General features: G+C 45.5%; 47 protein-coding genes, 8 tRNA genes and 3 rRNA genes (1 of these 58 running past the window's edge). 54 read left to right on the top strand and 4 right to left on the bottom strand.

Annotated elements, in window-relative coordinates; all coding sequences use genetic code 11:
• The 22 genes from dnaA to VIG27_RS00110 all read left to right on the top strand — a co-directional run bounded on the left by dnaA (position 1) and on the right by VIG27_RS00110 (position 19,572).
• Positions 1-1,377 carry a chromosomal replication initiator protein DnaA gene (gene dnaA / locus VIG27_RS00005; RefSeq protein WP_394524093.1) on the top strand — a complete coding sequence of 459 codons (1,377 nt, stop codon included), beginning with the start codon at positions 1-3 and terminating at the stop codon, positions 1,375-1,377.
• 258 nt (positions 1,378-1,635) lie between these two features.
• Complete coding sequence (gene dnaN, locus VIG27_RS00010) at positions 1,636-2,757, top strand: DNA polymerase III subunit beta (protein ID WP_394524096.1); 1,122 nt, start codon at positions 1,636-1,638, stop codon at positions 2,755-2,757.
• Positions 2,758-2,798: 41 nt separating this feature from the next.
• The gene (locus tag VIG27_RS00015) at positions 2,799-3,005 is read left to right on the top strand and encodes an RNA-binding S4 domain-containing protein (protein WP_394524098.1); all 207 of its coding nucleotides are present in this window, start codon (positions 2,799-2,801) and stop codon (positions 3,003-3,005) included.
• A 62-nt stretch (positions 3,006-3,067) separates the two neighbouring features.
• Positions 3,068-4,153 carry a DNA replication/repair protein RecF gene (gene recF, locus VIG27_RS00020; RefSeq protein ID WP_394524100.1) on the top strand — a complete coding sequence of 362 codons (1,086 nt, stop codon included), beginning with the start codon at positions 3,068-3,070 and terminating at the stop codon, positions 4,151-4,153.
• 24 nt (positions 4,154-4,177) lie between these two features.
• The gene (gene gyrB, locus VIG27_RS00025) at positions 4,178-6,091 is read left to right on the top strand and encodes a DNA topoisomerase (ATP-hydrolyzing) subunit B (RefSeq protein ID WP_394524104.1); all 1,914 of its coding nucleotides are present in this window, start codon (positions 4,178-4,180) and stop codon (positions 6,089-6,091) included.
• Between the two features lie 14 nt (positions 6,092-6,105).
• Positions 6,106-8,658 (top strand): DNA gyrase subunit A, encoded by a 2,553-nt coding sequence (gene gyrA / locus VIG27_RS00030; RefSeq protein WP_394524106.1) that lies wholly within the window; start codon positions 6,106-6,108, stop codon positions 8,656-8,658.
• A gap of 185 nt (positions 8,659-8,843) precedes the next feature.
• Positions 8,844-10,166: a hemolysin family protein gene (locus VIG27_RS00035; RefSeq protein ID WP_394524108.1), complete on the top strand. Its 1,323-nt coding sequence runs from the start codon at positions 8,844-8,846 to the stop codon at positions 10,164-10,166.
• Positions 10,167-10,324: 158 nt separating this feature from the next.
• A complete protein-coding gene (locus VIG27_RS00040; protein ID WP_394524111.1) occupies positions 10,325-10,771 on the top strand; it encodes an RrF2 family transcriptional regulator in 447 nt (148 codons plus the stop codon).
• Positions 10,772-10,868: 97 nt separating this feature from the next.
• The gene (locus tag VIG27_RS00045) at positions 10,869-11,711 is read left to right on the top strand and encodes a fumarate hydratase (RefSeq protein ID WP_394524113.1); all 843 of its coding nucleotides are present in this window, start codon (positions 10,869-10,871) and stop codon (positions 11,709-11,711) included.
• A gap of 26 nt (positions 11,712-11,737) precedes the next feature.
• On the top strand, positions 11,738-12,289 hold the full coding sequence (locus VIG27_RS00050; protein WP_394524115.1) for a Fe-S-containing hydro-lyase: 552 nt from the start codon (positions 11,738-11,740) through the stop codon (positions 12,287-12,289).
• Between the two features lie 2 nt (positions 12,290-12,291).
• Positions 12,292-13,005: a lysophospholipid acyltransferase family protein gene (locus VIG27_RS00055; protein ID WP_394524119.1), complete on the top strand. Its 714-nt coding sequence runs from the start codon at positions 12,292-12,294 to the stop codon at positions 13,003-13,005.
• 86 nt (positions 13,006-13,091) lie between these two features.
• Positions 13,092-13,179: transfer RNA gene (locus tag VIG27_RS00060), tRNA-Ser, on the top strand.
• 524 nt (positions 13,180-13,703) lie between these two features.
• Positions 13,704-15,234 (top strand): 16S ribosomal RNA (locus tag VIG27_RS00065).
• Between the two features lie 90 nt (positions 15,235-15,324).
• Positions 15,325-15,442 (top strand): 5S ribosomal RNA (rrf, locus tag VIG27_RS00070).
• Between the two features lie 455 nt (positions 15,443-15,897).
• Positions 15,898-18,789: ribosomal RNA gene (locus VIG27_RS00075) — 23S ribosomal RNA — on the top strand.
• The 16S, 23S and 5S rRNA genes sit together here with 7 tRNA genes alongside, the layout of an rRNA operon.
• Before the next feature lie 87 nt (positions 18,790-18,876).
• Positions 18,877-18,950: transfer RNA gene (locus VIG27_RS00080), tRNA-Asp, on the top strand.
• Between the two features lie 23 nt (positions 18,951-18,973).
• Positions 18,974-19,046, top strand: a tRNA-Val gene (locus tag VIG27_RS00085).
• Between the two features lie 35 nt (positions 19,047-19,081).
• Positions 19,082-19,154, top strand: a tRNA-Thr gene (locus VIG27_RS00090).
• 22 nt (positions 19,155-19,176) lie between these two features.
• Positions 19,177-19,258 (top strand) — tRNA-Tyr (locus tag VIG27_RS00095).
• A 46-nt stretch (positions 19,259-19,304) separates the two neighbouring features.
• Positions 19,305-19,378, top strand: a tRNA-Met gene (locus VIG27_RS00100).
• Between the two features lie 45 nt (positions 19,379-19,423).
• Positions 19,424-19,496: transfer RNA gene (locus VIG27_RS00105), tRNA-Phe, on the top strand.
• Between the two features lie 3 nt (positions 19,497-19,499).
• Positions 19,500-19,572, top strand: a tRNA-Lys gene (locus VIG27_RS00110).
• 50 nt (positions 19,573-19,622) lie between these two features.
• Here VIG27_RS00110 and VIG27_RS00115 read toward each other — a convergent pair.
• On the bottom strand, positions 19,623-19,853 hold the full coding sequence (locus VIG27_RS00115; protein WP_394524121.1) for a hypothetical protein: 231 nt from the start codon (positions 19,851-19,853) through the stop codon (positions 19,623-19,625).
• 202 nt (positions 19,854-20,055) lie between these two features.
• On the opposite strand from VIG27_RS00115, the gene VIG27_RS00120 reads away from it, so the two are divergent.
• From VIG27_RS00120 to VIG27_RS00220, 21 genes are all read left to right on the top strand, one after another.
• A complete protein-coding gene (locus tag VIG27_RS00120; protein ID WP_394524123.1) occupies positions 20,056-21,984 on the top strand; it encodes an aminotransferase class I/II-fold pyridoxal phosphate-dependent enzyme in 1,929 nt (642 codons plus the stop codon).
• Between the two features lie 50 nt (positions 21,985-22,034).
• Entirely contained in the window at positions 22,035-22,613 is a 579-nt protein-coding gene (locus tag VIG27_RS00125) for a guanylate kinase (protein ID WP_394524125.1), read from the top strand.
• A gap of 252 nt (positions 22,614-22,865) precedes the next feature.
• Positions 22,866-23,855 carry a DNA polymerase III subunit delta' gene (gene holB, locus VIG27_RS00130; RefSeq protein ID WP_394524128.1) on the top strand — a complete coding sequence of 330 codons (990 nt, stop codon included), beginning with the start codon at positions 22,866-22,868 and terminating at the stop codon, positions 23,853-23,855.
• 3 nt (positions 23,856-23,858) lie between these two features.
• Positions 23,859-24,767, top strand: a complete 909-nt coding sequence (locus VIG27_RS00135; RefSeq protein WP_394524129.1) for a PSP1 domain-containing protein — start codon at positions 23,859-23,861, stop codon at positions 24,765-24,767.
• Positions 24,757-25,494, top strand: a complete 738-nt coding sequence (locus tag VIG27_RS00140) for a tRNA1(Val) (adenine(37)-N6)-methyltransferase (protein ID WP_394524130.1) — start codon at positions 24,757-24,759, stop codon at positions 25,492-25,494. Before VIG27_RS00135 ends, VIG27_RS00140 begins: the two co-directional genes overlap by 11 nt.
• A gap of 11 nt (positions 25,495-25,505) precedes the next feature.
• Positions 25,506-26,396: a 16S rRNA (cytidine(1402)-2'-O)-methyltransferase gene (gene rsmI / locus VIG27_RS00145; protein ID WP_394524133.1), complete on the top strand. Its 891-nt coding sequence runs from the start codon at positions 25,506-25,508 to the stop codon at positions 26,394-26,396.
• A gap of 138 nt (positions 26,397-26,534) precedes the next feature.
• Positions 26,535-27,500, top strand: a complete 966-nt coding sequence (locus VIG27_RS00150; protein ID WP_394524134.1) for a beta-ketoacyl-ACP synthase III — start codon at positions 26,535-26,537, stop codon at positions 27,498-27,500.
• An 80-nt stretch (positions 27,501-27,580) separates the two neighbouring features.
• Positions 27,581-27,814, top strand: a complete 234-nt coding sequence (acpP, locus tag VIG27_RS00155) for an acyl carrier protein (RefSeq protein ID WP_394524136.1) — start codon at positions 27,581-27,583, stop codon at positions 27,812-27,814.
• Positions 27,814-28,737, top strand: coding sequence for an enoyl-[acyl-carrier-protein] reductase FabK (gene fabK, locus VIG27_RS00160; RefSeq protein ID WP_394524138.1), 924 nt, complete (start codon positions 27,814-27,816; stop codon positions 28,735-28,737). The genes acpP and fabK overlap by 1 nt, the downstream gene beginning before the upstream one ends.
• A 16-nt stretch (positions 28,738-28,753) precedes the next feature.
• Entirely contained in the window at positions 28,754-29,671 is a 918-nt protein-coding gene (gene fabD / locus VIG27_RS00165) for an ACP S-malonyltransferase (RefSeq protein WP_394524142.1), read from the top strand.
• Positions 29,672-29,687: 16 nt separating this feature from the next.
• Positions 29,688-30,428, top strand: a complete 741-nt coding sequence (gene fabG, locus VIG27_RS00170) for a 3-oxoacyl-[acyl-carrier-protein] reductase (protein ID WP_394524144.1) — start codon at positions 29,688-29,690, stop codon at positions 30,426-30,428.
• 69 nt (positions 30,429-30,497) lie between these two features.
• A complete protein-coding gene (gene fabF / locus VIG27_RS00175) occupies positions 30,498-31,736 on the top strand; it encodes a beta-ketoacyl-ACP synthase II (protein ID WP_394524145.1) in 1,239 nt (412 codons plus the stop codon).
• Between the two features lie 10 nt (positions 31,737-31,746).
• Positions 31,747-32,223 (top strand): acetyl-CoA carboxylase biotin carboxyl carrier protein, encoded by a 477-nt coding sequence (accB, locus tag VIG27_RS00180; protein WP_394524147.1) that lies wholly within the window; start codon positions 31,747-31,749, stop codon positions 32,221-32,223.
• A 64-nt stretch (positions 32,224-32,287) separates the two neighbouring features.
• Positions 32,288-32,713, top strand: a complete 426-nt coding sequence (gene fabZ, locus VIG27_RS00185; protein WP_394524149.1) for a 3-hydroxyacyl-ACP dehydratase FabZ — start codon at positions 32,288-32,290, stop codon at positions 32,711-32,713.
• A gap of 9 nt (positions 32,714-32,722) precedes the next feature.
• The gene (locus VIG27_RS00190; protein WP_394524150.1) at positions 32,723-34,075 is read left to right on the top strand and encodes an acetyl-CoA carboxylase biotin carboxylase subunit; all 1,353 of its coding nucleotides are present in this window, start codon (positions 32,723-32,725) and stop codon (positions 34,073-34,075) included.
• Between the two features lie 21 nt (positions 34,076-34,096).
• Positions 34,097-35,821: an acetyl-CoA carboxylase carboxyltransferase subunit alpha gene (locus tag VIG27_RS00195; RefSeq protein WP_394524151.1), complete on the top strand. Its 1,725-nt coding sequence runs from the start codon at positions 34,097-34,099 to the stop codon at positions 35,819-35,821.
• Entirely contained in the window at positions 35,821-36,942 is a 1,122-nt protein-coding gene (locus VIG27_RS00200) for an NAD(P)H-dependent flavin oxidoreductase (RefSeq protein WP_394524152.1), read from the top strand. Before VIG27_RS00195 ends, VIG27_RS00200 begins: the two co-directional genes overlap by 1 nt.
• Positions 36,943-37,247: 305 nt before the next feature.
• Entirely contained in the window at positions 37,248-38,369 is a 1,122-nt protein-coding gene (locus VIG27_RS00205) for a sialidase family protein (RefSeq protein WP_394524153.1), read from the top strand.
• A gap of 160 nt (positions 38,370-38,529) precedes the next feature.
• Positions 38,530-39,168 (top strand): helix-turn-helix transcriptional regulator, encoded by a 639-nt coding sequence (locus VIG27_RS00210; protein WP_394524154.1) that lies wholly within the window; start codon positions 38,530-38,532, stop codon positions 39,166-39,168.
• A 20-nt stretch (positions 39,169-39,188) separates the two neighbouring features.
• Positions 39,189-41,888, top strand: a complete 2,700-nt coding sequence (locus tag VIG27_RS00215) for a cation-translocating P-type ATPase (protein ID WP_394524157.1) — start codon at positions 39,189-39,191, stop codon at positions 41,886-41,888.
• Between the two features lie 130 nt (positions 41,889-42,018).
• Positions 42,019-42,642: a nucleoside recognition domain-containing protein gene (locus tag VIG27_RS00220; protein ID WP_394527352.1), complete on the top strand. Its 624-nt coding sequence runs from the start codon at positions 42,019-42,021 to the stop codon at positions 42,640-42,642.
• Between the two features lie 70 nt (positions 42,643-42,712).
• Here VIG27_RS00220 and VIG27_RS00225 read toward each other — a convergent pair whose 3' ends face one another.
• Together VIG27_RS00225 and VIG27_RS00230 are read right to left on the bottom strand one after the other, a co-directional pair.
• On the bottom strand, positions 42,713-43,732 hold the full coding sequence (locus VIG27_RS00225; RefSeq protein WP_394524158.1) for a right-handed parallel beta-helix repeat-containing protein: 1,020 nt from the start codon (positions 43,730-43,732) through the stop codon (positions 42,713-42,715).
• A gap of 298 nt (positions 43,733-44,030) precedes the next feature.
• Positions 44,031-44,282 (bottom strand): TIGR03905 family TSCPD domain-containing protein, encoded by a 252-nt coding sequence (locus tag VIG27_RS00230; protein WP_394524160.1) that lies wholly within the window; start codon positions 44,280-44,282, stop codon positions 44,031-44,033.
• Positions 44,283-44,425: 143 nt separating this feature from the next.
• Between VIG27_RS00230 and VIG27_RS00235 the strand changes: the two genes are divergently transcribed.
• The 4 genes from VIG27_RS00235 (at position 44,426) to VIG27_RS00250 (ending at position 48,586) form a co-directional block, all read left to right on the top strand.
• Positions 44,426-45,124 (top strand): 5'-methylthioadenosine/adenosylhomocysteine nucleosidase, encoded by a 699-nt coding sequence (locus VIG27_RS00235; RefSeq protein ID WP_394524161.1) that lies wholly within the window; start codon positions 44,426-44,428, stop codon positions 45,122-45,124.
• A gap of 128 nt (positions 45,125-45,252) precedes the next feature.
• On the top strand, positions 45,253-46,194 hold the full coding sequence (locus VIG27_RS00240; protein WP_394524163.1) for a hypothetical protein: 942 nt from the start codon (positions 45,253-45,255) through the stop codon (positions 46,192-46,194).
• A 115-nt stretch (positions 46,195-46,309) separates the two neighbouring features.
• On the top strand, positions 46,310-47,656 hold the full coding sequence (locus VIG27_RS00245) for a glucose-6-phosphate isomerase (protein ID WP_394524165.1): 1,347 nt from the start codon (positions 46,310-46,312) through the stop codon (positions 47,654-47,656).
• A gap of 156 nt (positions 47,657-47,812) precedes the next feature.
• Positions 47,813-48,586, top strand: coding sequence for a DUF6612 family protein (locus VIG27_RS00250; RefSeq protein WP_394524167.1), 774 nt, complete (start codon positions 47,813-47,815; stop codon positions 48,584-48,586).
• 70 nt (positions 48,587-48,656) lie between these two features.
• Here VIG27_RS00250 and VIG27_RS00255 read toward each other — a convergent pair whose 3' ends face one another.
• Positions 48,657-48,923: a hypothetical protein gene (locus tag VIG27_RS00255; protein ID WP_394524168.1), complete on the bottom strand. Its 267-nt coding sequence runs from the start codon at positions 48,921-48,923 to the stop codon at positions 48,657-48,659.
• A 167-nt stretch (positions 48,924-49,090) separates the two neighbouring features.
• Here VIG27_RS00255 and VIG27_RS00260 point away from each other — a divergent pair, with 167 nt between their 5' ends.
• The 7 genes from VIG27_RS00260 to VIG27_RS00290 all read left to right on the top strand — a co-directional run.
• Positions 49,091-50,182 carry a hypothetical protein gene (locus VIG27_RS00260; protein WP_394524169.1) on the top strand — a complete coding sequence of 364 codons (1,092 nt, stop codon included), beginning with the start codon at positions 49,091-49,093 and terminating at the stop codon, positions 50,180-50,182.
• Positions 50,183-50,325: 143 nt separating this feature from the next.
• Positions 50,326-50,925, top strand: a complete 600-nt coding sequence (gene yyaC, locus VIG27_RS00265) for a spore protease YyaC (protein WP_394524170.1) — start codon at positions 50,326-50,328, stop codon at positions 50,923-50,925.
• Positions 50,926-50,989: 64 nt separating this feature from the next.
• Positions 50,990-52,348, top strand: a complete 1,359-nt coding sequence (locus VIG27_RS00270; protein WP_394524173.1) for a LysM peptidoglycan-binding domain-containing protein — start codon at positions 50,990-50,992, stop codon at positions 52,346-52,348.
• Between the two features lie 74 nt (positions 52,349-52,422).
• A complete protein-coding gene (locus VIG27_RS00275) occupies positions 52,423-53,697 on the top strand; it encodes a DUF5711 family protein (RefSeq protein WP_394524175.1) in 1,275 nt (424 codons plus the stop codon).
• Positions 53,694-55,673, top strand: a complete 1,980-nt coding sequence (gene tkt, locus VIG27_RS00280; RefSeq protein ID WP_394524177.1) for a transketolase — start codon at positions 53,694-53,696, stop codon at positions 55,671-55,673. Before VIG27_RS00275 ends, tkt begins: the two co-directional genes overlap by 4 nt.
• A gap of 47 nt (positions 55,674-55,720) precedes the next feature.
• A complete protein-coding gene (locus tag VIG27_RS00285; protein ID WP_394524180.1) occupies positions 55,721-56,665 on the top strand; it encodes an ROK family glucokinase in 945 nt (314 codons plus the stop codon).
• 301 nt (positions 56,666-56,966) lie between these two features.
• On the top strand, positions 56,967-57,671 hold the 5' portion of the coding sequence (locus tag VIG27_RS00290) for a putative manganese-dependent inorganic diphosphatase (RefSeq protein WP_394524184.1). It continues 966 nt past the right edge of the window; only the first 705 of its 1,671 coding nucleotides appear in the window; the start codon lies at positions 56,967-56,969; the stop codon falls past the right edge of the window.

A 57,671-nucleotide genomic window follows, 5' to 3' on the forward strand; every position in this document is an offset into this window, starting at 1 on the left:
ATGTTAGAAAAGTTAAAGGAAAAATGGGACGAAATCTTATTGAATTTAAAAGAAGAGCATGAAATTACAGATGTTTCTTTCAAAACCTGGCTTCTCCCCTTAAAAGTTTATGCTGTAGAGGACGAGAAAGTGATCGTTACCGTACCGGATGTGGAGTTCCTGGGATACATCCGCAAAAAATACGGGTTTCTTCTGAAGATCACCATTGAAGAAGTGACTGGTTTTGAATGCACCGTTGATTTTGTTGTCGAAAATCAGATTCAAAAGGAAGCTGTCCCGGCTCCTGCTGAAAATACGCTTATTAAGAACACAGTGAATTCGGTCAACCAGTCTGCCATTATCAATGCAAACTTAAATCCGAAATACATTTTTGATACCTTTGTGGTTGGTGCAAATAACAATCTGGCTCATGCGGCTTCCCTGGCAGTGGCGGAATCCCCTGGAGAAATTTATAACCCGCTTTTTATTTACGGAGGCGTTGGTCTGGGAAAAACCCACCTGATGCATTCCATCGGTCACTTTATCCTAAAGAATAATCCCAATGCAAAGATCCTTTACGTGACCAGTGAGAAATTTACCAACGAGTTGATTGACGCGATCCGTAATAAAAATAATTTTTCCCCTACAGAATTCCGCGAAAAATACCGGACCAACGATGTACTGCTGATTGATGATATCCAGTTCATTATCGGTAAGGAAAGTACCCAGGAAGAATTCTTCCACACCTTCAATGCCCTTTATGAAGCAAAGAAACAGATTATCATATCCTCAGATAAACCTCCGAAGGAAATCGAAACCCTGGAAGAACGGCTTCGATCCCGGTTTGAGTGGGGCCTGACAGTGGACATACAGTCTCCGGATTATGAGACCCGGATGGCCATCCTCCGCAAAAAAGAGGAAATGGAAGGCTACAACATTGACAATGAAGTAATCAAATACATAGCCACCAACATCAAATCCAACATCAGGGAATTGGAAGGTGCCTTAACAAAGATCGTTGCACTCTCCCGCCTTGATAATAAAGAAATCACCGTGGAACTGGCCGAAGAGGCATTGAAAGATATTATTTCCCCCAATGATAAAAAGGAAATTACACCGGAACTTGTCATTCAGGTCGTTGCAGACCACTTCGGAATCACTCCCCTTGACATCTGTTCCCAAAAGCGTAACAAGGAAATTGTTTATCCCCGTCAGATCGTTATGTTCTTATGCCGTGATATGGTAGGAACTCCCTTACAGATGATTGGAAAATACCTGGGCGGAAGGGATCATACCACCATCATTCATGGAATTGATAAGATCACCAGCGATATCAATAAGAACGAATCGTTAAATAATACCATTGAAATCTTAAAAAAGAAGATTAATCCACAATAAGGTGTGCATGAGCTGTTTATTTCCTGTGGATATTTAAGACTCTCCCTTCGTTTCTTATGATCTTGTGGATAACTTAAAAGTTTTCCTTAAGTTCTGTGGACGTTATTCACATCGTTATAAACACAGAATTCCAAGCCTTTATAATGGTTTTCAGGGTTTTTACACAAACCCACAGCCCCTACTACTAATACGACGGAATTTAATTATATCATCCATCTATTTATTGTAATTTTTAAAGCAAAGGAGTTATCAACAATTATGAAACTGACATTCCAGCAGGATGCGATTCTAAACGGCATTAATATTGTATTAAAAGCGGTCCCCAGTAAAACCACCATGTCTATCCTTGAATGTATCTTTATTGATGCCAGCGGTTCTGAGATCAAGCTGACAGCCAATGATATGGAGCTTGGCATTGAAACCAAGGTAGAAGGAACCATCCTGGACCGGGGGAAAATCGCTCTAGAGGCGAAACTTCTTTCTGAAATCGTTAGAAAACTTTCTTCTGCAGGAGATTCGCTTGTGACTATTGAAAGCGATGAGAAATTCAACACTACCATTTCCTGTGAAAATTCAGTTTTCCATATTCAGGGACGGGATGCAGAGGAATTTGCGTACCTACCCTACATTGAACGGGACCATTACATCTGCTTATCCCAGTTCTCCTTAAAAGAAGTCATCCGCCAGACCATCTTTTCCATTGCACCGAATGACAGCAACAAGATGATGACCGGAGAGCTTTTTCAGGTGACAGGAAACCAGTTGAAAGTGGTTTCACTGGATGGTCACCGCATTTCCATAAGAAATATTGAGCTAAAAGATCAATACCATGATATAAAAGTCATTGTTCCTGGCAAGACTCTAAGCGAGGTCAGCAAGATTCTGGGCGGAGACAATGAAAAAGAAGTACTTATTTTCTTTGGGGCAAACCATATTTTATTTGAATTTGACCAGACCATGGTAGTTTCCCGTCTGATTGAGGGAGAATACTTCCGGATTGACCAGATGCTTTCCAGCGATTACGAGACAAAGATCACCGTTAATAAGCGGGAGCTTTTAGACTGTCTCGACCGCGCAACCATTCTGGTACGTGAAAATGACAAGAAACCTTTAATCATGAACATCGTAGATCAGGAAATGCAGCTTAAGATGAACTCCAGCTTTGGGTCCATGAATGCAGAGGTTTCCACTCACAAAACCGGAAGCGATATCATGATCGGTTTTAACCCCAAGTTTTTAATTGATGCTCTGCGGATCATTGATGATGAGGAAGTAACTCTTTATATGTTAAATCCAAAATCTCCCTGCTTTATCCGGGATGAGGAAGGAAAATACATTTATCTGATTCTGCCTGTCAACTTTAACGCAGCAGCGGTATAAGAGATTTTACGTGCTTTCAAACGGCACAGAATGGAGAACTCATGGAAACAATCAAACTGAAAGGCGAATATATTAAGCTTGGCCAGGCCTTAAAGGCAGCTGGTTTGGCTGGCTCCGGTGTTGATGCCAAATATGCCATAGAGGATGGTCTGGTATCAGTCAATGGTGAGATAGAATATCAGCGAGGTAAAAAACTGAGGGCCGGGGATATGGTTACCTTTGAAGGCAATACCATTAAAATCGAGTAAAGCCCTGAGGGCATACCTTGATGTCCAGAATACCGGACAATAGAGAGGAACGTACATTATCCATGAGGATTGAATCGATAGAGCTTAAGAATTACCGCAACTATGATGAATTACATATGGATTTTAGTCAGGGAACCAACATACTCTATGGGGATAATGCCCAGGGAAAGACCAACGTCTTAGAAGCAATCTATGTCTGTGCTACGACAAAATCCCACAGAGGAAGCAAAGATAAAGAAATCATACAATTCGACAGGGATGAGTCCCATATCAAGCTGAATGTGAGAAAGAACGATACTCCATACCGGATTGACATGCATTTAAAGAAAAACAGGACCAAAGGCGTGGCAGTGAATGGCGTTCCCATAAAGAAGGCCAGCGAGTTGTTTGGAATTGTCAATGTTGTGTTCTTTTCTCCGGAAGACTTAAATCTCATAAAAAATGGTCCGGCAGAAAGGCGCCGGTTCCTTGATTTGGAATTATGTCAACTAAACAAGCTCTACGTCCATTCCCTGGTGCAATACAACCGGATTGTGACACAGAGGAACAAACTGTTAAAGGATCTGGCATTCAGACCCGACTATGAGGAGACGCTGGACATATGGGATATGCAGTTGATCCAGTATGGAAAAGAAATCATTTATTACAGGAAAGAATTCATAGAACGGCTGGGAGGGATCATTGAACCCATCCACCGGAAGCTTTCCGGTGACAAGGAATCTCTTCGCATCCTTTACGAACCGAATGTAGAGGCAGATGCGTTTGAAGATACATTAAGACGAGGCAGAAAGCAGGATTTAAAGCAAAAGACCACCTTAACGGGTCCCCACCGGGATGATTTGAGTTTCATCGTAAACGGGATCGATATACGTCGGTTTGGTTCCCAGGGACAGCAAAGGACCGCTGCTTTATCCTTAAAGCTTGCAGAAATAGAATTGGTAGAAAATATTGTGCATAATTACCCAATCCTTTTGCTTGATGATGTATTGTCTGAGCTGGACAACAGCAGACAGAATCAATTGCTGGCAGGGATTAATCACATACAAACCATAATTACCTGTACGGGGCTGGAAGATTTTATAAATAACCGGTTCCCCATTGATAAGATATTTCGGGTAGTTCATGGTACCGTAGAAAGTGAAAATTAACGATTCAGGAGGAAGCGTGGGAATATGAGTCAAGAATATGGTGCAGATCAAATCCAGATATTGGAAGGGCTTGAAGCAGTAAGAAAAAGACCCGGAATGTATATCGGCAGTACGTCCATCCGGGGTCTTCATCATCTGGTATATGAGATCGTGGATAATGCGGTAGATGAGGCACTGGCCGGATACTGTGACAGCATAGAGGTAACAATCAATCCCGATAACTCCATAACGGTTCAGGATGACGGCCGTGGAATCCCGGTAGGCATCCAGAAAAAAGCCGGAATCACGGCGGTTGAAGTGGTATTTACCATCCTTCATGCCGGCGGCAAATTCGGCGGCGGGGGATATAAGGTATCCGGAGGTCTTCACGGAGTAGGTGCCTCTGTCGTGAACGCTCTGTCCGAATGGCTTGAAGTTGAGATCCGCCAGGAGGGAAAGATTTATAAACAGCGGTTTGAAAAAGGAAAAACCATGTATCCGTTAAAGGTCATAGGTGAATGCGGCATGGAGGAACACGGAACCAAAGTAACCTTTCTTCCAGATAAAGAAATTTTTGAAGAGACTGTTTATGATTATGATACCTTAAAGATCCGTCTTCGGGAAACCGCATTTTTAACCAAAAACTTAAAGATTGTTTTAAAAGACGACAGAGAAGAAAACCGTGAGCATGTATTCCACTATGAAGGCGGAATCAAGGAATTTGTCACCTATTTAAACAAGGGAAAGACCTCCCTGTATGATCAGGTATTTTATTGTGAGGGAACAAAGGATGGAGTTTATGTGGAAATTGCCATGCAGCACAATGATTCCTATACAGAGAGTATCTACAGCTTTGTAAACAACATCAATACTCCGGAAGGCGGAACCCATTTAGCGGGATTTAAGAGTGCTTTGACCACCACCCTGAATGACTATGCGAGAAAGAATAAACTTCTCAGAGAGAGCGAGACCAATTTATCCGGTGAGGACATCAGGGAAGGTCTGACGGCCATTATAAGCATTAAGATCGAGGAACCTCAGTTTGAGGGACAGACCAAGCAGAAATTAGGCAACAGCGAAGCCAGAGGTGCGGTAGATAATCTGCTTCGTGAACAGCTGACCTATTATCTGGAGCAGAATCCAGGCATTGCAAGAACCATCTGTGACAAGTCCATCCTTGCACAGAGGGCCAGAGCAGCAGCCAGAAAAGCCAGGGACTTAACAAGAAGAAAGACCGCTCTTGAGGGAATGGCCCTTCCCGGAAAACTTGCAGACTGTTCCGACAAAAATCCGGAAAACTGTGAGATCTACATCGTAGAGGGAGACAGTGCGGGCGGCTCCGCAAAAACTGCCCGTTCCAGAAATACCCAGGCAATTCTGCCTCTTCGAGGTAAGATTTTAAACGTAGAAAAAGCAAGACTTGATAAAATATATGCCAATGCAGAGATCAAAGCCATGATCACCGCATTCGGTACAGGCATTCATGACGATTTTGAAATCAGCAAATTAAGATACCATAAAATCATCATTATGACCGATGCCGATGTAGACGGTGCACATATCAGTACCCTGCTTTTGACCTTCCTGTATCGGTTTATGCCGGATTTGATCAAAAAAGGCCATGTATATCTGGCACAGCCGCCGCTTTACAAGGTGGAAAAGAGTAAGAGAGTCTGGTACGCATATAGCGATGAAGAACTGAATTCCATCTTAAAAGAGATTGGAAGGGACAACAATAATAAGATCCAGCGCTATAAAGGTTTGGGAGAGATGGATGCAGAACAGCTTTGGGAAACCACCATGGACCCGGAAAGACGTGTGCTTTTAAGAGTCAATATGGACGAAGATTCCCAGTCTGAGATGGATTTGACCTTTACTACCCTTATGGGAGACCAGGTAGAGCCAAGACGTGAATTTATCGAAGCAAATGCCAAATACGTACAGAATCTTGATGTTTAATTGGAGGAAATAAAATGGAACCAAATATCTTTGATAAAGTTCATGACGTGGACTTAAAAAAGACCATGGAAAAATCGTACATTGATTATGCCATGAGCGTCATTGTCTCCAGAGCTCTGCCTGATGTAAGAGACGGTTTAAAGCCGGTTCAGAGAAGAGTTCTGTATTCCATGATCGAACTTAATAACGGTCCCGACAAGCCGCATCGTAAATGTGCCCGTATCGTCGGTGATACCATGGGTAAGTACCATCCTCACGGTGACAGCTCTATTTACGGAGCCCTGGTTAATTTAGCCCAGGAATGGTCCACCAGATATCCCTTAGTGGATGGCCATGGAAACTTCGGTTCTGTCGATGGAGACGGTGCAGCCGCCATGCGATATACGGAAGCCCGTTTAAGCAAGATCTCCATGGAGATGCTCGCAGACATCAACAAGGACACCGTTGATTTCAGTCCCAACTTTGATGAGACGGAAAAAGAACCGGATGTGCTGCCCTCCCGCTATCCCAACCTTCTGGTCAATGGTACCTCAGGAATTGCCGTTGGTATGGCTACCAACATTCCTCCCCATAACTTGAGAGAAGTCATCGGAGCAGTTGTAAAAGTCATTGATAACCAGGTGGAGGAAAACAGAGAAACCACCATGGAAGAGATCCTGGAAATCATCAAAGGACCGGATTTTCCGACCGGAGCAACCATACTGGGAAAACGGGGAATTGAAGAAGCCTACCGCACAGGAAGAGGGAAAATCCGCGTCAGAGCAGTCAGTGACATTGAGACAATGCCCAACGGAAAGAGCCGTATTATCGTAACAGAGCTTCCATACATGGTGAATAAAGCCCGTCTGATCGAAAAAATTGCAGACTTGGTAAAAGATAAAAAAGTAGACGGGATCACAGACTTAAGAGATGAGTCTGACCGTTCCGGTATGAGGATCTGTATTGAACTCCGCCGTGATGCCAATGCCAACGTGGTATTAAACCAGTTGCTCAAGCACACCCAGCTTCAGGACACCTTCGGTGTAATCATGCTGGCACTGGTGAAGAACAAAGCCGGAGTCCTGGAACCAAAGGTACTGAACATTCTTCAGATGTTGAATTATTACCTGGATCATCAGAAAGAAGTGGTAACAAGAAGGACCCGTTACGACTTAAACAAAGCAGAAGAGAGAGCTCATATCTTGGAAGGTCTGCTCATTGCACTGGATAACATTGATGAAGTTATTAAAATCATCCGTGGTTCTCAAAACATCCAGATTGCCAAAGCAGAACTTATGAGCCGGTTCCAGTTAAGCGACGCTCAGTCCCAGGCCATTGTAGATATGCGTCTTCGTGCACTGACCGGTTTGGAACGGGAAAAGCTTGAGAATGAATACAGAGAACTGGAAGCAAGGATCGCAGAATTAAAGGCCATCCTGGGAGATGAGAAAAAACTTCTGGCAGTTATCCGGGAAGAGATTTCCATCATTTCTGCAAAATACGGAGATGACAGAAGAACCTCTATCGGGTTTGACGAATATGATATGTCCATGGAAGATTTGATTCCTGATGAGAGCACCATTGTTGCCATGACAAAACTTGGTTATATTAAGAGAATGTCTGTAGACAATTTTAAAAACCAGAACCGTGGAGGCAAGGGAATCAAGGGAATGCAGACCATTGACCAGGATTACATCGAAGATCTGATGATGACCACCACCCATCATTATCTCATGTTCTTTACCAATACGGGCCGCGTATACCGGTTAAAGACCTATATGATACCGGAAGGAAGCCGGACAGCCAGAGGAACCGCCATTGTAAATCTTCTTCAGATGCTTCCGGGCGAGAGTATCACAGCCATCATTCCCATGAAGGAATATAATGATGAGAAGTTCTTATTTATGGCGACCAGAAACGGTATGGTCAAGAAAACACCGATGATGGAATATGCCAATGTCCGTAAGAACGGCCTTCAGGCCATTGTCCTTAGGGAAAATGATGAACTCATTGAGGTTAAGGCAACCGACGATACCAATGATATATTCCTCGTAACCAAAAAGGGCCAGTGTATCCGGTTCCATGAAAAAGATGTCCGTGTAACCGGCCGTGTTTCCATGGGTGTCATCGGAATGAAGTTGAATGATGATGATGAAGTCATCGGAATGCAGATAGAGACCCAGGGACCGGAACTCCTTATCGTATCCGAAAACGGAATGGGCAAACGCACTCCAATCGAAGAATTTTCTCCGCAAAGAAGAGGCGGAAAGGGTGTTCTGTGCTATAAGATCACCGAAAAAACCGGTGACATTGTCGGAGCAAAACTGGTTGATGATGACCATGATCTTCTTTTAATTACCACAGAAGGTATTGTAATCCGAATTTCTGTCAATGATATTTCCGTCATTGGAAGAAATACCTCCGGTGTGAAGCTTATGAACATTGAGCAGGAATCCGATATCCGTGTGGCAAGCATTGCAAAAGTCCGGGATGACGGAAGCAAATCCGATGAGGATTTAGAAGAATTGGATTCAGAACTTTTAGACGTTTCCGAAGAAGCCGAAGACATAAGTGACAGTGAAGAATAAATTCTTAACACAATATCTCTTGTAATATTTAAATTTTTATATTATAATACAATTCATCAATAAAGAGCGGTAAAAGACTTTGAGAGCAGCAATAAATTTTACTGCAATCAAAGTCTTTATTCTTTATTGAAAGTAAGCAGGCATACCCTGCATGGACGAAGTCCGAAAAAAGGAGGAACAAAAGCTTGGAGAGTGACCCAGGCGCGGCCCAGATAGCCGCACAGATTTTATTATTAGTAGCCCTCACCATAATGAACGCATTTTTCTCTGGGGCAGAGATGGCCGTTGTATCGGTCAATAAGAACCGGATTCGGATGTTAGCCGATAGCGGGAATAAGAAGGCAGCTTTGATTCAAAGATTATCAGAAGATTCCACCGGGTTTTTATCAACCATCCAGGTAGCCATTACGTTTGCAGGATTCTTTTCCAGTGCATCAGCGGCAACCGGTATATCTCAGGTATTGGGTGGAAAGTTTGAATCTTTTGGCATTCCCTATGCCCAAAGCATTGCAATGGTCACGGTGACCATTATACTGTCTTATTTTAACCTTGTTTTTGGAGAACTGGTACCAAAAAGGATCGCATTGCAGAAAGCAGAAAAGTTCAGTTTATTTGCAGTTCGTCCCATTTATATCATTTCCAGAATTTTGGCACCGTTTATAAAGCTTCTTTCCCTATCAACCAACGGAATCTTAAAACTGCTTGGTATGAAGACAGACAATTTAGAAGAAGAAGTATCAGAAGAGGAAATCCGTTCCATGCTCCAGACTGGACGTGAAAGCGGAGTATTCAACAAGATCGAGGAGGATATGATCACATCAATATTCCTTTTTGATGATAAGAAAGCCAGAGAGATCATGATTCCCAGACAGGATATGATTGCAGTGGATATTAACCAGCCTCTGGATCTGGTTCTGAATGAGATATTGGACAGTCGACATTCCAGAATTCCGATTTATGATGAAGAGATTGATAATATAATCGGTATTTTGTCCATGAAGGACTTTACCATCGAGATGAATAAGAATGAACTTGCGGATATTGACATTCGTCCCATCCTTCAAAAGCCTTATTTTATCCCGGAAAATAAAAAAACCGACGACCTGTTTTTAGATATGCAGAAGCATAAAAAGAATATGGCAATTTTAATTGATGAGTACGGCGGAGTATCAGGACTCATCACCATGCAGGATTTAATTGAAGAGATCGTAGGAGATATTCACGATGAGTATGAAGATGTGGAACCACAGTTAGTTGAAGTGGAACCTTATGTCTATAAAGCATCCGGAAGTATTTCCCTGTATGACATTGATGACGTTCTTCATGAAGAAATTGAAAGTTCCTGCGATACTTTGTCAGGATACTTAATTGAACTTTTAGGCTTTATTCCAAAAGAATCCCAGATGCCTCTGGAACTTGAAGATGAGAAAAACAGCTATACCATCTTAGAGATGAAGGATAAGGTTATAAAGAGCGTTCTGGTCCATATAAAAGAAAAAACAAAATAAAATATAAGCAAGAGGTTCGGTTTCTGAATGACAGAAGCCGGATCTCTTTTTGAAACAGTCCCTTGACAAGGACGTGTCAAATTTGGTAAGATACAAACTGAAACTATAATGATTACAGATAAACAGTCATATGATGTTCGTGAGAATGGGGGATTAGTATGACAAGTGAATTTGCAGTAGCCGTCCATAGTGTGGTTTATTTAAATCAAAGGCAAACCACAACGTCCAGTGAAGAATTGGCTTCCAACGTCTGCACCAATCCGGCCAGAATAAGAAAAGTCATGGCAAAGCTAAAAAAAGCCGGGATTATTGAAACAAAGGAAGGTCTGGAAGGAGGATATCATTTGATCCAGGAGCCTTCAACCGTTAATTTAAAGCAGATCTGCGATGCTTTGGATGTAAGCTTTGTGTCCTCCTCCTGGAAATCCGGAGATGAAAACATGCCCTGCATGGTAGCTTCAGGGATGTCCGGAGTAATGGATGCGATGTATGCGGAACTAAACGAGCTGTGCAGAAGCAGAATGGAACAGATCACCATTAAGGATATACAGGAACAACTGATAAGAAATCGGCAGAGATCGAAAAAGATGGCAGGGGATGAATGAGAAACATCATACCTGCCATTATTTTTTTATTGAATTCATAATAGGAATCATTTATGATAAAAAAAGATGATTAGAATCCGTATGCCTGGAGGGAACCATGATTAGAACTGTAAACAGTGAGGAAATAACAAGAAATATAAAAGAAATGTGCATCGAAGCAAACCATGTGCTGTCAAAGGATATGGAGACTGTATTTTTAAAAGCCGCAGAACGGGAAAAATCAGATTTAGGAAGACAAGTCCTCTGCCAGCTGAAAGAAAATCTAAAGATTGCCGGAGAAGACAGGATTCCCATCTGCCAGGACACCGGAATGGCAGTGATATTTATAAAAGTTGGCCAGGACGTACATATAGAAGGAAAAAATCTGACCGATGCCATCAATCAGGGAGTATCGGAAGGTTATGTGGAAGGCTATTTAAGAAAATCCATTGTAGAGCCTATTAAACGGATCAATACAAAGGACAATACGCCCGCTGTGATTCACTATGAAATCGTAAGCGGCGATAAAATTGATATTACGGTAGCCCCAAAAGGTTTCGGAAGTGAAAACATGAGCCGCATCTTTATGCTAAAACCGGCAGACGGACTGGAAGGAGTAAAGGAAGCCATACTTACAACCGTAAAAGAAGCCGGCCCTAATGCATGCCCTCCAATGGTAGTTGGCGTAGGCATTGGCGGAAGCTTTGAAAAGTGTGCCCAGATGGCAAAGCATGCCCTGACAAGAGATTTAAATGAAACGCCTGAGATTCCATACGTCAGAGAGCTGGAAGAGGAAATGCTTTTAAAAATCAATAAGCTGGGGATCGGTCCGGGAGGCCTGGGGGGAAGTGTAACGGCTCTTTCCGTAAATATTGAAACCTATCCTACCCATATTGCCGGTCTTCCCGTTGCCGTCAATATCTGCTGTCATGTAAACAGACACGCCCACCGCATCCTATAATTGTTAAATATGAATTGGAGAAAGACATGGATTATCATATAAATGTTCCGATAAGTAAGGAAGAAGTAAAAAAACTCAAGTCAGGAGATTACGTGTATTTAACTGGGATTATCTACACAGCCAGAGACGCTGCACACAAGAGGATGATAGAGACCCTGGACCAAAATGCCCCCCTTCCCTTTGACATAAAGGGAAATACCATTTACTACATGGGTCCGTCACCTGCCAGAGAAGGCCGCCCCATCGGTTCTGCCGGTCCCACCACCTCAAGCCGTATGGATAAATACACCCCGACCCTTCTGGATCTGGGAATGGGAGGAATGATCGGAAAAGGAAAACGAAGCAGAGAAGTCATTGACGCAGTAATCAGAAATGAAGCGGTATACTTTGCAGCAGTAGGAGGCGCCGGTGCCCTTCTATCCAAATGCATAACCGCATCAGAAATTATTGCTTATGAAGATCTGGGAACCGAGGCCATCAGACGCCTTACTGTTAAGGACCTTCCCGTAATTGTTGTCATAGACAGTCAGGGAAACAATCTATATGAAACTGCCGTTAAAGCATATAGAGAGGATTGAATATGAATCGTATTGTCTACATGGTAATAAAGAATGTGTTTCGGGTGCCGGTATGGTTTTATCGGATCTGTAAATTTGGATCGTCAGGTGATCCCCATACCCACAAGGAACGCTATGATTATATTAGAAACGTGGTAAAAAAAATCAATCGTTCCGGCCGGGTAGAAGTAGAAGTTCATGGAATCGAAAACCTTCCTGCCGAAAATGGTTTTATTCTGTTTCCCAACCATCAGGGATTATTTGATGTGCTTGCGCTCATGGATGCATGTCCCAACCCATTGAGTGTGGTTGTAAAAAAAGAAGCATCCAATCTGATTCTGGTCAAACAGGTAATAAAAGCACTTAACGGTTTATTTATAGACCGTAAAGACATCAGAGCTTCCATGGACATTATTGTTCAGATGACGGAGAATGTAAAAAAAGGCACAAATTATGTGATCTTCCCCGAAGGTACCCGCAGCCGCGAAGGAAATAAACTTCTGCCCTTTAAGGGGGGGACCTTTAAAAGTGCCGTTAATGCAAAATGCCCGATAGTTCCGGTCGCCCTCATTAACTGTTTCAAACCCTTTGATGAGAATTCCTCCAAAAAGCTGAAGGTGCAGGTATGCTTCCTAAATCCATTATATGCAGAGGATTACCAAAAGACAAAAACCACCCAGTTAGCTGAGATTGTCCATGACAGAATTCAAGAAGAAATAAATCAAAAAATAGGTTGACAAGTCGAATTATATTTTGTATAATTGTCAATGCGTCTGGGAAAGCTCATACTTGAACGACGCATCATATGGAAGCTATGAACTACGGAGAAATACTCAAGAGGCCGAAGAGGCGCCCCTGCTAAGGGTGTAGGTCGGGCAACCGGCGCGAGGGTTCAAATCCCTCTTTCTCCGCTTAATTCCAGATGATTCTTCTTTAAACTAGACAGTGAAAAAAAGTAGTTGACACAATCAGGAAGATATGTTACTATATACCAGCTGTCGAAAAACAGTGAAAAAGAAAAAGTAAAAAAGTTGTTGACAAGCAATCGAATATATGATAAGATATACGAGTTGCTGTTGAAGCAGACAACACAAAAAGCACTTTGAAAACAGAAGATTGAACAGTATGTAAAACCCTGAAAATTCTAATAAATAAGCTGTGTTTGAACAGCTTTGAATGAGAAATTCAGAACGAATACAAGCAATTGTATACGAACCAAACAACAAGTAAAACGGGAAATAAATTAGCTAGTTAGTTGATTTTGACCGTGGATTGAACAAACTGGCAGGTCCAAGCGGTATGCTCATGAAGCTTTGCTTCATTCGCTACCATTTGCTTCGCAAATGTTCAGCTATTCACCCGAAAGTCCTTATGGAAGCGAGCTTCCAACAGACTTCCTGGTAAATATCTGACCGCTTTCAAAGACTATTTGCTTAAATTTGAGAGTTCGATCCTGGCTCAGGATGAACGCTGGCGGCGTGCTTAACACATGCAAGTCGAGCGAAGCAATTTTAAGGAAGCCTTCGGGTGGAATTAAGATTGACTGAGCGGCGGACGGGTGAGTAACGCGTGGGTAACCTGCCTCATACAGGGGGATAACAGTTAGAAATGACTGCTAATACCGCATAAGCGCACAGTGCCGCATGGCACGGTGTGAAAAACTCCGGTGGTATGAGATGGACCCGCGTCTGATTAGGTAGTTGGTGAGGTAACGGCTCACCAAGCCGACGATCAGTAGCCGACCTGAGAGGGTGACCGGCCACATTGGGACTGAGACACGGCCCAAACTCCTACGGGAGGCAGCAGTGGGGAATATTGGACAATGGGGGAAACCCTGATCCAGCGACGCCGCGTGACTGAAGAAGTATTTCGGTATGTAAAGGTCTATCAGCAGGGAAGAAAATGACGGTACCTGACTAAGAAGCCCCGGCTAACTACGTGCCAGCAGCCGCGGTAATACGTAGGGGGCAAGCGTTATCCGGATTTACTGGGTGTAAAGGGAGCGTAGACGGCGATGCAAGTCTGGAGTGAAAGCCCGGGGCTCAACCCCGGGACTGCTTTGGAAACTGTGTTGCTAGAGTGCAGGAGAGGTAAGTGGAATTCCTAGTGTAGCGGTGAAATGCGTAGATATTAGGAGGAACACCAGTGGCGAAGGCGGCTTACTGGACTGTAACTGACGTTGAGGCTCGAAAGCGTGGGGAGCAAACAGGATTAGATACCCTGGTAGTCCACGCCGTAAACGATGAATACTAGGTGTTGGGGAGCAAAGCTCTTCGGTGCCGCCGCTAACGCAATAAGTATTCCACCTGGGGAGTACGTTCGCAAGAATGAAACTCAAAGGAATTGACGGGGACCCGCACAAGCGGTGGAGCATGTGGTTTAATTCGAAGCAACGCGAAGAACCTTACCAAGTCTTGACATCGGAATGACCGGTCCGTAACGGGGCCTTCCCTACGGGGCATTCCAGACAGGTGGTGCATGGTTGTCGTCAGCTCGTGTCGTGAGATGTTGGGTTAAGTCCCGCAACGAGCGCAACCCTTATCCTTAGTAGCCAGCAGTACGGCTGGGCACTCTGGGGAGACTGCCAGGGATAACCTGGAGGAAGGTGGGGATGACGTCAAATCATCATGCCCCTTATGATTTGGGCTACACACGTGCTACAATGGCGTAAACAAAGGGAAGCAAAGGAGCGATCTGGAGCAAATCCCAAAAATAACGTCTCAGTTCGGATTGTAGTCTGCAACTCGACTACATGAAGCTGGAATCGCTAGTAATCGCAGATCAGAATGCTGCGGTGAATACGTTCCCGGGTCTTGTACACACCGCCCGTCACACCATGGGAGTTGGTAACGCCCGAAGTCAGTGACCCAACCGTAAGGAGGGAGCTGCCGAAGGCGGGACTGATAACTGGGGTGAAGTCGTAACAAGGTAGCCGTATCGGAAGGTGCGGCTGGATCACCTCCTTTCTAAGGAAGAAAAAGTAGGGGTTTTATATACTGTTGAGTCTTAGGTTTTCAAAGAAGTAAATAAGGAAACACCAAGAAAGACAAAAGATTTCTGGTGCCGATGCGCTTAGGGGAAACACCCGTTCCCATCTCGAACACGATGGTTAAGACTTAAGCGGCCGATGGTACTATGCTGGAAACGGCATGGGAGAGCAGGTGGGTGCCAGATTCCATTAAAAAAATCACTCGCCAGAGTGTTTTATATAGAACGGACACGTTCCAATGGGTGGAAAAGAAAACGAAGCCTGTGTTAAAGAATGTGTTAACCTGATTCAGCAGGGAAGTGCTGTTTTATATAACTGGTTTTTACCAGTGATTCGTGAGTTTGAGTACATCAAGCTTTCGAATGACTGATAAACTTCAGTCACAGTGGTAGAAATACGAAGGTGAAATCCTTCTGTTCGTATCACGCATGTACCTTGAAAACCACATATTGAAATATATCTAGATAAAGTCTTTGCAAAAAGACAATATCAAGACATCCGAGGTGTTACATCGAACGATGTAACCAAACAAAACTCGTTCAATTATCGTGACGTACGATAAACGAACAAACCTAAGACCAGAGATACAACGCTATGTATCTTAGATAAGTAGCCCGCACCCGCAGGTGAACATCGAATTGGTTAAGCTAATAAGAGCGCAGGGTGGATGCCTTGGCACTAAGAGCCGATGAAAGACGTGATAAGCTGCGAAAAGCTTCGGGGAGGAGCAAATATCCTTTGATCCGGAGATGTCTGAATGGGGAAACCCAGCTGAGCAAACCTCAGTTGTCGTATGGTGAATCCATAGCCATACGTCGGGAACCCGGGGAACTGAAACATCTAAGTACCCGGAGGAAAAGAAAGAAAACTCGATTTCCAAAGTAGCGGCGAGCGAAATGGAAGGAGCCTAAACCGTCATGCGTGCATGGCGGGGTTATGGACTGCAGGAAGTGAGACGATTTGTTACCAGAACGGTCCTGGAAAGACCGGCCATAGAAAGTGAAAGCCTTGTATGGGAAAGCAATAGTCAGCGAGCAGGATCCAAAGTACCACGAGACACGAGAAACCTTGTGGGAATTCGGGGGGACCACCCCCCAAGGCTAAATACTCCTTAGTGACCGATAGCGCATAGTACTGTGAAGGAAAGGTGAAAAGGACCCCGGGAGGGGAGTGAAAAAGAACCTGAAACCCTGTGTTTACAAGCTGTGGAACCACGTTAAAGGTGGAACCGCGTACTTTTTGTAGAACGGTCCGGCGAGTTACCGTTACTGGCAAGGTTAAGCACTGAAGGTGTGGAGCCGAAGGGAAACCAAGTCTTAATAGGGCGTTGAGTCAGTAAAGGTAGACCCGAAACCGGGTGATCTACCCATGTCCAGGTTGAAGCTGCCGTAAAAGGCGGTGGAGGACCGAACGCACATCCGTTGAAAAGGGTGGCGATGAGGTGTGGGTAGGGGAGAAATTCCAATCGAACCCGGAGATAGCTGGTTCTCCTCGAAATAGCTTTAGGGCTAGCCTCGTATTAGTCTGCCGGAGGTAGAGCACTGAATTTCCTAGGGGGCGTCAAAGCTTACCAAAGAATATCAAACTCCGAATGCCGGTCAGATGATGTACGGGAGTCAGACTGCACGAGATAAGTTGGGCAGTCAAAAGGGAAAGAGCCCAGACCACCAGCTAAGGTCCCAAAGTGCGTGTTAAGTGGAAAAGGATGTGAGATTTCAGAGACAACTAGGATGTTGGCTTAGAAGCAGCCACCCATTCAAAGAGTGCGTAATAGCTCACTAGTCGAGAGGTCTTGCGCCGAAAATGTCCGGGGCTAAAACACGACACCGAAGCTGTGGAATGTATATTTATATACATTGGTAGAGGAGCATTCTTAATGCATCGAAGCATTACCGTAAGGAGATGTGGAGTGTTAAGAAGAGAGAATGCCGGAATGAGTAGCGAGATGGAGGTGAGAATCCTCCAGGCCGAATATCTAAGGTTTCCAGAGTAAAGCTGATCTGCTCTGGGTAAGTCGGGGCCTAAGGCGAGGTCGAAAGACGTAGTCGATGGACAACAGGTTGAAATTCCTGTACCGCATATTATCAGAACTGTGGGGACACAGAACCGAGAGAGAACCCGGGAATGAAAAGACCGGGGCAAGCATTGGACTGGCTGGGCTGGCAAATCCGTCTAGCAACAGGAAGGTGTGACGCGTACCGAACAAAAGTAGGGAAGTCTCTGTAGGGGCTGTCAAGAAAAGCCGCTATTGTGTAATATGTGCCCGTACCGTAAACCGACACAGGTGGATGAGGAGAGAATCCTAAGGCCGGCGGGAGAAGCATTGTTAAGGAACTCGGCAAAATGACCCCGTAACTTCGGGATAAGGGGTGCCTGAGAAATCAGGCCGCAGAGAATAGGCTCAAGCAACTGTTTAGCAAAAACACAGGTCTATGCAAAACCGAAAGGTGAGGTATATGGGCTGACGCCTGCCCGGTGCTGGAAGGTTACGAGGAGGGGTTAGCGGAAACGCGAAGCTCTGAATTTAAGCCCCAGTAAACGGCGGCCGTAACTATAACGGTCCTAAGGTAGCGAAATTCCTTGTCGGGTAAGTTCCGACCCGCACGAAAGGCGTAATGATTTGAGCGCTGTCTCAACAATGCACCCGGTGAAATTGAAATACCAGTGAAGATGCTGGTTACCTGCGCCAGGACGGAAAGACCCCATGGAGCTTTACTCTAGTTTGATACTGGGATTCGGTATTGCATGTACAGGATAGGTGGGAGGCAAAGAATCACGGACGCCAGTCTTTGAGGAGCCGATGTTGGGATACCACCCTTGCGATACTGGGTTTCTAACCTGCAGCCATGACCTGGCTGGGGGACAATGTCAGGCGGGGAGTTTGACTGGGGCGGTCGCCTCCGAAAGAGTATCGGAGGCGCTCAAAGGTTCCCTCAGAATGGACGGAAACCATTCGAAGAGTGCAAAGGCATAAGGGAGCTTGACTGCGACACCGACGGGTGGAGCAGGTAGGAAACTAGGACTTAGTGATCCGGTGGTATAAAGTGGGATTGCCATCGCTCAACGGATAAAAGCTACCCTGGGGATAACAGGCTTATCACTCCCAAGAGTTCACATCGACGGAGTGGTTTGGCACCTCGATGTCGGCTCATCGCATCCTGGGGCTGTAGTAGGTCCCAAGGGTTGGGCTGTTCGCCCATTAAAGCGGTACGCGAGCTGGGTTCAGAACGTCGTGAGACAGTTCGGTCCCTATCCGGCGTGGGCGTAGGATATTTGAGAGGAGCTGTCCTTAGTACGAGAGGACCGGGATGGACTGACCTCTGGTGTATCTGTTGGTGATCAAGACCATGGCAGAGTAGCCAAGTCGGGAAGGGATAAACGCTGAAGGCATCTAAGCGTGAAGCCCCCCTCAAGATGAGATATCCCATCGCAAGAGTAAGACCCCTTGAAGACGACGAGGTAGATAGGGCAGAGGTGGAAGCATGGTAACATGTGTAGCTGACTGTCACTAATAGGTCGAGGGCTTAACCAGGTTGGTTTAGGTAAGAGGAAGAACGGATGAAAGATTTAAGACAATGTGTGGTTTTGAGGGTATATGCATTAGCCTTCAAATAGGTTTGGCCTGGTGGCTCAGTTGGTTAGAGCGCCGCCCTGTCACGGCGGAGGTCGTGGGTTCGAGTCCCATCCGGGTCGTTTTACAACTAAATTTTGTCAATGGGATCTTAGCTCAGCTGGGAGAGCATCTGCCTTACAAGCAGAGGGTCATAGGTTCGAGCCCTATAGGTCCCATTCAGTATGCAAACCACATACATGAGAAGAGTTGTGCCGATGTGGCTCAATTGGCAGAGCAGCTGATTTGTAATCAGCAGGTTATCGGTTCGAGTCCGATCATCGGCTTGCATCAAAACAATTGAAATATGGATGGGTTCCCGAGTGGCCAAAGGGGGCAGACTGTAAATCTGTTACGACACGTTTCGATGGTTCGAATCCATCTCCATCCATTCAGTGATTAAAAAATGAATCACTGCATATACTATAATTAAATAACGCGGGGTGGAGCAGTCTGGAAGCTCGTCGGGCTCATAACCCGAAGGTCGTAGGTTCAAATCCTGCCCCCGCAATTTTTAATGTGTAATTTAGTGGATAATGTACTAAAGAACGCATGCGCCCAGATAGCTCAGTTGGTAGAGCAGAGGACTGAAAATCCTCGTGTCGCTGGTTCGATTCCGGCTTTGGGCATATGGGATACTAGCTCAGGTGGTAGAGCACTTGACTTTTAATCAAGTTGTCCGGGGTTCGAATCCCCGGTGTCTCAGGACAAGCCTTGAAACAGAAATGTTTCAGGGCTTTTTGTATTTTACTATTCTATTCATCGAATTCTACAATCACGTAATATCCCCGGTCATTGTGTTTCACTTCTTTTACAATTCCCTGGTTGGATTTTATACGGTCGCGTCCAGTGTAACAGCCTGACATGGCAACAGCCGGTTCTATGATATAACTGTAGCTGCTGGTACCTTCCCGTTCTATGATGTGAACTAAATCATTTGCTTTTACTAATCCTGGACGCTCCATTTTAAACTCTATTAATCTCATGGGTATCACCTTTCCTTCCACTATTTTACTCAAAATACTATTATAGCTCCCCTAGAATAAATTGTAAAGATAGGGTAAGGATGCTATACTAAAGGGGTTGGTAGTCTGCAGAAATTTAATAATTGAAATAAGAATAAATAGATATCGAAACAGGAAAATATAAGAGCAGAAATATAGAGTTGAGGAGATTGAGGGATAAATTGTGAAGGAAAGACCAAATTTACTAAAAAGGTTGATGGAGTATGCTGACTCGGATTTCTACCCATTTCATATGCCGGGACATAAAAGACAATATAAGTATGAGGCTTTGAGCCAATTTTTAAATCCATTTTCAATTGATATTACGGAAATTAACGGGTTTGATAATCTTCATCATCCGGAAGGAATTTTAAAGGATTCTATGGAATGGGCGGCTGGAATTTATGGGAGTGACAAGACATTCTATCTTGTTAATGGAAGCAGTTGCGGAATATTAAGTGCAATCGGTGCCACAGTTCGGAACAGAGGGACGATTTTGATGAGCCGGAATTGTCATAAATCTGCTTTTTATGGAGTTTTCCTCAATCAGCTGAATGCAAACTATATTTATCCACAATTTATACCTGAATTGGGGCTTCAAGGTGGACTATTAGCTGAGGATGTAGAAGAAATGTTGAAAACATGTTCGGATATAGAAGCGGTACTGGTGGTATCCCCAACTTATGATGGTGTGGTTTCTGATATTAAGGCAATTGCTCAGGTGGTTCATAAGTTTGGTTTACCCCTTATTGTGGATGAGGCACATGGGGCACATTTCTCATTTGGTAAAAATGAAGGATTTCCGGTTTCGGCTTTGGATTTGGGGGCAGATATTGTAATACAAAGTCTCCATAAGACGCTACCTTCCTTGACTCAGACTGCGTTGCTGCATGTCAAAAAAGGATTTGTAAATATGGAACGGCTGGACCGATATATTCAAATGTATCAGACCAGCAGTCCTTCCTATGTGATGATGGCGAGTATTGAAAATTGTATTCGGTATATGGATCATAATGGGACTGGTAAAATGAAGGATTTTTACAGTCGGATATCAGATGCACGGAAGCGTCTGGGGAAGATGGTGAATCTGCGGATTTTATCGGATCAGGTGATTGGATATAATGGAGTTTTCGATATAGATATTTCTAAAGTTATTATTTCTACCAGGAATACTAGTTGGTCGGGGAGTCAGTTAGATCAGGTATTACGTGAACAGTATCATTTGGAAATGGAGATGTGCGGGGCAGATTATGTTACAGCAATTACTACTTTGGCGGATACGGAGGAAGGGATAGATAGGCTTTGTACCGCTTTGTTAGAGATTGATGAGATAATAACTATTGGATATGAAGTTGGGAATGAAGTTAGAGATGAAGTTAGGGATGAAGTTAGAGATGTAGTTGAGGATGAAGTTAGAGATGTAGTTGGGAATGAAGTTAGGGACAAAGTTAGAGATGTAGTTGGGAATAAAGTTAGGGACAAAGTTGGGAATAAAGTTAGGGATAAAGTTAGGGATAAAGTTAGAGATGTAGTCGGGAATAAAGTTAGGGACAAAGTTAGGGATGAAGATGGGAATGAAGTTAGGGATAAAGTTAGAAATGTAGTTGGGAATGAAGTCGGGAATGAAATTAGGAGTATAGATGAAGATGCGAATGTAATGAATGGTGCAGATGTAATTATTAATACGACACTAGTTAGTAGTGAGAAAGTGGTTAGTGGGACGGCCGAAATTAACGGTGAAGATGTAGTTAAAAGCGTAGGTGCCAATGGAAATAGAGAGATTGATAAAATAAAGGAGCGGAAAAATATTTCTGACAAGATATCTATTTCAGACAAGATAACTCAGGAATCTCATGTAATAAAGGAAAGCAGGTATCGTATAAGTGAAGCAATGGATGCAAAAAAGACTAGGGTGTTGATAAAGGATGCGATAGGTAAGGTTTCTGCTGAGTTTGTGTATTTATATCCGCCTGGGATTCCGATTGCTGTTCCGGGAGAGGTTTTGACTGGTGGTGATGTTGAAATTATTTTAGAGTTTAAAAGATTGGGACTGCCGGTTCAGGGAATGGAGGATGAGACTGCAGAGAAAATCTTTGTGATGGATGAAATGTGATACATAGGATTAAGATGTGTGTTATGATTAAGGAATTGGAGCAGACAGTGATGGGAAAAATTTTTTATGTGATGGGGAAGAGCGCTTCTGGTAAAGATACAATTTATAAACGTTTGCTGGAATTGCGGCCTCAGCTGAAAAGAGTTATTTTATATACCACCAGACCAATCCGGGAAGGTGAAAGAGAGGGAGAAGAATACTATTTTACCGACGGTAATAAAATGAGGGAACTTCGGGAAGCGGGGAAAATCATTGAGGAGCGGACGTATCAGACCGCCCTAGGGCCCTGGAGTTATTTTACTGTGGATGATGGGCAGATTGACGTCATGAGTGAGAATTCCTATTTGATGATCGGTACTTTGGAATCTTATGAGAAAACCAGAGATTATTACGGGGAGGAACGGTTGGTTCCCATTTATATTGAAGTGGAGGATGGGACTCGTCTTCGGAGAGCACTGGAAAGGGAGTTTAAACAAAAGGAGCCTAAGTATGCAGAACTTTGCAGAAGGTATCTGGCGGATGAAGAGGATTTTAAAGAGGAAAATTTGAAAAGATGTAAGATTGGACGTAGATTTATTAATGATGATCTGGATGCATGTTTGAATGATATTTTGAAGGTGATTCAATAATGTGTGATTTGAGATTGTTTTTTGCAGAGGATTGGGATTGGGTTTATTTTGACTGGATTGGGTATTTATAAGGTCCTCCGGGCAGGGGTGAAAACTTCTGTCTGGAGACTTTTTTATCGAGAAAACAGGCGTATTTGCCAATACTTCTTTCTTGTGATGGTAAAAATTCTATGATATAATAATCATAATTCGTTTTTCGGTTATAAATATACAGGAGAACGGATTGGTCAATTGTAGTAAGGAGGTGTCGCTGTGCCAGGTTTTAAGGATATCATCGGCCATGAAAGAATTAAAGAGCATTTACAGAAAGCCATTGAGTCCAATCATGTTTCCCATGCTTATATTCTTACAGGAGAAGCGGGAATGGGCAGGAAATCTCTTGCCAATGCATTTGCCATGACGCTTCTGTGCGAAAAGGGGTTAAGTGAGCCTTGTATGCAGTGTCATGCGTGTAAGCAGGTGATGAGTGACAACCATCCGGACCTGGTTTATGTGAGCCATGAAAAGCCGGGCAGTATCGGCGTGGATGATATCAGGGATCAGATCCATGATACCATTATGATACGTCCTTACAGCAGCTACTATAAGATCTATATCGTGGATGAAGCAGAAAAGATGACGGTCCAGGCACAGAATGCGCTTTTAAAAACCATAGAAGAGCCGCCGTCTTATGCGGTTATTATGCTTCTTACGACCAATCAGGAGGCATTTCTGCCTACGATTCTTTCCAGGTGCGTGCAGTTAAAGCTGAAACCGTTGCAGGATTCGGTGGTGAAATCGTATCTGATGGGATCTTTGGGGATAGGAGAGAGCAAGGCGGATGTCTATGCGGCGTTTGCAAGGGGAAATTTGGGGAGAGCCATTCATCTGGCTTCTTCGGAGGATTTTCAGCTTTTGTATACGGAGCTTCTTCATATGCTGAAGCATTTGAAGGAAATGGACATTACTGAATTGCTTTTTTATATCAAAAAGATGAAGGATGAGAATCTGGATATTTATGACTGTCTGGATTTTATGCAGTTATGGTATCGGGATGTTTTAATGTATAAAGTGACACAGGATATCAATCTTCTGATTTTCAGGGAAGAATTTAATACAATGAAAGAGTTGAGTGCTGCCAGTGCTTATGACGGGGTGGAACTGATTTTAAAGGCCATAGACAAGGCCAGGATTCGTTTGGAGGCCAACGTGAATATGGAACTGGCAATGGAACTCATGCTGCTTGTAATGAAGGAGAATTAATCAATGATAAAGGTGATAGGCGTTCGGTTTCGGAATGCGGGGAAGATATATTACTTTGATCCGACGGACTTGGAGATTAAGACCGGGGATCACGTAATTGTGGAGACTGCCAGAGGAATTGAATATGGCTATGTTGTGCTGGGATGCCGGGAAGTGGAGGATGAGAAGGTGATTCAGCCTTTAAAGCCTGTGATCCGGATGGCAACCAAGGCGGATGACGAAGTGGAAAAAAGAAACCACGAAAAGGAAAAGGATGCGTTTAAAATCTGCAAGGAGAAGATTAAAAAGCATGGTCTTCAGATGAAGCTGATCGACGCGGAATATACCTTTGATAATAACAAGGTGCTGTTTTATTTTACGGCTGACGGGAGAATTGATTTTAGGGAGCTGGTGAAGGACCTTGCTTCTGTATTTAAGACCAGAATTGAACTTCGTCAGGTTGGAGTCCGGGATGAGACAAAGATCGTGGGCGGAATCGGCATTTGCGGAAGGACTTTGTGCTGTCATTCCTATTTGTCAGAGTTTATTCCGGTTTCCATTAAGATGGCAAAGGAACAGAATCTTTCTTTAAATCCGACCAAGATTTCCGGGGTCTGCGGCAGGCTTATGTGCTGCTTGAAGAATGAAGAGGAAACCTATGAGGAGCTGAACAGCAAGCTTCCCAATGTTGGGGATTTTGTGACGACGGATGATAACTTAAAGGGAGAGGTCCATTCGGTCAGTGTTTTAAGGCAGCTGGTTAAGGTTGTGGTGACCATTAAGGACGAAAAGGAAATCCGGGAATATAAGGTGGAACAGTTAAAGTTCAAGCCAAGGCGGAGAAAAGACAAGAGCCACGTAACGGATGCGGAGTTAAAGGCATTGGAGGCTCTGGAGAAAAAAGAAGGAAAATCAAAATTAGATGATAATTGATTTAAAAGAGAACGAGCGTATTGATGATCTGCAGAGAAATGGGTATCGGATCATACAAAAGCAGAATGGTTTTTGTTTTGGGATGGATGCGGTCCTCTTATCGGGATTTGCCCAGGTGAAACCGGGAGAACGGGCGGTTGATTTAGGGACAGGCACTGGAATTATCCCGATTCTTCTGGAAGCGAAATATGAGGGCCTTCATTATACGGGGCTTGAGATTCAGGAAGAGATGGCGGATATGGCCAGACGCAGTGTGGCTTACAACCGCCTGGAAGAAAAAATAGACATTGTTACAGGAGATATTAAGGAAGCCAGCCGTTTATTTGGTGCGGCTTCCTTTGACGTAGTGACTTCCAATCCGCCTTATATGAATGATGCCCACGGGCTGAAGAATCCGGATTTGCCAAAGGCTATCGCCCGTCATGAGGTATTATGCACTCTTGATGATGTGGTCAGAGAGGCGGCAAGGCTTCTGCGGCCTGGGGGCAGGTTTTATATGGTACACCGTCCTCACCGGCTGATTGAGATCATAACGGCTTTAAAGGGCTATGGTCTGGAGCCGAAGCGGATGAAGATGGTGCACCCGTTTGCAGACAGGGAAGCGAATATGGTTCTTATTGAGTCTGTGCGGGGAGGAAAGTCCATGATAAAGGTGGAGGCGCCTATCATCGTTTACAGAGAGCAGGGAGTGTATACGGAGGAGATTTATACCATTTACGGGTATTGAGCTCCGTCTGCATGGGAAAGAAAAGGATACCGGGAGTGAATGACGTGGAAGAAAAAAAAGGGATGTTATATTTGTGCGCAACGCCGATTGGGAATCTGGATGATATTACGTTAAGAGTTTTAAATACCTTAAAGGAAGTGGATCTCATTGCGGCGGAGGATACAAGGCACAGCATTAAGCTTTTAAACCATTTTGAGATTAAGACCCCTATGACCAGCTATCATGAGTATAACAAGGTGGAGAAGGCCAAATATCTGGTGCAGCAGATGCGGGAAGGAGTGTCCATTGCCCTGATTACCGATGCGGGAACTCCCGGAATATCAGATCCGGGTGAAGAACTGGTGAGACAGTGCTATGAGGCTGGGATTGGGGTTACCTCTCTTCCCGGGCCGGCGGCCTGCATTACGGCTTTGACCCTTTCCGGTCTTGCGACCAGACGGTTTTGTTTTGAGGCATTTCTTCCTACGGATAAGAAGGAAAAGCAGTGGATTTTGGAGGAGTTAAAGGATGAGACCAGAACCATTGTGATCTATGAGGCGCCTCATCGCATGGTTAGGACCTTACAGGAACTTTATGGTTCTCTGGGAAATAGAAATATTACCATCTGCAGGGAGCTGACCAAGCGGTATGAGACTGCATTCAGGACAACCTTTGAGGATGCTCTTGCGGCTTATGAGTTGGAAGATCCTAAGGGAGAATGTGTTATTGTTATTGAAGGCAAGAGCATTCAGGAGATCAGGGACGAGGAAACAAGGGCTTTTGAGGAGCTGTCTCTGGAGGAACATATGAAGCGGTATGAAGGCCAGGGGATAGACCGGAAAGAGGCCATGCGCATGGTGGCAAAGGACCGGGGAATCAGCAAAAGGGAAGTTTATCAGTACTTGATAAAAAATGAATTATAAAAATTCTCTTGACAATTTACTTATCTTTTTATAAAATTAGTTTGAATTTCAAAATATTTGATATATAAAACAATCCAACGAGACATGCGGGCGGAACGCGGAAGATATGGGCGGGATGCGGCATGAATGGGGGAATATATGACAATTAAAATAATTGGAACGGGTTCTGCAGTTCCGGAGCAGGTGGTGACCAACGACGATCTGGCTAAAATCGTGGATACCAATGATGAGTGGATCCGTACCAGGACCGGAATTGAGGAACGGCGGATCGCTTCGGCAGGATCGGGGACTTCCCACATGGCGACAGAAGCTGCAAAAAAGGCGTTAGCACAGGCGGGGATATCTGCAAAAGATTTAGATATCATCATTTTTGCAACGTCTACACCGGATTGCTGCTTTCCAAGCGGGGCCTGTGAGGTGCAGGCAGCCATTGGCGCAGATAAGGCAGTGGCATTTGATATCAGTGCAGCCTGTTCGGGATTTATCTTTGCGCTTCATACGGTTCACAGCTTTTTTAAGGCAGGGATCTATCAGACAGGACTGGTCATTGGAGCGGATACTTTAAGCAAGATCATTGACTGGCAGGACAGAAGTACCTGCGTTTTATTTGGAGACGGAGCCGGGGCGGCTGTGGTTCGGGCGGAGGAACACGGAACCCTTCACATGACCATGGGGTCTGACGGCAGCAAGGCAAGTGCACTGGCATGTACCGCACGCACCACCGATAGTTTTCTTACGGGAAAAAAACCGGAGCTTGGGTATATGACCATGGACGGACAGGAAGTCTTTAAGTTCGCTGTTAAGACGGTGCCGGAGGCAATCAGGACGGTGCTTTCAGAAGGCGGGACCCATATAGATGAAATAAAATATTTTGTTCTGCATCAGGCAAATTACCGGATTTTTGAATCCATTGCAAAGCGGTTAAAGATTTCCATGGAGAAGTTTCCTACAAACCTGGAACGGTTTGGAAACACTTCAGGAGCTACGATACCGATTTTACTGGATGAGATGAACCGGGAAGGAAAGCTGGAACGGGGAGATAAGATCGTACTTGCCGGCTTTGGCGCAGGACTTACCTGGGGAGCCACTCTTTTGGAGTGGTAATGATTTTAACTAATACTTTGAAAATCAAAGTAATAGCATATAAATTTATTTGATAATAAAGGAAAGAGGAGATTGAAATTATGTTAGAGAAAATGCAGGAAATCATCGCAGAGCAGTTAAACGTGGAGGCAGCAACCATTACCGCAGCATCTTCCTTTAAAGAGGATTTGGGAGCAGACTCACTGGATTTATTTGAACTTGTTATGGCTCTTGAGGATGAATATTCCGTTGAGATTCCTTCCGAGGATTTAGAGCAGCTGACAACCGTACAGCAGGTTATGGACTATTTAAAAGCAAAGGGCGTGGAAGCGTAATGAAAACCAGAATTACCGAACTTTTGGGAATCGAATATCCGGTCATCCAGGGTGGTATGGCCTGGGTGGCGGAGCATCATCTGGCAGCAGCTGTATCAGAAGCCGGAGGGCTGGGGCTGATTGGGGGAGCCAATGCGCCGGCTGATGTGGTACGTGCGGAGATCCGCAAAGCAAAGGAGCTGACAAAGAAACCCATTGGTGTCAATGTCATGCTTTTAAGTCCTCATGCGGAAGAGATAGCAAAGGTCATTGTGGAGGAAGGCATCCGTGTGGTAACGACCGGAGCCGGAAACCCGGAGAAATATATAGATATGTGGAAGTCAGCCGGCATTAAGGTTATTCCTGTGGTTGCTTCTGTGGCTTTGGCAAAGCGTATGGAAAAGTACGGCGCGGATGCTGTGGTAGCGGAAGGAAATGAGTCAGGAGGCCATATTGGGGAACAGACCACCATGACGTTAGTTCCACAGGTGGCGGATGCGGTATCCATTCCGGTCATTGCAGCAGGCGGTATCGGAGACGGAAGAGGCATTGCAGCGGCATTTATGCTTGGAGCAGAAGCCGTTCAGATCGGAACCCGTTTTGTGGTATCCAAAGAGTCCATTGTCCATGATAATTACAAGCAGCGGATTATTAAGGCAAAGGACATTGATTCTGCTGTCACTGGACGCAGTCATGGACATCCGGTAAGAAGCTTACGCAACCAGATGACCAGAGAGTATGCAAAATTGGAGCAGGAAGGCAAATCCTTTGAAGAGTTGGAGTATCTGACCCTTGGAACCCTGAGAAAGGCAGTTCAGGAGGGAGATATTACGAATGGTACGGTCATGGCCGGCCAGATCGCAGGAATGATCAGTAAGGAACAGACCTGCAAGGAAATGATTGAAGAGATGATGGAACAGGCTGAGAAGCTGCTTAGCCGTTAATAAGGAGTTTAATAAAATGAGCAGGATTGCATTTATTTTCCCGGGCCAGGGAGCCCAGTACTGTGGTATGGGCCAGGATTTTTATGAGCAGACAGCGTTAGGAAAAGAGATATATGACACGGCTTCCGGACTTCTGGGATTTTCGGTGCCGGAGCTGTGTTTTGAAAAGAATGACCGGCTGGACATTACGGAGTACACTCAGGCGGCTATGGTTACCACCAGCATCGCCATGATGCGGGTACTGGAAGCAGAAAAGGGCGTAAAGCCGGATGTGGCGGCAGGCCTCAGCCTGGGAGAATATTGTGCACTTGCAGCAGCAGGCGTGATGAGCGATGAGGATGCCATCCGGACTGTGAGAGAAAGAGGAATCCTCATGCAGGAAGCTGTGCCGGCGGGAATCGGGGCTATGGCTGCGATTCTTGCCCTGGACGCTTTTACAATTGAAGAGGTGCTGAGCGATATGGAGGGAGTCCAGATCGCCAATTATAACTGCCCCGGGCAGATCGTTATTTCCGGCAGAAAGGAACAGGTGGAAAAGGCCAATGAAAGGCTTTTAGCCGCAGGTGCCAAACGTGCCATCCTGCTGAATGTAAGCGGCCCGTTCCATTCTGAGATGCTTACAGGTGCCGGAGAGAAGCTTTTTGAGGTTTTGGAGGGAGTAAGCGTCAGCAATCCCCGAATTCCTTATGTGTCCAATGTGACTGCCAAGTATGTGACGGAGGGTGCATTGGTGAAGGATTTACTGAAAAAACAGGTATTTTCTTCTGTCCGCTGGCAGCAGAGTGTGGAAACCATGCTTGCCGACGGGGTGGATACGTTTATAGAAATAGGACCGGGTAAAACTCTGGCCGGATTTATGAAGAAGATTACGAGAGATGTGAACGTCTTTAATATAGAGAAACTGGAAGATTTGGATAAGTTATCCGTTTTATAACAGGGGAGGTAAAAGGATGTTAGATGGTAAAGTAGCGGTAGTAACCGGAGCGGGAAGAGGAATCGGCCGTGCAATCGCCATAAAGCTGGCTAATCAGGGCGCAACGGTGATTGTTAATTACAATGGCTCTGAAGAAAAAGCTATGGAGGTTGTAAAGGAAATCGAGGATAAGGGCGGAGTGGCAGAAGCCATCAAGTGCAACGTTTCCGATTATGCAAGTGCAGGTGCTTTTTTTGACGGCATCATTAAAAAGTTCGGGAAAGTGGATATTCTGGTGAACAATGCCGGTATTACAAGGGATAACCTTTTGATGAAGATGTCAGAGGAAGAGTTTGATGCAGTGATCAACATCAACTTAAAGGGAGTTTTCAACTGTATGAAGCATGTATCCCGCCAGATGATCAAGCAAAAGGGCGGAAGAATCATTAATATTTCTTCTGTATCGGGTGTACTGGGAAATGCAGGTCAGGCAAATTACTGCGCGGCAAAGGCCGGTGTGATCGGCATGACCAAGTCATTTGCAAGAGAGGCGTCAAGCAGAGGAATCACAGTCAATGCAGTGGCTCCCGGATTTATTAAGACAGATATGACAGAAGTGCTTTCAGAGTCTGTAAAAACAGCTACTTTAGATCAGATCCCGATGAAACAGTTTGGAACAGCCGAAGATGTTGCCGGTGCGGTAGCATTTTTGGCATCAGAGGAAGCCGGTTACATCACAGGCCAGGTGCTTTGCGTAGATGGCGGTATGGCGATGTAAGGGAATACACCCTTCGGGTATATCTTGATGTCTAACAGAATGGGCGTTAAAGAGGAATGGAGAGATGATATGAAGAGAAGAGTTGTAGTAACCGGCATGGGAGCCATTACTCCCATTGGAAATAACGTAGAACATTTTTGGAACGGGTTAAAGGAGAAAAAGGTTGGTATCGGACCCATCACTCAGTTTGATACTACGGATTATAAAGCAAAGCTGGCAGCAGAAGTGAAGGATTTTGATGCAAAGGATTACATGGATCCTAAGGCGGCCAAACGTATGGAGCGGTTTGTTCAGTTTGCAGTCGCTGCGGCAAAGGAAGCGCTCACTATGTCCGGTCTTGATATGGAAAAGGAAGATCCCTACCGGGTAGGCGTAAGTGTGGGTTCCGGGATCGGAAGCCTGCAGGCATTGGAGCGTGAACATAAAAAGCTTTTGGAGAGAGGTCCGGGAAGAGTCAATCCTCTTTTGGTTCCTTTGATGATCTCCAATATGGCAGCAGGGAACGTTGGCATCCAGTTCGGTTTAAAGGGCAAGTGCATCAACGTGGTAACGGCCTGTGCTACCGGTACCAACTGTATCGGTGAAGCTTACCGTTCCATCCAGTATGGAGAAGCAGATGTAATGGTGGCCGGAGGTGCGGAGGCCAGCATCACTCCCCTTGGAGTGGCTGGTTTTACGGCTCTTACCGCACTATCAACGGCAGAAGATCCGCTTCGTGCGTCCATCCCGTTTGATAAGGACAGAAACGGTTTTGTAATGGGCGAGGGTGCCGGTGTGGTTATTTTGGAAGAGCTTGAACATGCATTGAAAAGAGGTGCCACGATCTATGGAGAAGTTGCAGGATATGGAACGACCTGTGATGCTTATCATATCACTTCTCCGGCAGAAGACGGAAGCGGTGCGGCCAGAGCCATGATTGAGGCCATAAAGGATGCCGGAATTACTCCGGAAGAGTTGGATTATGTCAATGCCCACGGGACCAGCACCCATCACAATGATTTATTTGAGACTTTGGCGATCAAAGCTGCGTTGGGGGATCATGCAAAGAATGTGAAAATCAATTCTACCAAATCTATGGTGGGCCACCTTCTTGGAGGTGCCGGCGGTGTGGAATTTATTGTTTGTGTGAAATCCATTGAGGAAGGATTCGTTCATGCAACTGCCGGACTTGAGGAGGAAGGCGAAGGCTGCGATTTGAATTATACAAAGGGCGAGGGAGTTGCCTGTGACGTAAACTATGCCATCAGCAATTCACTTGGGTTTGGCGGACATAATGCCAGCATTCTTGTAAAGAAATACCAGGCTTAGGAGGCAGTCAATGGAAATCAATGATATCATAAGGCTGATGCAGGCGGTTTCAGAACATGACCTGACCAGCTTTCGTTTGGAAGAGGGAGATGTAAAGCTCTCGATAAAAAAGGAAAAAGAGATTGTGGCCGTAACCGGGAATGAGGGAGTGGCAGCGGAGATAAGAACCGGTAATCTCTGCCAGCAGGACGCAAAGCGGGAAGAAACTGCAGCAGGCGGTACAAAGGAAGCTGCAGAAGCGGAGGTCTGCTCTGAAAAGGTGATTTTTTCCCCGTTGGTGGGAACCTTTTATAATGCGTCAACGCCTGACGGAGAGCCTTTTGTAAAAGTCGGAGACTGTGTGAAAAAAGGTCAGGTCCTTGGAATCATCGAAGCCATGAAACTGATGAATGAGATTGAATGCGACTACGACGGAGTGGTAGAAGCGGTTTTAGTAGGAAATGAGAATGTAGTAGAGTACGGTCAGCCTCTGTTCCGTATCCGGTAAATTGATGGGAAATAAAGGAGAGGTCCAGAGGGTTGGCCTCTCTTTTCAAACATAAGGAGAGAATATGATGTTAGGAATCAAAGAAATTCAGGAAATCATACCTCACAGACATCCATTTTTGTTGATTGACTGCATCGAGGAGTTTGTGCCAGGGGAAAAAGCGTCGGGATATAAATGTGTGACTTACGATGAGTCCTTTTTCCGGGGACATTTTCCGGAAGAACCGGTGATGCCGGGGGTACTTATTATTGAGGCGCTGGCTCAGGTAGGAGCAGTGGCAATTTTAAGCCTGGAGGAAAATAAGGGAAAGACCGCTTATTTCGGAGGGATTGATAAAGCCAGGTTCAAACGGAAGGTCATTCCCGGCGACAAGCTGAAACTGGAATGTGAGATTATAAAGCGCAAAGGCCCTGTGGGCATTGGAAAAGCGGTTGCTACTGTGGATGGAAAGCTTGCAGCCAGCGCAGAACTGACATTTATGATTGGATAGGTGCACGTGATGTTTGATAAGATTTTAATTGCCAACCGGGGCGAGATTGCGGTAAGGATCATCAGAGCCTGCCGGGAAATGGGCATTAAAACGGTGGCTGTTTATTCGGAAGCAGACCGGGACAGTCTTCACACTCTGTTAGCGGATGAGGCCATCTGCATCGGTCCGGCCCCTTCGACCCAGAGCTATTTAAATATGGAACGCATTCTTACGGCGACGGTTGCCATGAAGGCGGATGCCATTCATCCCGGATTTGGTTTTCTGTCCGAAAATGCAAGGTTTGCAGAACTTTGTGAAAAATGTAACATTACCTTTATTGGTCCGTCAGCGGAAATCATCAACCGGATGGGAAACAAATCGGAAGCCAGAAAGACCATGATGGAGGCAAACATTCCGGTGGTCCCAGGCGGAAAAGAAGCCGTTTATCAGGTGGAAGAAGCAAAGGCCATGGCCGAAAAGATTGGTTTTCCGGTTATGATCAAGGCTTCCTCCGGCGGCGGCGGAAAAGGGATGAGAATTTCCAGAGGGCCTGAGGATTTTGAAGCCAATTTTCAAAATGCCCAGATGGAGTCGGTTAAGGGATTTTCCGATGATACGATGTATATCGAAAAGTACATTGAAAAGCCCCGCCATATCGAGTTCCAGATCATGGCGGATAAATTCGGCCATGTGGTTCATCTTGGAGAACGGGACTGTTCCATTCAAAGACGCCATCAGAAGGTATTAGAAGAATCTCCCTCTGCGGCCATCTCTGAAACACTCCGTCATCAGATGGGTGAGGTGGCAGTCCGCGCCGCAAAGGCAGTGGGCTATGAAAATGCAGGTACCATTGAATTTCTTTTGGATGCGCATAAGAACTTTTATTTTATGGAGATGAATACAAGGATTCAGGTGGAGCATCCGGTGACAGAAATGGTCACGGGACTTGACCTCATTAAAGAACAGATCCGCGTTGCAGCAGGAGAACCGTTAAGCGTAAAGCAGGAAGATATCTGCATTTCAGGCCACGCCATTGAATGCAGGATCAATGCGGAAAATCCGGCAAAGAACTTTATGCCGTGTCCGGGACTGATTAAGAATGTCCATGTTCCGGGAGGAAACGGTGTCCGCATTGATACCCACATTTACAGCGATTATAAGGTTCCGGCCAATTATGATTCCATGCTGATGAAGCTCATTGTTCATGGAAAGGACCGTATGGAGGCAATTTCTAAGATGAGAAGCGCTCTGGGAGAGCTGATCATTGAAGGGATTGAGACCAATGTGGATTTTCAGTTCGATATCTTAAGTCATGAGGCTTACCGTGACGGAGACGTGGATACAGACTTTATCCCCAAATATTTTCCGGACTATGTGCGGTAAGCAAATAAAGGAGTGTATCTTATGTTAAGAAACATGTTTAAGAAGACCTATACCGTCATCGACAGCAAATACAAAACTCCGGATAAAGCAGAGGAACCAAACATCCCCGCAGGACTTTGGAAAAAGTGCAACAAATGCGGCCAGCCCATTTATGCGGAGGATGTGAGAAACAATCATTACATCTGCCCGAAATGCAGCGGCTATTTCCGTCTTCATGCGTATCAGAGAATTGAAATGACAGCAGATCCAGGAACCTTTACGGAATGGGATAAGGAGATGGAGTTTAAAAATCCATTGGATTTTCCGGGATATGATAAAAAAGTAGCGGCGACCCGGGAAAAAACCGGACTTTCTGAAGCCATTGTCACTGGTATCTGTGAGATCGGCGGTCAGAGGGCGGTGCTGGGCGTTATGGATGCCCGTTTTATTATGAGCAGCATGGGCCATGCGGTGGGAGAAAAGATTGCAAGAGCGGTGGAAGAGGCAACGAAACAGAAGCTGCCGGTGGTACTGTTTGCCTGTTCCGGCGGGGCCAGAATGCAGGAGGGAATCGTATCCCTGATGCAGATGGCAAAGACCTCAGCGGCCTTAAAGCGCCATCATGAGGCCGGCCAGCTCTATATCAGCGTACTTACGGATCCTACCACCGGCGGCGTAACGGCAAGTTTTGCCATGCTTGGGGATGTGATCCTTGCGGAGCCGGGAGCTTTGATCGGTTTTGCCGGTCCCCGTGTCATTGAGCAGACCATCGGTCAAAAGCTGCCGGAAGGGTTTCAAAGGTCTGAGTTTCTTCTTGAACATGGTTTCATTGACAAAATCGTTCCCCGGAATGAGATGAAGGAAACTTTATCCCGGATTTTAAAACTCCACAATCCTGATACAAAGAAGGAATTTCATGTGGATAACCAGCCGTCTGCGAAAGAAGATGGTGGAAAAAAGAAATGCTTCTGTTTGAAAAAGAGCAAAAGGAGTGCCTGGGATACGGTTCTCTTATCCAGGCGGGGAGACCGTCCGGTGGCTTCGGATTATATGAAGGAGCTGTTTGATGATTTTATGGAGTTTTCCGGGGACCGCTATTTTAAAGATGACGGTGCCATTGTGGGTGGAATTGCTTCTTTCCACGGAATGCCGGTAACGGTCATCGGACAGGAAAAAGGGAAAAATACAAAAGATAACATCAAGCGCAACTTTGGAATGCCTTCCCCGGAAGGATACCGGAAAGCGCTTAGGCTCATGAAGCAGGCGGAAGCCTTTCAAAGACCCATTGTCTGCTTTGTGGATACGCCGGGGGCATTCTGCGGTCTGGAGGCAGAGGAACGGGGACAGGGAGAGGCCATTGCCAGAAACCTGTTTGAGATGGCAGATTTAACGGTGCCGGTCTTATCCATCGTCATTGGAGAAGGCGGCAGCGGAGGTGCGCTTGCCATGGCAGTAGGCAATGAAGTATGGATGTTAGAAAATGCCATCTATTCCATTCTATCCCCGGAAGGCTTTGCCTCGATCCTTTATAAAGACAGCAAAAAGGCCAGCGATGCCGCCAGAGTCATGAAGATAACGGCAAAGGATCTGCTGGATTTAGGACTGATCGAACGGATTATTCCGGAGGAAGAACCGGTAACGGGAGAGAATATATCCGTTGTTGCAGAGGAGATGGATAAGGCGTTGGGAGAATTTTTCCTCACCTACCTTGCCATGAGTAAAGAAGAGCTTGCAAATCAGAGATATGAAAGATTTAGGAGAATGTAATGGGAACATTAAAACCTTTGGTAATAGGAGATCTTGTGGCAAGGAATCCGGTGATCCAGGGCGGGATGGGAGTAGGCATCAGCCTTTCCTCTTTAGCTGGAGCAGTGGCAAAGTCCGGAGGCATAGGAATTATTTCAACGGCACAGATCGGTTTTCGGGAACCTGATTTTTTGAAAAATCCCCTGGAAGCTAATCTGCGGGCCATTGGAACCGAAATAAAAAAGGCAAGAGAGATCGCGCCGGATGGAATCATTGGATTTAACATTATGGTTGCGACAAAGAATTATGCAAGTTATGTAAAAAAAGCGGTAAAAGCCGGAGCGGATCTTATCATATCCGGAGCCGGACTTCCCGTAAGCCTGCCGGAATATGTGGCGGAGGCAGCAGAAGAGGCGGGGAGCATGTTAAAAACCAAGATTGCCCCCATTGTCTCAACGGTAAAGTCTGCCATGGTCATCTGTAAGCTGTGGGACAGAAAGTACCATCAGGCACCGGATCTTGTGGTGGTGGAAGGACCTTTGGCCGGAGGTCATCTGGGCTTTTCCAAGGAACATCTTACGGAGCTTGGTGTGGATTCCGAGGATGTGGAACGCACCTATAAGCGGGAAGAATATGAAGAGGAAATAAAAGGCATCATCCGTCTGGTAAAGGAATACGGGAAGAAATACAATAAGGTGATTCCGGTGGTGACCGCAGGCGGCATTTATACCCATGAAGATGTCCTGCATCAGATGGACCTGGGTGCAGACGGGGTCCAGGTAGCGACCCGTTTTGTGACCACCTTTGAATGTGATGCTCCCATGGAATATAAGCAGGCTTATATTAACGCAAAGAAAGAAGACATTATCATTACCAAAAGCCCGGTAGGAATGCCTGGAAGGGCCATTGTGAACCCGTTTTTAAAGGATGTGGGCAAGGTTCCGTTTAAACTGGAACACTGTTACCAGTGTCTGGAAAAATGCGATCATAAGACCATTCCTTACTGCATTACAAAGGCTTTGGTGGATTCGGCGGAAGGAAGGACCGATCAGGGACTATTGTTCTGCGGAAGCAATGCTTACCGGGCAGAAAAGCTGGAATCCGTTGATGCGGTTATGAAGGATCTGGTTGGTGAAGCATAGATATTAAGAGAGGATTTTAAGCTCCTCTCTTTTTTTTGTGCAGAAGAGAAGGTAAATAATGAGTATAAACCTTGTGAAAAAACGAACAATACTATAATTATATCTAAAAAATAAAAAATGATAAAAATATTTTTATATAATTTAACGAAAAATTATGCTGAAAATTTCTTTTTTAAGAATAATATGAGGTAATTTCTTCATATAAAAAAGATAAGGGAGTATTCAATGGCTGCGTTTCAGTGTAAGCGGCGCGGTTGACCGGAACATTCTGGACCTTATAATAAAGTACAGGGAGGATTAAGCAAATGGAATTCAAACGCTTACCGGGTCTTACACCGGATGGAACCATCTACCGTAATGACAATATGGGAACTTTGGAGGCTCTGATCCCTTCAGGCTCTTATCAATTTGTCCAGGCACCGTCTCTTTTGGAGCTTCCGGGAGGAGATCTTTTGTGTGCGTGGTCTGCCGGAGCCAATGAAGGAAGTGCCGGTGAGAGCATTGTTTGTGCCCGCCTTATAAAAGGAGAAGCTCATTGGAAAAAGCATGTTAAGGTTTCCAGGGATTCCAAGCGGAGCGAGCAGAATCCGTCTCTGTTTCTTGGGCCTGATAATGCGGTGTGGATGGTCTATACAGCCCAGTCGGAAGGGGTATCCGGAAAGGCCAATATGAATCACACTTCCATGATCCGTTATCAGAAAAGCTTTGACGGAGGAAGAACCTGGGAAGAAGCAAAGGGATTGTTTCCGGAATCTGGAAGTATGTGCAGCCAGCCCATAAAGATTCTTAAAAACGGCAGGCTGATTTTTTCCAACTGGATTTCAAAGGACTTAAAAACAGGATTGACCGGGGACCCGACGGTTTTCCGGATATCCGATGATGAGGGAGCTGCCTGGAAAACCGTATTTGTACCGGAAAGCAAGGGGCGCATACAGGCCAATGTAGTAGAACTGGAACAGGGGCATCTCATTGCATTTATGAGGAGCCGCTTTGCCGACTTTATTTACCGGAGCGAATCCTTTGACTGGGGAAGCAGCTGGTCCTCTCCTGTAAAGACGATTCTTCCAAATAACAACTCTGGAATCAGTGCGGTACGTTTAAACAGCGGGCGGATTGCAATTGCTTATAACCCGACCAGCGGGGAACCGGCTGCTTCAGGCGGGGATGGCTTTTCCGGAAACTGTTGTCCGGTCTCTGTGGCCTTATCGGAGGATGAAGGAATCACATGGCCCTACGTTCGCCATATGGAGCCTGGGGAAGGGTTTGCCGGTGAGAGAAACCAGGACAGCAACAGCCGGTATGAAAATCCGTTTCTTTTACAGGGGGAGGATGAAGCTCTTCATCTGGTATTTGCCTATAAAGACCGTACAGGTATAAAATACATGCGTTTTACAGAAAATGATATCATTGGAGACCATAGAGCCTGAGAAAAATAAATACGTGCAGTAAGGCGCCGGACATTGCTCCGGCGTTTTTTGGATGGAAATAAAATATAAAAATTTGATAACGTTTGATATCATTTTATAAAAAAGATTTACTTTGTTATCATTATCCTTTATAATTATATTTAAGGGAGGTGTGTGGAACATGATAGGGAAACGGATTAAGACGCTCCGGGAGGAGAGACATTTAAGTCAGGAACGGCTGGCGGCAGAATTAGGGGTCAGCCGAATGACCGTCAACAATTATGAAAATGAAAAGCGGGCACCGGATATTGATTTTGCCAGACATACGGCGGAATATTTTGGAGTGACTTTGGAATTTTTGATGGGAGGAACGGAGTACCGGTATAAACGGGATGAAGTTATTTCCCTGAAAAAATCGGAATCCCTGTTCCGTATTATGGAAAAACTTCCCCAGCCGGAGATTCAGGAAATGGTATCCTCTCTGATCGAGACCCTGGAAAAGTCGGTGGAACTCGATATGGCGGATGACATCGTGCAGGTGATGAATCATTGCTGCGTACAGGTCCGCAGGGTGCTGTACAGCTATGAGAATCTGAAAGAGGATATCGCCGTACCGGTGAAGGAACTGAAAAAGATTTCCGTACCGGAGGAATCCATCCGGCAGGTGGTGCATGATAAGCCAAGAGTTGTTTATGATGCCGCATTCCATGCAACAAAACGGATCAACGAGGAGGTGAACCGCTGTGCGGAGACCATGGAGCGCAGGCTGGAAAAGATGGTCGAAGAAAAACTTAAGGAACCAGTAAATGAAACACCTTGATTTGAAAGGAGGATGATAGAGTGGAAAATTGGTATGAAGCGAATATAGCGAGAACACTGGAACAGTTTAACACCAACCAAAACACGGGATTATCAGAGCAGGAGGCCGCAAAGCGGCAAGCCAAATATGGGAAGAATGAATTTGCACAGCAGGAAAAAAGCAGTCTGATCAAAGATATTTTGCATCAGCTTAAAGATATTTCCACCATAATTCTTCTTTTGGCTGCTCTTCTTTCCTTATGCATGGCGATAAAGGATGGCCACGGCTTTATTGAACCTGTTGTAATTGTTTCCATTGTCATTTTAAACCTGATACTGGCAATTACCCAGGAGCGAAGCGCCGAAAAGGCTTTAGATGCGCTGACAAGCTTGAATTCTCCCAACTGTATCGTTCTGCGGGACGGCGTGCAAAAAGAAATTGATACCGCCGAGCTGGTTCCCGGAGATGTGATTCTTCTTCAGCTTGGAAGCATTGTTCCGGCTGACGCCCGCCTGATTTCCAGCACCAATTTACAGGTGGATGAGTCGGCGCTGACCGGCGAAAGCGAGCCTTCTGAAAAAAATGCAGATATCCTGCTTCAGGGAAATGTCCCTCTGGGAGATCAGATCAACATGGTATTCTCCGGCTGTCATGTGACCTCCGGTCATGGAGTGGCCATTGTTACAGGTACGGGAATGCACAGTGAGATGGGAAAGATTGCAGGATACTTAAACAATTCACAGAAAATCAAAACACCGTTGCAGCGAAGGCTGGAAAAGGTGGCAAAATCCATCAGTATGGTGGCAATCATTGCTGCCGTTTTACTTCTAATTATCGGTCTTTTGCAGGGAGAATCCTTCTGGTCCATGGTTACCCTGGCGGCAACTCTGGCGGTAGCAGCCGTACCTGAGACCTTGAATTTAATCGTAACGTTATCTCTTTCCCAGGGTGTTAAAAATATGGTTCAGAAAAATGCCCTGATCCGTAAACTTTCTGCAGTGGAAACCCTTGGAAATACTTCTGTGATCTGTTCCGATAAGACGGGGACCCTGACACAGAATCGGATGACCATCGAAAAGCTATGGATTCCGGGCCAGGAACCGTTTGATGCCGAAAATGAATTCTCTGAAAAACAAAAGGATTTGCTGTCTAAATTTGCCCTTGCAAGCAATGCCTCCGTTCAGACGGAGATGGATGGCACCTTGACTATTATGGGCAATCCTACGGAAAAAGCCATTATGCGTCTTCTCCATGAAAAGGGCTTATCCAAGGAGATCATTTCCAGTCAATACCGTATGGTTGGAGAGATCCCGTTTTCTTCGGAACGTAAGATGATGACCATTGTTTTGGAGGAGCTTTCAGGAGGATATTTGATTCTTACCAAGGGGGCCTTGGACCGGCTTCCTCTGCAGCGCTTTGATGAAGCTATGGAAGAAGAGGTTGCCCGTGTTCATGAAGCATTTGCAGGAGAAGCACTCCGGGTACTTGCCCTTGGGGTTAGGCGGACAGAAACAGCACCGTCTCTGGATAAACCGGAGGAAGTGGAACGGGATCTGTCCTTATTGGGACTCATAGGACTGATTGATCCGGCCCGGCCGGAAGCGGCCAAGGCGGTGGAGCGTGCCAAGATGGCAGGAATCCGTACCATCATGATCACCGGTGACCATGCCGTTACGGCAAGCGCCATTGCGAAAAATATCGGAATTCTTGGGGAGAATGAAAAGGTTCTCACCGGACAGCAGCTTAAAAATATTTCCGATGAAGAGCTTTGCAGGGATATCCATCACTACTCTGTTTACGCCCGGGTTTCTCCGGAGGATAAGATCCGTATCGTGGAAGCATGGCAGGAGAACGGAGAAGTGGTTTCCATGACCGGTGACGGTGTCAACGATACGCCTGCATTAAAGGCAGCAGACGTGGGAGTGTCCATGGGAAAAAGCGGAACCGAGGTGGCAAAAAGTGCATCTGATATGGTATTAACGGATGATAACTTTTCTACCATCATTGATGCGGTTTCTGAAGGACGTAATGTTTATTCCAATATCAGAAAGACCATTTATTTCCTTCTTGTCTGCAATATTTCTGAAATTGTAATCATGCTGGTGGCTCAGTTAAGAGGCTGGGGTATGCCGGTAACGCCCATCATGCTATTGTTAGTCAACGTGCTTGGTGACGGGATTCCAGGTCTTTACTTATCAAGAGAACGCTCTGATCCCCGTCTGATGGACCGTGCTCCCATCCGAAGAGAGGAAAGTTTTTTCAGCGGAGGCTTATTAGCCGTGATCATTCAGCAGACCATCGCCTGCTCCGCTGTGGTTTTGATCGGTTATTATATCAGTGCCTTCCGCCCTCTTCCCGGAATGCCAGAACCTTCCCAGGCCATCGGCCAGACGGTGGCATTCCTGATTCTGGGCTGGACTTCCATCCTTCACTTATTTACGGTCCGCAGCAGAAAGTCCATTTTTAAAAGAACCTTAAAGGATAATCCTCCGGTGGTTTACAGCACCATTGCCATGATTGCAGTCTTCAGCCTTTTGGCAGCATTCCCATCGGTAGGAAAACTCTTTGATCTGACTGCAATTGGGACTTCTCACTGGCTGCTTGCAGCAGGACTTTCTTTGGTTCCAACCATAGTGGCTGAGATCGGTAAGTTTATTGATAACCAGACAAACATCCGGGAGCTTCAGCAATACCGCCATCGCTTGATCCGTCATAAAATTAAAGAAGATGACAGCTTCTAAATTTATGTATTGAAAATGTTCCGGCTCTTAACAAGAGCCGGTCCTTTTTCGTTAAAGGTAACATTTAAGACACATAAGGCTAAAATGAAGGGAATAAGATAAATCAAAGACGAAGAAAATGGAATGGCTGATGTTAAATTATCTTTGGGCGTTTATGATACTGGCAGGTATCCTTTGGGGAGCGTTTCATGGAAATCTAAGTGCGGTCACAGACGGAGCTTTAAATTCAGCAAAAGAAGCCGTTATGTTAAGCATTACCATGCTGGGAATCATGTCATTTTGGACCGGAATCATGGAGATCGGGCAAAAATCCGGGCTTATTGAGCGGCTGTCAAAGAAAATGGGACCTGTGCTCCATTATCTTTTCCCCAGGATTCCAAGAAACCATAAGTCCCTGACCTATATTGCGACCAATATCATAGCCAACATTCTGGGCTTAGGCTGGGCGGCAACTCCGGCGGGATTAAAAGCCATGGAAGCGTTAAAGGAACTGGAGGATGACAGGCGCAAGGAGGAAAGCCAGGGGAAAATCACCGGAAAAAGAAAACCTGTGGCAGAGGGAACTGCCAACAATGAGATGTGCAACTTTCTCATCCTCAATATTTCTTCCCTGCAGCTGATTCCGGTCACCATGATCGCTTACCGCAGCCAGTACGGAAGTGTGAACCCTACGGCGGTCGTGGGTCCGGCACTGGCAGCCACTCTTATATCCACTGTGGTGGGGGTAGCGGCCTGTAAGCTGCTGGACCGTTAGGAAAATAAAACAAGGTATCCTCCGATTGGGATGATACCTTGTTCTTACTTAGGAACATAGCTGTGCCCGGTTATTCATTGAAGGAACAGTCAACAACTTTTGCTCCTTTGATTTTGTCTTTGTTCTTACCGCCCTTGGAGATGCATCCGCTAAAGAAATGCTTGCCGGAAGATGGTGCTTTTGGGAAATTGAAATTCACGTTATTGTCGATACCGGTACAGTCTTTCAATGTGATGGCACCGGTATTGTTATTCTGGTCAAATCCTCTGGCCCGGTTGCCGATGGCAGTACATCCTTCTAAGTAATGATTGTCAGCGGTGTAGTTTCCGCCTACTTTAAAGCCCTGTCCGTTTCCGCTGTTCTTGCCGTTGTAGGATGCTTCTGAGTTGTATACTTTTACCGCATTTCCTGCAGAATAGAAATCGAAGCCGTCATCGGAATTATGTAAAGCGGTGCAGTTTTCAAATACATTGCCAGGTCCGATGCTTAATTTGGCGGCAAAACCGTCTGCATTTTCCCCATCTGTTTTGGAATCATAATTATAAGTGGAGGTAACTTTGGTAATGCGGTTGTTGGAGGCACCTTTGCTCATCTGAAGGCCCGTATCGCCGCATTTGGTAATAAAGCAGTCTTTGACCTGGTTGTTGTCGCCGCTGATATAGATACCGTTGTCTCCTGCATTTTGAATGGTAAGACCCTCGATGTACCAGTAATTACCGGAAATCTGGAAACCACGGGAGCTGTCTTTATAAGGCTGGCTGGAGAAATCAACCACAGGCTTCTGACCGTCGTAGTTTAGAATTTTAATGGGAGATCCGGAGTTTCCGTTTTCATCCAGTTTAAAGGTTTTTGAGGATTTAAAGGTTCCTCCCATCAAATAGATGGTGGTACCCGCCTCGGCTTTTTCAATCGCCTTATCAATGGATTTAAAAGGTTTGTCTTTTGACTGTCCGTTGTTGGAATCGCTTCCGCTTGTGGATACATAATACGTTGCGGATGCTGCGTTGGCAGGCAGCGGGCCAAAATACCCCAGACCTGCTACCATAAAACATGTGGTCACGATGCTGATGATTCTTTTTCCTTTTCTCATATAATAACCCCTTTCTTTATATCTAGATTCCGGAACAGTTATTTGTTCCGGCTTTTCTAGCAGGAATATAAATGGAGACCATAAAGGTCTTACGGAATAACTCATCCATTTTTTGTGCACTGTTTATAGGACAATAGTAGAATAATTAAAATACATTGTCAATAATTATTTGTTAAAAAATCTCTCTTTTTCTGTATTGGAATAATAATAGTAATAAACGTTAAAAAAATAAAAAAACGCTGCAAAATTTCTGTTCTATACAGTCATTTTGCAGCGCATATGGAATTAGAGCTATGGCTTATTCGTGAACGCCCTCTTTGTATTCTTTTAAGGCAATGGAAAGCTGGTCCGGGCAGGATGTAGGTCTGAAGCCGCATTGGATTCCTTCCAGACGTTTGATGGCCTCGTCAACATCCATTCCTTCCACCAGACGGGATACGCCCTGGGTATTGCCGGAACAGCCGCCGACGAACTGAACGTTGACCACTTTATTCTCTTTTACTTCAAAACTGATTTCTTTTGAGCAAACTCCGCGTGTTTTATAATTCATGATTGGTACCTCCAACTCCTGTAATGTCTCCTGGTAAACAAACTAAATTATAGACAAACCTTCTACCGGTGTCAATAGCGCTTTTCAAACCTGGAGAAAGACGTTATAATAAGGGAAGATATCATCAGACGAGGAGGAGATTTATGTTAGGAATAATTGGAGCTATGGATGTGGAAGTGGCAGAAGTCAAAAAAGCCATGGAACAAGTGGACGTGCAAACCATTGCGAATATGGATTTTTATAAAGGGATTTTAAAAGGAAAAGAAGCGGTGGTAGTCCGTTCCGGGATCGGAAAGGTCAATGCGGCTATCTGTACCCAGATTCTGGCAGACCATTACCATGTAAGTGCTGTGATCAACACGGGTATCGCTGGGTCACTGAAGAATGAAATCAACATTGCGGATGTGGTTCTGTCTACGGATGTGGTGCACCATGATATGGATGCCACAGGCTTTGGTTATCCGGTGGGACAGATTCCTCAGATGAAAGAATTCTCTTTCCCAGCCGATGAGACCCTTAGAAACCTGGCTTATAATTGCTGTAAAGAGGTGAATCCTGAGATCGGAGTTTTTATCGGAAGGGTAGTTTCAGGGGATCAGTTTATTTCCGACAGGGTTAAAAAAGAATGGATTTCTAAAACGTTTGGGGGAGCGTGCACGGAAATGGAGGGGGCTGCCATCGCTCAGGCGGCATACTTAAACCACATTCCATTTCTGATTATCAGGGCGATCTCAGATAAGGCGGATGACAGCGCAAACATGGACTACAGCGAGTTTGAAGCCAAGGCGGTTAAACATTCCGTGAACCTTATTTTAGCATTGGCAGAAAAGGTTTCATATTAAGTTCAGAATCGAATCATGGCAGGATTTGACGAACGATTCTAGGCTCTCTCATCTTCCCAAAGCCAGTCCGGGTGTTTATAATAAACCTATCACCCGGGGAGGCCGGGCAAGAAAGGGGAGCTATTATTATGCTGGAATTTTTACAGACAGGCAAAGCGTTATACGTGCTGGCAGCTTTTTGCGGCATTGGAGTTATTACCAGATGGCTGACACGTAACCTCTACAAAAGATTGATTAAAGAAGCCGATAACATGACACTGACCAAAAACAAATGTCTCCGGTCCTTTAAACAGAAAACGGAATCTACGTATCAGATAAACCAGGGAATTCCAAGAATCAAGCCGTACCTGGAACGGCAGATGTATGACTTTAAATATTTGGGCGTTACGCTCCACGGCTGGAACATATTTTCCAATCAGATGACGCTCTGGTGCTTTCTCGCAGGAGGCGGGGCAGCGTTTGCTTCCTATTGGTACCGGACCGATCCTTATTACATAGTCCTATACGGTTCCATGGGGATCATGGCCGGACTGTTTACCATTCTGGTGGACCATGGGGCAGGGATTTCAGAGAAACGGCAGCAGCTGTTTGCCGTTTTGGATAATTACCTGGAAAATGTCCTGATCTACCGGCTGGACCAGGCCAGGGATGAATTTGACGGAATCTCCGGTCCCCGTTTGGAGCCGCGTGAAAATATAAGAGCTATTTACCCGGCCGCGAAAAGAGGCTCAGAGGAGACGGAAGCGGAGCAAGATAAGAAGACAGAGCGGCGGAGTGCAAGGCAGAGACTAAAAGCGGAACGGCCGGAAAAGCCGGCAAGGAACCGGGTTCAGCCAATCGAAGAGTATTCGGATGAAAGAGAGGAGGAAGCAGAGCAAAGCGAAAAGAGTGGGTCTTTGGAGGCCGTCGGTTCCCGGCGGGATGTGGATTACTTAAAACGGAGTCTGGAACAGATTGCGGCAAGCCGGGAAAAGAAACGGAGCAGCCGGGCGGGAGAGGACTGGCTGAAGGACCTAAGCCCGGATGAATTAAAGCTGATCGGTGAAATCCTTCAGGAGTATCTGACATGAACCTTTGGAAGACATAAGAAAATCATGTCGCAATTAGACGGTTTTTATGATATAATTTTCCTTAACAGGCAGTCAGAAACCTGAACAAACAGAAGGAAAAAGGAGAATATGAACAATGGGAAATTTAGTTTTTGATTATTCCAAGGCGTCCGGCTTTGTTTCAGCAGAAGAAATAGAGAATATGAAAGCCGCAGTTATGTGTGCAAGAGACACCCTGATGAACAAGTCTGGTGCAGGCAATGATTTTCTGGGGTGGATTGATCTTCCGACCGATTATGATAAGGAAGAGTTTCATAGAATAAAGGCAGCTGCGGAGAAGATTCAAAAAGACTCCGACGTACTGTTAGTCGTTGGCATTGGCGGTTCCTATCTCGGTGCAAGAGCAGCCATTGAATTTTTATCCCATAGTTTTTATAATGTATTGCCAAAAGAATCACGTAAAACACCGGAGATTTACTTCGCCGGCAACAGCATCAGCAGCAAATACATCAAGGATTTAAAGGATGTGCTGAAAGGAAAGGATTTTTCCGTTAATATTATATCAAAATCCGGAACAACCACAGAACCGGCAATCGCATTCCGGGTATTTAAGGATATGCTGATTGAGAAATATGGCCGTGAGGAGGCAAATAAAAGGATTTATGCCACCACGGACAAAGCAAAGGGCGCGCTCAAGAATCTGGCCGACCAGGAGGGATATGAAACCTTTGTGGTACCTGATGATGTAGGCGGACGTTTCTCCGTTCTTACGGCAGTCGGACTTCTTCCCATCGCAGCCTCCGGCGCAGATATCGACCGGCTGATGGAAGGCGCACAGGCCGCCAGAAAAGCAGCCATTGAAACTCCATATGAGTCTAACGGAGCCCTTCAATATGCGGCAGTACGCAATATTCTTCTCCGGAAGGGCAAGACGGTTGAGATCGTTGCCAATTATGAGCCAAGCCTTCATTACGTTTCCGAATGGTGGAAGCAGTTATTCGGAGAGAGTGAAGGAAAAGACCAGAGAGGTATTTTCCCGGCTGCAGTAGATCTGACCACAGATCTCCACTCTATGGGACAGTTTATTCAGGATGGTGCCAGAATTATGTTTGAAACCGTACTGAATGTAGCAAAATCTCCCGCAGAAATTCTTATCAAGGAGGAAGAAGTTGATACGGACGGCATGAATTATCTGGCAGGAAAAAGCGTTGACTTTGTCAATAAGAGTGCCATGAACGGAACCATTTTAGCCCACAGTGACGGAAATGTGCCCAATCTTTTGGTTGAGATTCCAGAGCAGGATGAATACAGCCTGGGACAGCTGTTTTACTTCTTTGAATTCGCATGCGGGGTCAGCGGATATCTGTTAGGAGTGAATCCGTTCAACCAGCCTGGAGTGGAAAGCTATAAGAAGAACATGTTCGCTCTTCTGGGAAAACCTGGTTATGAAAAGGAAAGAGAAGAACTGTTAAAGCGGTTATAAGTTTTTAAAATAGAATGCCGGTGCTCGGTTAAGAGCACCGGTTACTTTTTTGTGTCAAAATTAAGGATAATTTAACAAAATTTAATTAGTTATCTTGGTTTGGTTATAGTATACTGGTTAGGTAACAAATGAACCACATTATTTTAGGAGGAAGATATGAAAAAAAGTTTAACAATTCTTCTTGCTGCAGCAATGGCGTTTTCTTTGACCGCCTGCTCAGGAGGAAAGGACGCAAAGGCCATTTATGACGATGCAACAAAGAAAACATCTGAACTGACATCCATGGAGGCGAATTCTGCAGTCAACATGCAGATGGCTCAGGGAGAGGAAAAGACAGACATCAATATGAAACTGGATATGAAGATATCCGGGATCAATACCGATAGCATGAAGTATCTGGCAGAGGGAACCACCTCACTTATGGGTCAGGACATCAAACTGTCCATGTACTATGAAGGCGGATATTATTACATGGATTCCATGGGACAGAAGATCAAATATGCCATGGATTTAGATGAAATGATGAAACAGATCAAGCAGGGCACAGAAGGTGCCAGCGTTGATTCTTCTTACTTAAAGGAGATTACAGCCAAAAAGGACGGAGATAACCAGATTCTTTCTTTCAGCATTGATGCGGGGAAGATGGATACTTATGTAAAGGATTTGATGGGGCAGTTAGGAACCGCCGGATTGGAAGGAGTAACTTATAACATCAAAGAAGCAAAGGGCGAAGCTACTGTGAATAAAGAAGGATATTTTACTTCTCAGAAGATCACCCTGACAATGGATATGACAAGCCAGGATCAGACTTTCTCCATTGTTATGGATACAGATACGACGTATTTGAATCCAGGCCAGGCCGTAGAAGTGACCGCACCGGATTTGAGCGGTTATACAGAAGTTGATCCAAAAACCTTACAGGCTCAGTAACAGGATATAAACCTTTCTAAGAATAAAAAAGGCTCTTCCAAGGCAAGAATAATGTCTGGAAGAGCTATTTTTATTCTTCGATCACCTGAATTTCCAGAAAATCAAACGCAATGTGCTCGATAAAATTATCCTGGTAAAACCTGGCTTTGGAGTGTTTTTGAAACTCCTCTACAGTGGCATTGAGCCACAGGGGTTTTCCCAAATCAAACTGGTAGCAGATCTCATCCAGTGCGTTAAAAACCATGGTTGTTCTGGAAAGACTGTAATCGGAAATGCAGATGACGGTATCCTTCACGATTTTCGTGTCTTTGATCATTTTTGCCCACATACGAAACATAATGAATTTTCCCTTCTGAAATAAGCGGTTATCACCGCCGGTTTGATGCTGCAACGATTATATCACCGGGAAAGGACAAAGCGCAAGCAGGAAAATGACGGACATTGTAAAACCATGAAAAATATGATAGAATCGTCATAGGAAAAACCCAAGGAGGAACACTTAAGATGGCACAACCCATAACGGATCAGGTTGGTTTTCTTGGAGAGGCCTGCAGAGCCGTCCAGGAGTTATCGGCGAGCAGGAATCTTCTGGATAAGTTCCATCAGGAGAAGAAACGTCTGGAAAAGGAACTGGAGGCAGAAAAAAAGGCTGTGGCAGATGCCATTAACCTTACGGTCAAAAAACGATTGGAAGAGATTGAAGCCACATATGACAAGGAAATTGCCAGGGAACAGGACTCCTTAAAGCGGATGAGGAGCAAACGGGAAAAAGCAAAATCCCAGGGGATTAAGGAACGGATCGAAGAGGAAACAGAAGAATTAAAGGAAAATAATAAGGAGTTAAAGCAGCAGTTGAAGGATATTTTCCGGAAGGAAGGAGTTCCTTTATTTTGCAGAAGCAGGCTGTATTATGCCCTGTATATGCCTGACAGCTTTCAGGAATGGACGACTTTGTTTTTTTCCATTTTGTTTTGTTTTCTTGCCATTCCCTGCGGAATCTATTTTCTGATTCCTCAGAGGACCCCTTATTATTTGATCGGAATCTATTTTTTGACCATCCTTATCTTTGGAGGCAGTTACATCCTTATTAATAACCGGACCAAAGTCAGGCATCAAAGTGCACTTAAAAAAGGAAGGTCCATCCGGGACTTTATTAGAGCAAATGACCGGAAGATCAGGCTGATCATTCGTTCCATTAAACGGGACCGTGACGAAGCCGTCTATAACCTGGAAAAATATGATGATGAGATTGCCCGCATGGAACAGGATTTAACGGATATCACCGAAAAAAAACGGGAGGCGTTAAATACGTTTGATAAGGTGACAAAGACTATTATATCCGATGAGATTGAAGGCAACAGCAGAGACACTCTTGACAGGCTGTCCAAAGAGTATGAAGAGGCAGCTGCCAAGGTGAGGGAGGCAGAGGTGCGGGTGAAGGAACAGACCCTCTTTATTAACGATCATTACGCTTCTTATGTAGGCAAAGAGTATATGGTCCCGGAACGGCTTGATGAGCTGGCAGATATGATCCGAATGGGAAAGGCTTCCTCCATAAGCGAGGCCAAGGCCATTTATAAGAGTCTTAAGGAATAGAATGAAGGTGCAGAAAAATACGCGGAGGCGGGTTTTTCCTGCACCTGTTTTTTCGTAATTTTTTCCCCGCAGTGTGGTGAATAATTCCATAAATCACGGCTTATAATAGAACAGAGAAAATAAGGACAGCAAGGCAGGATATTATGAAATTATGGGAAAGAATTGCGATCCGGGGAAACCGGGACGTTTTTTATTATGACACAAAGCATACCTTTGAAGCAGAGGACTTTGCTTCCAGACTTTACGATATGATAAGTACGGAGCTGGAGAATAAAAAAGCAGCTGGAGTACTTTTTTTGTGCATCGGCACCGACCGTTCCACGGGAGACAGCCTTGGGCCCTTAATTGGTTACAAGCTAAAAGACAGGGGACTGGAGCATCTGGAGGTCATGGGAACTCTGGAGCGTCCGGTCCACGCCATGAATCTTGAAACGTATCAGACGATTCTACGGCTGCGTTACCCCAATTACGTGGTGGTTGCAGTGGATGCTTCCGTTGGAAATATGGAGCACATCGGCTACGTGACCCTGGGAAGAGGGGCACTGAAGCCGGGACTTGGAGTCAGTAAGGAGCTGCGGGCCGTAGGGGATATTTTTATTACCGGGATCGTAGGGAGCTGCGGAAATTACGATCCTCTCATGCTGCAGAGCATACGGCTTTCCGTTGTGATGCGCATGGCTGACTGCATCAGCCACAGTATTTATCTTGTCGAAAAGTTATGGGAAAACACGTCCATGCTTTGACATGATTTTCGCCCTTTGTATGCTATGATTCATTGGATTAAATAAAAAATAGCGGGGTGAGCCAATGGGTGAATTATACAATCCGTACCCGAAGCTGCCGAAAAATATCAGGCAGATCGGGGAACGGGACCAGATCGTAAAGTTATATGTAGAGGATTATGTAAACACGTATTTGAAACGTCTGTATCCTGTAAAAGGACAACCACTTCGGGTAGGCTTATTGCTTGGAAGTATAGAACTAAATGACGGAACGCCTTATATCTTCATTGACGGAGCTTTGGAGATGGAGGACGTGACAGATGCAGAAGGAAGAGTGGAATTTACAGAGCTTTCCTGGAAAAAAGCCTATCAGAACATGGAACAGCTTTTCCCAAAGAGATCCATTCAGGGCTGGTTTTTATGCGGCAGTCCGGGAGATGATCTTACCCCTTTGAATTATTGGAAACAGCATGTCCAGTATTTTGAGGGTACCAATAAACTGATGTATTTAAGCAATGGAACGGAAGGAGATGAAACAGTTTACATATCGTCAGAGGACGGATTTTACCGGCTTCAGGGCTATAGTATCTATTATGAGCGAAATCAGATGATGCAGGACTACATGGTTCTGCGAAAAGATGTAAAACGTATCGAAACCGATACAAATGATAAGGTAATTGAAGAATTCCGCAAGCGAATGGACGAGCGCAAAGAGGAAGTTACGGACAGGCATCAGACCACCGGGCTCCTTCGAGGCATGTGTACTGCGATGGCAGTCGTCATATTAGCTGGCGGAATTGTTCTGTTTAACAACTATGAACGGATGCAGAGCATGGAAAGCGTAATCGTTTCCGCTATACCGGCAAAAGCACAGCAGATTTTTGGAGGCAGCCAGAAAAAGGGCGCCAAAGCCGAATCCAGGGTCGTGGTGGAAGATGCGGAAGCGGGCATTTCTCCAACGACTGCTGTGAATAAGGAAACCATGTCGAAAACGCTGCCGGAAACAAAGGCCGGGGAAGGTCAGGCAGCGGCAGAGACAAAAGCCGCCCCGGGACAGACCAGCGCAGCGTCGGCTGAGACCCAAACGGTGCCGGGACAGACCAGCGCAGCATCTGCTGAGACCCAAACGGTGCCGGGACAGACCAGCGCGGCATCGGCTGAAACCCAAACGGTGCCGGAACAGACCAGCGCAGCTTCTGCGGAAACAAAGAAGGCTCCGTCAAAGGAGAGCAAGGCTTCGGGGGAAACCAGCCAGGCACCGGCGGAAACAGAAGCCGCCGCAGGAGCAGGACAGCGGGTCCATGTGGTCCAGGAGGGAGAGACGCTGTACGGAATCATGATAGCAGAATACCACAATGTGAATAAGCTGGAGGAAATCTGTGAGCTCAATGGATTGGAGGATGAGAATAAGATCGTAGCGGGTCAGAAATTACTGCTTCCGTAGAAAAAATATAATGCGTTTCTTCTTGAAATGATGTATACTACAACTATATATGGGCATTTTTAGGAGAAAACTGCATGAGTGAATGGAACTCTATGAACAGAGAGATTAAAAAAAACCAGCTGAGGCGGCAGATTGTCCCAACGTCTGTGGACAAGGATGAATCCAGCGAAGAAATCATAAAAAAAGCCCGCGATAAGGTAAGGAAGAAAAGGCTCAGAATCTTTCTGGTACTGTTTATTGTGTTTGCAGCAGGAGGGATCGGTGCATTTCAGTATTTCCGGCTCTATCATTATACCAGGTATGGGGTGGTCTGGGCAAAGCAGATGAATGAGGGAAGCTATGAAGGATATATGGATTTTGGTTCCAATGTGCTGAAATACAGCAAGGATGGTGCCTCCTATGTGGATTCCCAGGGAAAAGAAGTGTGGATTCAAAGCTATGAGATGAAATCGCCGAAGGCTTACGTTAGTGGGGACTATGCGGCCATTGTTGACCAGCAGGGGAATTCCATCTATATTTTTGACAAAGCAGGGAAAACAGGAGTGGCGACTACGGTTCTTCCCATCGTGAAGGCCACCGTATCCTCGTATGGAGTGGTAGCTGCCATATTAGAGGATTCCACCTCCAATTACATTTATTTTTTTAATCAGGATGGATCGGTTCTTGATGTGAAGATCAAAGCGCTTTTAGGGGGGGATTCCGGTTATCCGGTGGATATCAGCTTATCTCCTGACGGAACCCAGCTGATGGGGGCCTATGCCTATTTAAAAAACGGTACGTTAAACGGCAGGGTCGCGTTTCATAACTTTTCTGAAATCGGAAAGAGCATTCCGGACAGGCTGGTAGGCGGCTTTGACCAGCCATATGACGGAGCACTTGTGGCTCAGGTCCGGTTCCTTGATGATACTTATTCCTGTGCATTTGCAGACAACAGCGTATCATTTTATTCCACAAAGAACGCCCTCTCTCCGGAGCTGTTAAAGCAGATTCCGGTACAGGAGGAGATTAAGAGCGTCTTTTATTCCCCCAAATATGTTGGCCTGATCCTGGACAACCCGAAAGGGGAGAACCCCTACCGGATGGAGGTCTATAAGGCCAATGGAGACCATGTGTTTTCCACAGGTTTCCAATATCAGTATACCAGCGCGGATATTGACGGAGATCATGTATTTCTGTATAATGGAGACTCGTGCAGAGTCTACAGCATGTCTGGCAGGCTCAAATTTTCCGGCACATTTGATTTTCCGGTATCTAAGATCCGTAACGGCAGGCTTCCAAATACCCTGATCGTGATGGGTCCTCAAAATATGAAAGAAATTAGATTACAAATAGGAGGGCAATACCAATGAGCAACGTCGAAACCATGTCAATCAACGCAATCCGCATCCTATCTGCAGATGCGATCCAGAAAGCCAATTCCGGACATCCCGGACTTCCTTTAGGCTGTGCGTCCGCCGCATATGAATTATGGGCCAACCACTTAAATCACAATCCGGCAGATCCCAACTGGGCAAACAGAGACCGCTTTATTTTATCCGGTGGTCATGGTTCCATGCTTTTGTATTCCCTTCTCCATCTGTTTGGTTACGGGAATTTATCAAAAGAAGATTTGATGAATTTCCGTCAGTTAGGTTCTAAGACACCCGGACATCCCGAATACGGCCACACCGTAGGCGTTGAGGCGACCACAGGACCTCTCGGTGCCGGTATGGGTATGGCAGTTGGTATGGCCATTGCAGAGAGCCATCTGGCCTCCGTATTCAATAAGGACAATTATCCGGTGGTGGATCACTACACTTATGTGCTGGGCGGAGACGGCTGTATGATGGAAGGAATCTCTTCCGAAGTATTTTCTCTGGCAGGAACTCTTGGTCTTGGAAAGCTGATCGTTCTTTACGATTCCAATCAGATCTCCATCGAGGGAAGTACGGATATTGCATTCACAGAGGATGTGCAAAAGCGTATGGAAGCGTTCCATTTCCAGACCATAACCGTAGAAGACGGCAATGACTTAGGAGCCATCGCACGTGCCATTGAAGAAGCCAAGGCAGACACAGAGCATCCTTCCTTTATTACCATCAAGACTCAGATCGGCTACGGCTGCCCCGCAAAGCAGGGAAAAGCCAGCGCCCATGGAGAGCCTCTTGGAGCAGACAATATCACTGCATTAAAGGAGAACTTAGGATGGCCCTCTACAGAACCATTTTTCGTTCCGGAAGAGGTATACAGCCATTACCGCAAGTTGGCAGAGGAAAAGGCTGAGGTGGAAGCTGCATGGAAGGTGATGTTTGCGGCTTACTGTGAGGAATATCCGGAGATGGAAGCCTTATGGAACGCTTATCATGATCCTGACGGGGCAGAAAAAGCCATTGAAGCATGTGCGGATTTCTGGAAAAAGCCGGAAAAAGCAGATGCCACCAGAAATTTATCCGGAAAGATATTAAACCGCATCAAAGACCATATGCCGAATTTAATCGGCGGTTCTGCAGACCTTGCGCCTTCCAATAAGACCAACATGACGGATGCAGGAGATTACTCAAAGGAAAACAGAAGCGGACGCAATATGCACTTCGGAGTCAGAGAACTTGGTATGACTGCCATCGGAAATGGTATGCTGCTTCACGGCGGTCTCCGCACCTTTGTGGCTACTTTCTTTGTATTCAGTGATTACACAAAGCCTATGGCACGCCTGGCTTCTCTGATGGGGCTCCCCCAGACTTTTATCTTCACCCATGACAGCATCGGTGTTGGAGAAGACGGACCGACCCATGAGCCGATCGAGCAGCTTGCCATGCTTCGTGCCATGCCGAATTTCCATGTGTTCCGTCCCTGTGATGAAACAGAGACAGAAGCCGCATGGTATTCAGCACTGACCTCTAAGAAAACTCCTACCGCTCTTGTTCTCACCAGACAGAACTTAACTCCGATGCCAGGCAGCAGCAAAGAGGCATTAAAGGGCGGTTATGTTATTGACGACTGCGAAGGCACACCGGAACTGATTCTGATCGCCAGCGGTTCTGAGGTGGAGCTTGCGGTGAAGGCAAAAGAACTTCTTTCTGACCGTAAGGTCCGGGTAGTTTCCATGCCTTGTATGGATCTGTTTGAAGAGCAGACAGAGGAATATAAAGAATCCGTTCTTCCAAAGGCTGTACGCAAGCGTGTGGCTGTGGAAGCGTTAAGTGATTTTGGCTGGGGCAGATATGTAGGCCTTGACGGAGCTTATGTGACCATGACTGGCTTTGGAGCCAGCGGTCCTGCCGGTCAGTTATTTGAGCATTTTGGATTCACGGCGGAGCGTGTGGCAGAAGTTGCGAAATCCTTATAAAAGATGCCTGGCATCTTGATACAAAAGGAAAAGGAGCGTAAGCAGTCATGGGAAAGAAATGTATTGGTGTTGATGTTGGCGGTACTTCCGTAAAGATTGGCCTGTTTGAAGTGTCAGGGGAGCTTCTGCATAAATGGGAAGTGAAAACCAGAAAGGAAGAAGGCGGAAGATACATCCTTGATGATACCGCTGACTCCATTTTGAAAAGGCTGGAAGAGCTTGGGATTTCCATTGAAGAGATCACAGGTGTGGGACTGGGGATTCCCGGTCCGGTCCTTCCAAACGGTTATGTGGAGGTCTGCGTCAACTTAGGCTGGCGTGACTGCTACCCGGAGCGGGAGTTAAGCAAGCGGCTTCACGGCCTTCCGGTAAAAAGTGCCAACGATGCCAATGTGGCGGCTCTCGGTGAGATGTGGCAGGGCGGCGGCAAAGGCTATCATGACATTGTTATGGTCACACTTGGCACCGGCGTCGGGGGAGGTGTGATCATTGACCAGAAAATCGTTGCCGGAAGGCATGGACTGGCAGGAGAGATCGGCCACATCCACATCCGTGAGGATGAAACGGAAACCTGCAATTGCGGCGGTGTGGGCTGTGTGGAGCAGGTGGCAAGCGCCACCGGCATTGCAAGGGAGGCAAGAAGGCAGATGGCTTCCAAGGATATGCCGTCTGTTTTGAGGAGCTTTGGAGATAAGGTTACCGCAAAGGACGTGCTTGATGGGGCTAAGGCAGGCGATCCTCTTGCGATGGAAGTCATGGAGGTTGTGGGGCATTATCTTGGAATGGCTCTGGCCCAGGTCTCTATGACCACAGACCCGGAAGTATTTGTTTTAGGAGGAGGTGTATCAAAAGCAGGTCAGTTTCTGATTGATGCGATTGATGAAAATTATAAAAAGTTTACACCGATTTCAAAGAATAAAGGCAAAATCGTGTTGGCGACTCTTGGGAATGATGCTGGTATTTATGGCGCTGCCAAACTGATTTTAAATTAGGAATAAAACGAAATACCAGGTATTGGCGGGAAATGAAATTCTTCAGTCATATCTGGTATTTTATTTGCGGTTTATTTACAATTTACTAAATTATGATATAATGGGAATACTTCACAAAGGAAGAAACCTCCCAATATGAGGAGACCCCGGTTGACGGACAACCGGGGCAATTATGAAAAATCTATGTGCAACTTGACTGATTAACTTATTTTAAAAACTTATTTTCTATACAATTAGTATAAAAAACGGATATGAACACAATATGAACGGCCTGTAAACAGATTATGAAAAAGGAGATACTATGAAAAACAGCCTTAAAAATAGAAAGACCATCGTCATTGGACATAAAAATCCGGATACCGATTCCATCTGCTCCGCAGTCTGCTATGCAAACCTGAAGCGGATCATAACCGGGGAAGATTATCAGCCGGGACGTGCCGGACGTGTCAACGAAGAAACCCAGTTTGTGTTAAATTATTTTGGCATGGAAGCGCCGGAGCTTGTGGAAAATGTAAAGACCCAGGTTCTGGATATAGAGATCCGCCCGATTCAAGGGGTGGATAAGAATCTATCTTTAAAGAAAGCATGGAATCTGATGCAGGAAGATAATGTAGTGACGATTCCGGCAATTACCAAAAAGGGGATGCTGGAAGGGCTTATTACGGTGGGAGACATTGCAAAGTCTTACATGAACGTATATGACAGCAGCATTTTATCAAAAGCCTGCACCCAGTACTCCAACATCGTAGAGACGTTGGAGGGGGATATTGTGGTTGGCAATAAGAATGCCTATTTTGATAAGGGAAAAGTTCTGATCGCTGCCGCCAATCCGGATATGATGGAGTATTACATCTCCAAGGGCGATCTGGTCATCCTGGGAAACCGGTATGAATCCCAGCTTTGTGCCATTGAGATGGAGGCGGCGTGCATTATTGTCTGCGAAGGTGCCGCAGTTTCCATGACCATTAAAAAGCTGGCGCAGGAGCGGGGCTGTACGGTCATGACC

Source organism: Lacrimispora sinapis (assembly GCF_043633585.1).
Lineage (GTDB): Bacteria > Bacillota > Clostridia > Lachnospirales > Lachnospiraceae > Lacrimispora > Lacrimispora sinapis.

Bases quoted from the DNA above. Each gene is read 5' to 3' on its own strand.
- dnaA (WP_394524093.1), top strand. From the start codon at position 1: ATGTTAGAAAAGTTAAAGGAAAAATGGGACGAAATCTTATTGAATTTA.
- dnaN (WP_394524096.1), top strand. From the start codon at position 1,636: ATGAAACTGACATTCCAGCAGGATGCGATTCTAAACGGCATTAATATT.
- VIG27_RS00015 (WP_394524098.1), top strand. From the start codon at position 2,799: ATGGAAACAATCAAACTGAAAGGCGAATATATTAAGCTTGGCCAGGCC.
- recF (WP_394524100.1), top strand. From the start codon at position 3,068: ATGAGGATTGAATCGATAGAGCTTAAGAATTACCGCAACTATGATGAA.
- gyrB (WP_394524104.1), top strand. From the start codon at position 4,178: ATGAGTCAAGAATATGGTGCAGATCAAATCCAGATATTGGAAGGGCTT.
- gyrA (WP_394524106.1), top strand. From the start codon at position 6,106: ATGGAACCAAATATCTTTGATAAAGTTCATGACGTGGACTTAAAAAAG.
- VIG27_RS00040 (WP_394524111.1), top strand. From the start codon at position 10,325: ATGACAAGTGAATTTGCAGTAGCCGTCCATAGTGTGGTTTATTTAAAT.
- VIG27_RS00045 (WP_394524113.1), top strand. From the start codon at position 10,869: ATGATTAGAACTGTAAACAGTGAGGAAATAACAAGAAATATAAAAGAA.
- VIG27_RS00050 (WP_394524115.1), top strand. From the start codon at position 11,738: ATGGATTATCATATAAATGTTCCGATAAGTAAGGAAGAAGTAAAAAAA.
- VIG27_RS00055 (WP_394524119.1), top strand. From the start codon at position 12,292: ATGAATCGTATTGTCTACATGGTAATAAAGAATGTGTTTCGGGTGCCG.
- VIG27_RS00115 (WP_394524121.1), bottom strand. From the start codon at position 19,853: ATGAGATTAATAGAGTTTAAAATGGAGCGTCCAGGATTAGTAAAAGCA.
- VIG27_RS00125 (WP_394524125.1), top strand. From the start codon at position 22,035: ATGGGAAAAATTTTTTATGTGATGGGGAAGAGCGCTTCTGGTAAAGAT.
- VIG27_RS00135 (WP_394524129.1), top strand. From the start codon at position 23,859: ATGATAAAGGTGATAGGCGTTCGGTTTCGGAATGCGGGGAAGATATAT.
- VIG27_RS00140 (WP_394524130.1), top strand. From the start codon at position 24,757: ATGATAATTGATTTAAAAGAGAACGAGCGTATTGATGATCTGCAGAGA.
- rsmI (WP_394524133.1), top strand. From the start codon at position 25,506: ATGGGAAAGAAAAGGATACCGGGAGTGAATGACGTGGAAGAAAAAAAA.
- VIG27_RS00150 (WP_394524134.1), top strand. From the start codon at position 26,535: ATGACAATTAAAATAATTGGAACGGGTTCTGCAGTTCCGGAGCAGGTG.
- acpP (WP_394524136.1), top strand. From the start codon at position 27,581: ATGTTAGAGAAAATGCAGGAAATCATCGCAGAGCAGTTAAACGTGGAG.
- fabK (WP_394524138.1), top strand. From the start codon at position 27,814: ATGAAAACCAGAATTACCGAACTTTTGGGAATCGAATATCCGGTCATC.
- fabD (WP_394524142.1), top strand. From the start codon at position 28,754: ATGAGCAGGATTGCATTTATTTTCCCGGGCCAGGGAGCCCAGTACTGT.
- fabG (WP_394524144.1), top strand. From the start codon at position 29,688: ATGTTAGATGGTAAAGTAGCGGTAGTAACCGGAGCGGGAAGAGGAATC.
- fabF (WP_394524145.1), top strand. From the start codon at position 30,498: ATGAAGAGAAGAGTTGTAGTAACCGGCATGGGAGCCATTACTCCCATT.
- accB (WP_394524147.1), top strand. From the start codon at position 31,747: ATGGAAATCAATGATATCATAAGGCTGATGCAGGCGGTTTCAGAACAT.
- fabZ (WP_394524149.1), top strand. From the start codon at position 32,288: ATGATGTTAGGAATCAAAGAAATTCAGGAAATCATACCTCACAGACAT.
- VIG27_RS00190 (WP_394524150.1), top strand. From the start codon at position 32,723: ATGTTTGATAAGATTTTAATTGCCAACCGGGGCGAGATTGCGGTAAGG.
- VIG27_RS00195 (WP_394524151.1), top strand. From the start codon at position 34,097: ATGTTAAGAAACATGTTTAAGAAGACCTATACCGTCATCGACAGCAAA.
- VIG27_RS00200 (WP_394524152.1), top strand. From the start codon at position 35,821: ATGGGAACATTAAAACCTTTGGTAATAGGAGATCTTGTGGCAAGGAAT.
- VIG27_RS00205 (WP_394524153.1), top strand. From the start codon at position 37,248: ATGGAATTCAAACGCTTACCGGGTCTTACACCGGATGGAACCATCTAC.
- VIG27_RS00210 (WP_394524154.1), top strand. From the start codon at position 38,530: ATGATAGGGAAACGGATTAAGACGCTCCGGGAGGAGAGACATTTAAGT.
- VIG27_RS00220 (WP_394527352.1), top strand. From the start codon at position 42,019: ATGTTAAATTATCTTTGGGCGTTTATGATACTGGCAGGTATCCTTTGG.
- VIG27_RS00225 (WP_394524158.1), bottom strand. From the start codon at position 43,732: ATGAGAAAAGGAAAAAGAATCATCAGCATCGTGACCACATGTTTTATG.
- VIG27_RS00230 (WP_394524160.1), bottom strand. From the start codon at position 44,282: ATGAATTATAAAACACGCGGAGTTTGCTCAAAAGAAATCAGTTTTGAA.
- VIG27_RS00235 (WP_394524161.1), top strand. From the start codon at position 44,426: ATGTTAGGAATAATTGGAGCTATGGATGTGGAAGTGGCAGAAGTCAAA.
- VIG27_RS00240 (WP_394524163.1), top strand. From the start codon at position 45,253: ATGCTGGAATTTTTACAGACAGGCAAAGCGTTATACGTGCTGGCAGCT.
- VIG27_RS00245 (WP_394524165.1), top strand. From the start codon at position 46,310: ATGGGAAATTTAGTTTTTGATTATTCCAAGGCGTCCGGCTTTGTTTCA.
- VIG27_RS00250 (WP_394524167.1), top strand. From the start codon at position 47,813: ATGAAAAAAAGTTTAACAATTCTTCTTGCTGCAGCAATGGCGTTTTCT.
- VIG27_RS00255 (WP_394524168.1), bottom strand. From the start codon at position 48,923: ATGTTTCGTATGTGGGCAAAAATGATCAAAGACACGAAAATCGTGAAG.
- VIG27_RS00260 (WP_394524169.1), top strand. From the start codon at position 49,091: ATGGCACAACCCATAACGGATCAGGTTGGTTTTCTTGGAGAGGCCTGC.
- yyaC (WP_394524170.1), top strand. From the start codon at position 50,326: ATGAAATTATGGGAAAGAATTGCGATCCGGGGAAACCGGGACGTTTTT.
- VIG27_RS00270 (WP_394524173.1), top strand. From the start codon at position 50,990: ATGGGTGAATTATACAATCCGTACCCGAAGCTGCCGAAAAATATCAGG.
- VIG27_RS00275 (WP_394524175.1), top strand. From the start codon at position 52,423: ATGAGTGAATGGAACTCTATGAACAGAGAGATTAAAAAAAACCAGCTG.
- tkt (WP_394524177.1), top strand. From the start codon at position 53,694: ATGAGCAACGTCGAAACCATGTCAATCAACGCAATCCGCATCCTATCT.
- VIG27_RS00285 (WP_394524180.1), top strand. From the start codon at position 55,721: ATGGGAAAGAAATGTATTGGTGTTGATGTTGGCGGTACTTCCGTAAAG.